The organism is Thalassotalea agariperforans (assembly GCF_053470345.1).
In genome coordinates this window covers 689636-734838 of the sequence record NZ_JBQMWH010000001.1, presented here as the reverse complement: position 1 = coordinate 734838, position 45203 = coordinate 689636, and the positions used below count along the sequence as shown (strand labels likewise).

The following is a 45203-nucleotide window of genomic DNA, read 5'->3' as shown; positions in this document are numbered from 1 at the left end:
ACTTTGCTAACCGCGACCGCTTTGTATTATCAAACGGCCATGGTTCGATGCTAATTTACTCTCTATTACATTTATCAGGTTATGATTTACCGATTGATGAGTTAAAACAGTTCCGTCAATTACACTCGCAAACACCAGGTCACCCTGAATATGGTTACACAAAAGGTGTTGAAACTACAACTGGCCCATTAGGCGCTGGTGTTTCTAATGCTGTTGGTATGGCGATTGCTGAAAAAACCTTAGCCGCTCAATTTAACAAAGACGGCCACGATATTGTTGACCATTTCACTTACTGTTTCTTAGGTGACGGTTGTTTAATGGAAGGGATTTCTCACGAAGCTTGTTCATTAGCCGGTACGTTAGGTTTAGGTAAATTAGTGGCGTTTTGGGATGACAACGGTATTTCTATCGATGGTCACGTTGAAGGTTGGTTTACTGAAAACGTACCAGCACGTTTTGCCTCATACGGCTGGCATGTGATTGCCGATGTTGATGGTCATAACCCAGAAGCCATTGCTGCAGCCATTGAAGAAGCAAAGTCTGTTACTGACAAACCAACCATGATTTGTTGTAAAACCATTATCGGTTTTGGCTCACCTAATAAATCAGGTAGCCATGATTGTCACGGCGCACCATTAGGTGATGATGAAATTGCGGCAGCACGTGAGTTTTTAAATTGGCCACATGCTCCTTTTGTTATTCCTGAAGATGTACAAACCGGTTGGGATGCTAAAGAAAAAGGCGCAGCTATTGAAGCACAGTGGCAAGCTAAGTTTGACGCGTATGCACAAGCTTACCCAGAATTAGCCGCTGAATTTAAACGTCGTGTTATCGATAAAGACTTACCTGCCGGTTTCTCACAAGCGGCTGAAAAGTTAGTTTATGAAACACAAGCAAAAGCGGAAAGCATTGCTTCTCGTAAAGCATCACAAAACACCATTGAAGCGTTTGGTCCGTTATTACCTGAAATGTTAGGTGGCTCAGCTGATTTGGCCGGTTCAAACTTAACCTTATGGTCAGGCTCTAAAGGTATTCAAGACGATGCTGCCGGTAACTACATTTTTTACGGTGTTCGTGAGTTTGGTATGAGCGGTATCATGAACGGTATTTCATTGCACGGTGGTTTTATTAACTACGGCGCCACTTTCATGATGTTTATGGAATATGCACGTAATGCGGTACGTATGTCTGCGTTAATGGGTATTCAAAACGTATTTGTTTATACCCATGATTCCATTGGTCAAGGGGAAGATGGTCCAACCCATCAACCGGTTGAGCAATTAGCTAACTTACGTATGACACCTAATATGTCAACGTGGCGCCCTGCTGATGCCACTGAATCTGTCGTGGCTTGGAAAGCAGCGATTGAACGCAGAAAAGGACCAACCTCGTTAGTCTTTTCTCGTCAAGGTTTAGCAGCTCAAGCACGAACTGACGCGCAAGTAGCTAACATTGCCAAAGGTGCTTACATTTTAGTTGATTGTGGTCAAACACCTGAGGTGATTTTAATTGCAACCGGCTCTGAAGTGGGTTTAGCGGTTGATTCTGCCAAAGCATTAGCGGCTGATGGCGTGAAAGTAAACGTAGTGTCTATGCCTTCAACGGATACTTTTGATGCCCAAGATGCAGCTTACAAAGAAAGTGTATTACCGGCATCAGTGACAAAACGTGTCGCTATTGAAGCAGCGCATGTTGATTACTGGGCGAAATATGTCGGTTTTGCTGGTGATGTGGTTGGTATGTCAACGTTTGGTGAATCAGCACCAGGTGGCGATTTATACAAACACTTCGGCTTTACCGTTGAGAACGTTGTAAGCAAGGTGAAAGCGTTATAAATACAGTGAATAATTAATATATATCCTGTAATAGATAAAGCGCCGATTACTTTTACTGAAATAAAAGGTAAAATGTCGGCGCTTTTTAGTTTATCGCTAGTTTTTAGTTAAAAAATTTATGTCCAAAAATTCTGCTGTCACAAATACACCTATTAATATTGCTATCAATGGTTTTGGCCGAGTTGGCCGAAGTATTGTGCGTGCATTATATGAAAGTGGCCGCCAAGAGCAATTTAAGCTAGTTGCAATTAATGAAATTGCGACGATAACAGGTATGGCACATTTATTAAAGTATGATACTACCCATGGCCGTTTTCCATTTGCAGTCAGCCATCAAGGTAATACCTTAAATATTGCTGGTGACAATATCCATATTAGTCATGAAAAATCGTTAGAGCGTTTACCTTGGCAAGAACAGCAAGTTGATATAGTACTTGATTGTACCGGTGTTTATAGCACCCGAGATGAAGCACAAATACAACTTGATAATGGCGTGAAAAAAGTTTTATTTTCTCACCCTGCAGATCCTGATGTTGACAGCACAATTATCTACGGTGTTAATGAAAAATCCCTCACCAAAGATGACAATATCGTATCTAATGGCTCATGCACAACTAATTGTATTGTTCCTGTTATTAAGGTGATTGATGATGCCTTTGGCGTTGAAAGTGGCACAATTACCACTATTCATTCATCAATGAATGATCAACAAGTGATCGACGCTTATCATGATGATTTACGACGAACGCGCGCCGCGAGTCAATCAATCATTCCAGTTGATACAAAGTTAGCCATTGGTATTGAACGTATCTTGCCCAAGTTTTCGGGGCGTTTTGAAGCGATTGCCGTTCGGGTACCTACCATCAATGTGACGGCAATGGATTTAAGCGTAACGGTCAATAATGATGTGACGATCATCGATATTAACAATGCGATAAAAGACGCACAAAAAAATGGGCTAGCTGGTATTTTAGGTTACACTGAAGAACCACTAGTTTCAGTAGATTTTAATCACGACCCTCATTCATGTATTGTTGACGGTAATCAAACAAGAGTAAGCCATAAGCGGCTTATTAAAATGTTAGTTTGGTGCGACAACGAATGGGGCTTTGCTAATCGCATGTTAGACACAGCAAATGCGATGGCACAAACAATAGAAAATTATTAATTTAAACACCCAATTAAGGAACACCTTATGTCTGTAATTAAAATGTCGGACCTAGCATTAGCAGGTAAAAGAGTATTAATTCGTGAAGATTTAAACGTACCATTAGAAAATGGTGAAATCACTTCAGATGCTCGTTTACGCGCCGCATTACCAACGTTAAAACTTGCTTTAGAAGCCGGTGCAAAAGTTATGGTAATGTCACACTTAGGTCGTCCTACCGAAGGCGAAGCAAGTGCTGAAACGTCATTACAACCGGTAGTTGATTATTTAAAAGGTGCATTAGACTTCCCTGTAAGTTTATCAACAGATTATTTAAACGGTGTTGATGTTGCTGAAGGCGAATTAGTAGTTTTTGAAAACATTCGTTATAACGTCGGTGAAAAAGCTAACGATGAAGCACTAGCTAAAAAATTAGCGTCTTTATGTGATATTTTTGTGATGGATGCTTTTGGTACTTCACATCGTGCCCACGCATCAACTCACGGCGTTGCTAAATTTGCGCCAACAGCCTGTGCTGGTCCATTATTATCAGCAGAGTTAGCGGCTTTAGGTAAAGCGTTAGATAACCCAGAACGTCCATTAGTTGCGATTGTTGGTGGTTCTAAAGTTTCAACTAAATTAACCGTACTTGACTCATTATCAAAAATTGCTGACGTATTAATTGTTGGTGGTGGTATTTCAAATACGTTTGTTGCTGCGGCCGGTAATGAAGTTGGTAACTCTTTATACGAAGAAGATTTAATTCCAGAAGCTAAACGCTTATGTGCAACCACTGAAGTTATTTATGCTGAAGATGTTACCACAACTAAAGATGGCTTTAGTGACTGGAACCATAACTCGGCAGTAACGGTTAAAATGCCAAGTGAAATTACCAGCGACGAAGAAATCATCGACTATGGTCCACAATCTGCTGCTCGTGCTGCTGAAATTATTAAAGGTGCTAAAACCATTTTATGGAATGGCCCTTGTGGTGTTTTCGAAATTGATGCGTTTGCTAAAGGTACCGAAGTTGTTGCTCGTGCGATTGCAGAAAGTGAAGGTTTCTCAATTGCTGGTGGTGGCGATACTTTAGCTGCTATCGACAAATTCGATTTAGCAGATCAAATTTCTTATATTTCAACCGGTGGTGGTGCTTTCTTAGAGTTTGTTGAAGGTAAAGAGTTACCAGCCGTTGCTATTTTAGAAGAACGCGCTAAAGAAGCTTAATTTAAACTTCACTAGGCCTAATATACATGACCCAATAAGTTAATAGGCTTGGTACTACTGTTTAAATGTTATGGTTTAAAGAAGTTAATCACGTTAACGATTAACTTCTTTTTTTTAACCTCAAAAAACCTTACTTATTTAGTTTTTCATATTACAAAAACAAATTTATAGCTGATAATTTTTCATTTTATTGTCATTTTAAATACTTGCTACTGTTATAAGCTCATCTTTTGTTTATAATATGCTCTCTTAAAAAGTAAGGAAATGATATGGAAATGTTAACAACTTGGTTTACTGACAATCAACAAATGCTAATTGATTTTGGCATAAAACTGATTGTTGCTTTAGCAATATTTATTATTGGTAAATTTATCTCTCGTTTGATCAGCACTGGCGTTGGCAAACTGTTGAGTCATAAGAGTGTTGACCCTACGGTTATCTCTTTTGCAAAAAGTATTGTCTATGGCTTAGCCATGACCTTCACTATTATTGCAGCTATTTCTCACCTTGGTTTTAACACCACCTCGCTTGTTGCAGTTATTGGTGCCGCAGGTTTAGCTATTGGTTTAGCTTTACAAGGCTCATTGTCTAACTTTGCTTCAGGTGTTTTATTAATATCATTTCGTCCTTTTAAAGCGGGTGATTTTGTAGAAGCTGGTGGCATTTCAGGTGTTGTTGAAGAAGTATTAATTTTTTCTACAAAATTAAAAACTGGCGACAACAAAACCGTTATTATTCCAAACAATGCCATAACTGGTGGCACTATCACTAACTATTCAACTAAGCCAACACGCCGAATTGACTTAGTTATCGGTGTTAGTTACGACGCCGATTTAGCAAAAACAAAAGAAGTTTTAGCTAAAGTTGTTGCTGACAACGAGCAAGTGTTAAAAGAACCTGCTGTTACAATTGGTGTTAGTGAACTTGCAGACAGTTCTGTTAACTTAGTCGTTCGCCCTTGGGTTAAATCAGGCGATTATTGGCCAACACACTTTAAATTATTAGAAGATATCAAAGTAGCACTAGATGACGCTGGTATCGAAATTCCATATCCACAGTTATCTGTACATGTAAATCAAGAGGAAAAAAATGAAGCATAAGCTTGCCATTGCCGCCCTGACCTTAGCACCACTTTGTGCATTTTCAGCCGCCGCAGAAGAACCTAAATCGCCTTATAAAGCTTCGGCAGAGTTAGGTGCCCTGTATAAAACAGGTGATAAAACAACCGCAGATATTCTTGCCGGTTTTGACGCTGATTATGAAAAAGACTTATGGCGTGCAGCACTTCGTTTTGATTTATTAGTGAAAAAAACTGAAAAAACAGATGAAAACGGTAAAGAAGATCTAGAAACAACCGATCAAAAATGGAATTTATCTTTACAGGTAAACCATACTCTTGACGCCAATACCAAAAACTATTTGTATGGCAACGGTTCATATGAAGATAATCGCTTTAGTGGCTTTGACAATCAATGGTCGGTTTCTACTGGTTGGGGTCGTCGTTGGTATGAAACAAAAGTAGCAACTTTTGATGCGGATTTTGGTCCGGGTTTTAAACGCGATACTATTGCTTCTTACCGAGTTGATTTAGGTAATGATGAATATGAAGTTATTCCTGAAGAAAATCGTGACTCACTTATTGTGCAAGCACAAATAAAATATACCCGTAAACTTAACAAGCATGTTGAATTTAAACAGTTTGCTGTAGCGAAATGGGCAACCAAAAGTGGTGAAAACAGCCAATTCAAAGCTGAAACTTCCGTGACCACCCGTTTAATTGAAACTTTACAGCTCAAGTTCTCATTTAAAGTTGATCACAATACCGACGTTGATGAAGGTAAAACTAATACCTTTACACAAACAGGTATCACCTTGGTTTATAGCTTTTAATAGTTAAGTTATCCATGACTCAATGAGTACAATATGAGTAAAATGTTAAAGCCGCTTAAATAGCGGCTTTTTTATTAAAAAAATGTTAATTTTTTGGCATAGAACAAAAAATTTAATCATTTTTATGGTACTATTATCTACCTCGATTATATCTTTGCTAATTGTCATTAAACTTATGAATATATCAAAAATCGATCTCAACCTATTAATATATTTGGATGTCTTGTTACGAGAAAAAAACGTAACCCGAGCAGCCAGCCAATTAAATATTACCCAACCGGCCATGAGTAATGGTTTAAAAAGGTTAAGAGCATTATTTAATGATCCTATTTTAGTAAGAACCTCCGATGGCATGGTGCCAACTGAACGTTCACGAGCATTAGCACCCGCGATCAGAAAGATATTATTACAGCTAGAAGAAACCTTACAAAACGAAGAACACTTTGACGAGCAAAGTAGTCAACGGGTTTTTCGTGTAATGGCCAGTGATTATGCTGCTTCAACTTTAATTCCCCCTTTATTAAAGCGGTTAAGTCAAAGAGCACCTAATATCGTCATAGATATCATGACACCAAGTGATGTGACTTTTCATGATGTAGAAGCCGGTAAAATTGATATGGCCATCAATCGCTTTGAAGAATTACCGCAATCGTTTCACCAAAAAACGGTTTGGAAAGATAGCTTTTCATGTATGGTCGGAGCCAACAACCCAATCATCGAAAATTTTAATATTAACACCTACCTTGCTGCCAAACATGTTTGGGTAGCAAAAACAGGTTTTGGTGTTGGTGTTGGTATGGACACTTCAGATTTAAGAAACTTAGGCTGGGTTGATGAAGCTTTAGCAAAATTAGGACGAAGACGAGATATCAAAGCCTTTACTCGAAATTACCATGTTGCCATGCAAATCGCTTTAGAAGGTGAATTAGTGGCGACGTTACCAACTCGTTCAGCGATGATCCATCGAAATGATGCCAACTTTAAAGTATTACCACCACCATTTGAAATCCCACCGATGGAATTAAAAATGATCTGGAGTCCTTTATTACATCATGATGCAAGCCATGTTTGGTTTAGACAATTAGTCATTGAAACGGTAGCTGAATTATAACAATGCACAATGCTTTATATAGCCTAGCTTCAATCGTGGTTTGTTTACTATTAGGCTATGCCTTGCATTTTATTGCCGGCGGCCTACCACCTAGTTTATACGGTATGATCATTCTTACTACCTTGTTAACTTTAAAGATTATAAAAGTTGATAAACTAACCACGACCGTGCAATGGATCATTGCCAATATGGGGGTATGTTTTGTACCTGCCGCCATTGGCATCATTGAATATGTCGCATTAATTAAAGAATTTGGCCTGATTATTACCGTCGTTGTTGTATCAACCAGTTTATTACTCATGGCACTTGTTGGTTTTTTATATCAACACTTTATTGATAATAAACATAGTCAGCCGTAAAAATGCTTCATTATTTTATCTATAGCAGTATTCTTACTGTCGTTATTATTATCTGTTATCAGCTTGCAGTTAAAATACAAAACAAAACCAACAGCATATTGTTAAACCCCATGCTATTAACCATGGCAATGGTGATCCCATTATTAAGCTTAGCTAACGTTTCTATTGATCAGTTTCATAAACACAGTGCTTGGCTCAATGCTTTATTAGAACCGGCCATTGTTGCCTTAGGTTTACCTTTATATCAGCAGATCCAAGTCATTAAAAAAAACATTAAAGCGATTATGCTAATTCTCGGCTCTGCGATCACTTTACTGATGATAATTAGCTATCTACTAACCACCTTACTGATCGATAATAGTAATATTGCTATCGCAATTTCGTTAAAGTCGATAACCGTACCCATTGGTTTAGCATTAAGTGAAAAACTAAATAGTATTGGTTCGTTAACCGCTTTTATGATCACTATCGCTGGCTTAACCGGTGGCTTAATTGGCCATCAATGGTTGAATTTATTACGCATCAAGTCACCTCAAGCACAAGGTTTAGCCATTGGCTGTGCTAGCCATGCTATTGGCACCAGCTCAATTAGCCGTATTAGTCACCAACATGCCGCATTTGGCTCGTTAGCCCTAGTTTTATCTGCCATCATAACAGCGGTGATCGCCCCGTTTTTACTGCCTTTTTTAAGTCAACTTGCATAATAAAAACTGGTAATTAATTAAACGATGCTTTATATTAGTGCATTAATTTATTGTTTTTAAACAATTGTGCCAATCTGGCAAGGTCTCAGGATGAAATTTTTACTCAATTTAGCTATTTTAAATATTGTCATCTTTGTTATTTCTTTATTCTATTGCTCATCAAAAGCGATCCCAGCGAGTAATGTCGATACCTCTGCATTAGAGCAGCAATATAAAACACAATATGAAATTCTATTTAATGCTCAACTAACCTATCGCACAATAGTACCTCATCATGAGCGTTTATCTGGTGATAATGTTTATCAAACCAGTTATGTGATTTTTAAACCAGAGCAGTCGATCATCGTTAAAAATAATTACTTACCTATGGCAAAAATTGCTCCTAAAGTAACTGAAAAGCAAGATATTACTTTTTTCCAAAAAGCGACATTATTTAACGATAAGTTGCAAAGCTGGTTAAACTAACCACAACTAAGCTAATCGCTGTAGATTAGCTTTCATCTCATAGCTCAACACCGCTGTTGTTCAGATAATAACTGCTCAATAACTTGTCCAATACGTAAAAAACTTTGTTGGCGCATCGACGTTGGTCGCCATAGCATCCCGATATCACGAAAAACATCATCACCTAACTTTTCAATTGTTAAGCCTTCGGCTTGCCCTACCCCTTTATTTACCGCCATTGCCGGTAAAAAAGTAAAGCCCTTATGAAATGCTGTCATTTGCACTAACGTTGATAAACTTGAGGCGGAAAATTGATGAATTCGGCTAGCATCAGCTAATTTACATGCTGATAACGCATGTTCAGTTAAGCAGTTTTCTTGGGTTAATAAAAATATGCTATGTTCTGGTAATTGCTGATAATCATGTGACTGCTTAAAGCGCTGTACTAAGTTATTATCGCCAGCAATATAGAACCCATCTTTGCCTAAAATTTTACTTTTAAAGTTATGATCTTTTACCGGTAAGGCTAAAATAGCTAAATCAATTTGCCCTTGCTGCAATTGGATCAATAAATTTTCTGTTGTTGCTTCAACAAAATATAATGCTAATTCAGGTAATGCTTGTTGTGATGCTTTAGCAAAATTTTGTAATAAATAAGGTGCTATCGTTGGAATACAGCCAATGGTAATACTGCCTTTGTCAATTTGCCCTTGTGCTTGGCCGTAATTTACCAGATCAGCTGCATCATTGATCAGTCCTTGCGCCATTTTGACAATAGCTTCCCCCTGAACCGTAAAAATAAATGCTTTATGATCACGCTCAATCAACTGACAGCCTAGTTGTTCTTCTAACTTAAGAATGGCGCTACTTAACGTTGATTGGCTAATAAAACAAGCATTAGCGGCTTTATTGAAATGCTGATATTGATGTAATACCGTTAAGTAATGTAAATGTTTTAAATTAGGTAAAATCATACACGAATAAATTTATTAGGATGGCACTTTATATTAATAAAGTTAATTAACAACACCAACCTAATAAATAAAAAAGTTTCTTAAAAGTATTTAATTTTTGTAACATTTAATATATCTTTCAGGCTCAATTCCATTTAGTTGTAGGAAAAATCATGATCAGAGCTTCAGCAAGACATATCTTAGTTGATACCGAAGAGCTATGTATTGAGTTAAAAGATAAAATTAACGCCGGTGAAGATTTTGCTGCTATTGCACAAAATCACTCTAATTGTCCATCAAAAGCACAAGGGGGCGCATTAGGCTCTTTTGGTAAAGGACAAATGGTTAAAGAGTTTGAAGATGTTGTATTTACTGCTGATTTGCATCAAGTACAAGGCCCGGTAAAAACCCAATTTGGTTATCACCTAATTGAAGTAACAAACCGTACTGAGTAATTTATAGTTCAAATTAACTGCTGTAGTGTTTAATCAAAAAGAGAGCCCTTTCCGGCTCTCTTTTTAGTTTTAAACAGTTCAAATTCAAGCGTTAAACTTAAGCTTCAAACCCGTTTGGATTTTTTGACTGCCAACGCCAAGTATCTTCAATCATCGTATGGATATCACGCTCTGCGCTCCAACCTAATAATTCTTTAGCAACACTTGCATCAGCAAACATTTCGGCAACATCACCGGCGCGTCGTGGTGATACTTTATATGGAATGTCTTGACCACTGATCTCTTTAAATGAATTAACAATTTCAAGTACCGAAACACCGTTACCTGTACCTAAGTTAATCGCCTGACAACCCTCAATCACTGATAATTTTTGTAATGCTTTGACATGGCCTAAAGCTAAATCAACTACGTGAATATAATCACGCACACCGGTACCGTCTGGTGTATCATAATCATCACCAAATACTGCTAACTCTTTTAAACGGCCAACGGCAACTTGAGCAACAAACGGCAATAAGTTATTTGGAATACCATTTGGATTCTCGCCAATAGTACCAGAAGCATGAGCACCAATTGGGTTAAAATAACGTAAACAAGCAATTGACCATTCAGGATCACTTTTGGCTAAATCAAATAAGACATGCTCAACCATTAACTTAGTTTGACCATAAGGATTAGTCGCGCGCGTTTCCATAGTTTCAACCATAGGAGACACATTGCGATCACCATAGACAGTAGCAGAAGAACTAAAAACAAAGTTTTTTACGTTATGATCAGCCATTACCTGTAATAAATTTACGGTACCTGCAACGTTATTATGATAATAACTTAATGGAATGGTATTTGATTCGCCAACGGCTTTTAAACCGGCAAAATGGACAACCGCACTAATATCATGTTCAATGAAAACAGCATTCATTGCCGCTTTATCACAGATATCGGCTTTGATAAATGTTGGGCGCTTACCTGTGATCGCTTCAATACGATCTAAAACTAAGGTTGATGAATTAGCTAAGTTATCAACAATAACAACTTCTTCACCAATTGATAATAATTCAACAACAGTATGACTACCGATATAACCTGTTCCACCTGTGATCAATAAACTCATAATTTTAATCTTTCCTAATTTTTCATTATTTGTACTGACTTAGCTGATAAAACCTAAGTGTAAACGTTTACAATTTGTAATATGTTATCATTCTAACCATCAACTTGGTAGCAAAAAACAGCAATAACGCCATAAAAGCTCCCTTAATTTATCACCATAAATCCGATAAAAAACATGATAAAAAGATAAGCTGTTAACGATAATAATCACTTAATGTTGCAATAAAAAGATCTAACTGCTCTGCAGGTAAATTATTAATCCCTGCCGCACCGGCACGGCCGCCACCTGTTGGAAACTGCACACAAATATCACTCGCGCCTTGTTTATTATTAAGTGGTGCGCGTAAACTAATGGTGTAAGTTCCATCGGCATTTTGGGTTACTACCGCGTGTGCTTTATTGGGTGAGCGATTAGCTAATTCATTTCCAAACACACCACTAACACGACGTGCCCAAGCTTCATCAGCTAATTCAACCACTTTACAAATATCATTATCCACTAATACCTTGGCTGATTCAGCTAACGCCATATCCGCTTGATAAGCTTTTTCCAAACGGGAAAATACTGAATCTTCCTGCTCAACTAAGGTTAACGGATCGGCATGCTGCACTAATAACTGAAACAATGCATCTGGCTTATAGTGTAAATCGTCAACGGTTCGACCATAGCCGTTGTAATTAACATAAATACCAAAGGCTTTTAATTTTTCTTGCTGCGCTTGAGTTAACCCGACAGACTCAGCCAAAGCAACGGCTGAAGCCGTCATATTATCACCAAAAGCGGCAGCAATTGCCCAATTGGCAAACTGGCCACCAAGCTGTTGATTAACTAATAAACTAGTGCAAGTATTAGCATCAGTGTCGATATTAGCCGTTAATAATGATGAACTTGGAATATCTCCCGCTCTATGATGATCGGTATAACTGACAGGGATATTAGCCGCTAATAACTCATTTAGAGCATCAATGTTTTTTTCCATCGAAATATCTAACACAGTGACACTAGTAGCCTGGCTCTTATCAACTTGTTTTAATAAGCTAATATCACGTTTTACACCCGTTATTAACGTTGACTCTTTTGGCTCAGCCAAACGTAATTGTACTAACGCTAAAATGCCATCAGCATCACCATTAAACACATCAAAATGCACGTTAAAATCCTTATTGAATACTTTTATTGGAAATTTATCTTTTCAAACCCGTTACGTTTTATAAGTTAATAAAACCATTCTCGCTTAAATAGCTAACAATTTGCTTAGCACAAGCTTCAATGTCTTGCTCTGCCGTTTTAACGTGTATAGCTGGTGCTTGCGGCACATCATAATCAGAATCAATGCCAGTAAAATGTTTTATTTCGCCAGCTCGGGCTTTTTTATATAAACCTTTTGGATCACGCTGTTCACAAACCGCTATCGGTGTATCAATATACACTTCAATAAATTCACCGTCTTCAAGCTTATCTGCCGCCATTTTGCGATCAGAGGCAAAAGGTGAAATAAAAGCGGTAGAAACAATTAAACCAGCATCAATGAATAGCTTCGACACTTCACTAATACGGCGAATGTTTTCAACGCGTGCTTCATCAGTAAAATCTAAGTCACCGTTTAAGCCATGGCGAACATTGTCACCATCTAATAAATAGGTATGACAACCTAAGTCAAACAACATGGCATCAACAGCATTCGCCACAGTAGATTTACCCGAGCCACTTAAGCCGGTGTACCATAACAAACAAGGTTTTTGATTTTTTTGTTCACTGCGCTGAGCTTTACTGACATGTTGTTCATGCCAAACGGTATTTTCTGTTTTCATGACATTCTCTTAAGCATTTGCTTGTTTTAAATAAGTTTAAAAATTATTTTAAAATGGGAATACAATTGGGATCATAATCAATACCACAGCGCTATACAGCAGTGATACTGGGATACCAAATTTAATAAATTCAGTTAATTTGTAATTACCAGCGTTATATACCATTACATTAGTTTGATAACCATAAGGGCTGATAAAGCTACCACTGGCGGCAAAAGCAACCGCCATAACAAACGGTAAAGGATCAACCCCTAAACCAATAGCGATATTATAAGCAATAGGAAAAACTAAGGCCGCTGCCGCATTATTGGTTACTAACTCAGTAGATATTAAGGTAATTAAATAAATAGCGATAAAAGCAATATAAATACTTTTACCATGTAATACTTGTTCAATATTTTCTGCCAGAATTAATGCCACACCGCTGTTTTCAAGCGATTTGGCTAAGGTTAAGGCACCAACCACAATTAACCATATTTCCAGCGGAAAACGGCGTTTTACTTCATTCACCGTTAAACATTTACTAACAACCAACGCTGCAATATAAAACATTAAACAGCTTAACAAAGACACTGAAAAAACAACTGAAATGGTAATGGTAGCTAAAAAGCCAACTACCGTTAACCAATCACGCCAGCCATGCAACATATTGTCTGGCTGATGACCTGAAATAATATAAAAGTTTTTTGATAAGTTAGTACGAGAGCTAAAATCGTTACCAACAGCAAGTACTAAAAAGTCACCCGCTTCAATAACAATTTCCCCCAACTTACCTGAAAGTTGCCCACCCTCTCGGCGAATGGCGACAACTGCAGCATCAAAACGCGCACGAAAGCCTGCCGATTTTAAATTTTTGCCAATAATTGCTGAATCTGGCTTAATCAACACTTCGGTTAAGTTATCTTTCACTAAACCGTCTTCATCTGCAAATAAGTTCAAACCATCAAATTGTTGTAGGGTTAATACTTTCGAGATATCGCCGGTAAAAATCAGCTTGTCACCCGCCACCAATACCTCTTCTGGCGTAACAGGGGAAATCAAACGACCGCCACGAACCACTTCAACTAAGAATAATGAATCTAAATTTCGTAAGCCATTGGCTTCAACACTTTTACCAATTAATTTTGAGGTGGCTGAAATTTCTGCTTCTAAAAAATAATCACTAAGCTGCATATTCCCCATCGCCATATCGGGCAAGGTTCGCATACGCAAGAAAATAACAATAAAACAAGCTACCATCGCCGCTAAGCCAATCAAGGTAAAATCAAAAAACTGTAAGCCTGCCGCGCCAGTTTCAATTAACATACTGTTAACGATTAAGTTAGTTGAAGTGCCAACTAAAGTTAAGGTACCACCTAAAATAGCCGCAAAAGACAAAGGCAATAATAATTTACCGGGGTTTATTAAGGTGTTCTTTTTAATGGTGCTAATAAGAGTTGCCACCACAGCCGTATTGCTCATTAGCGCAGAAGCAATCGCTGTACTGAATAAGGTTTTAACCGCTGAGCCTAATTTAGAGCCATTAATTAATACTGAGGCCAGCTTACGTAAAACACTGGTGCGTTCAAAAGCAAACGAGCATAAAACAAGAAAGATTAAAGTGATTAAACCTGGGTTTACGGCATTCGCCAAAATTTGTTCGGAGCTAACAAACGAAAAGGCTAAACACACTAATGAGGTACCAGCGAAAACTCGCTCGGGATTACGTTGAAACTTAAACAAAGCTGCGAATGTAGCAAAAAATATCGCTATCATTAGCCATTGCATTATTGTCATAAAGTTTCGTCCTATGAACTATTACCGAAGAATATTACTGAAAAAATAATAAAACATTGCAAAAAAATAAGAGTAACTTACCAAAACAATTTTAACATTTAGTTTTGGCAAAGTTACTCTTTATATCATTTACTGCAATGTGCTAACAATTAATCAAGTAATTTTGAAATATCGCGCGCACCCCAATGAGGGAAGTGTTTGCGAACGAGTGTATTAAACTCTAATTCAAACGGTGAAAATTGTTGAGACTTTTGTTCTTCAATTGCGTTATTGATCATACCCGCACCAACAGTAATGTTAGAAATACGGTCGATAATAATAAACGCACCTGTTGATTTGTTTTTCTGATAATCATCAAAGTGTAACGCTTCAGTTAAGGCAAAGTCACATGAACCAATTTCATTCAATGCCAATTGCTCAGCAGCGCCAGTTTCCATGGTATTAACATCTACTTTATGCTTCACCGCTGAAACATAACCTGTCGTCATTTTACTACCATGTTTAATGTAGTATTCACGGCCAACTTCTAATGCATCTTCATGCATCCATACCACAGAGGCATTTAATGCTTTTGATGATGAAGGTAAGTTATCAGGCTTAACAATCATTTCACCGCGACTAATATCAATTTCGCTGGTCAATGTTAAGGTTACCGCATTTGGTGCTGTCGCTTCTTGTAATTCACCATCAAAAGTAACAATTGACTTAATTGTACTCTTTTTACCTGATGGTAATGCCATGATCTCATCACCAACAGCAATTTTACCTGAACCAATAGTGCCAGCAAAACCACGGAAATCTAAATTTGGACGATTCACATATTGCACTTGATAACGGAAATCAGCATTATTTTGATCATCACCAATTTGAATGCTTTCTAATAATTCCATTAACGTTTCACCAGTATACCAGTCAGTATGTTCACTGCGGTTTACCACGTTGTCACCAACTAAGGCTGAAATAGGCGCAAAACGAATATCAGGAATGTTTAAGTCTTTAGCAAATTCAATGTAATCTTTTTTGATTTTCTCAAATACTTCTTCACTGTAATCAACAATATCCATTTTGTTTACAGCCACAACAACGTGTTTAAGACCTAACAATGAACAGATAAATGAATGACGACGTGTTTGTACTTGTACACCATAACGGGCATCAATTAAGATGATCGCCATATCACAAGTTGAAGCACCCGTCGCCATGTTACGCGTGTATTGCTCATGACCAGGAGTATCCGCAATAATAAACTTACGTTTATCTGTTGAGAAGTAGCGATACGCTACATCAATTGTAATACCCTGCTCACGCTCAGACTGTAAACCATCAACTAATAAAGCTAAATCGATAGCTTCGCCGGTAGTACCTGACTTTTTACTGTCGTTTTCAATTGCAGCTAACTGATCTTCGAAGATCATTTTTGAATCATGTAATAAACGACCAATTAAGGTACTTTTACCATCATCAACACTACCACACGTTAAAAAACGTACTAATTCTTTATTCTCATGTTGCTTTAAATAAGCTTGAATATCTTTTTCAATTAAATCTGATTGGTGACTCATAATAATTTTCCCTTGGAAAACTATTAGCTATAAAGCTATAAGCTATAAGCTTACGCTAATTTAACTAATGATTTTCATTCAAATCTTGTTTTATTTTGTTAGCTAAGCCAGACAACATAGAAGCAATACGTTTTGTTTCTAGTATCCAAGCTTGGCCAACCTCAGCATTAATAAAACCAATATCAATGCCAATATAAATTTGTGTTCTAACTTCAGAGCATGAAGATTTTGCAATATTTAGAAAGCGAATTTTTTCTTTTTCACTATCCCTGCTCATCCCTTCAGCGATATTACTTGGTACTGACAAACCTGCGCGTGTTATTTGGTCTTTAAAGCCAAAATCTCTTAAATCAGCCAATTCTATATACAAACTAACACTTAAAGATTTAGCGTACTGCCAAACAACTAACTGTTCAAAATCCATTTGATAACCTTATAAATCATTTATAAGTTAACAAGGTTATTTTAGAACCAAAGCGCTGAACTTTACTCTTCGCATTTAGCTTACCGCCTCTAGCTTCAAGCTAAAATTAAAAATAACCTTCCATTTTCTTTTTCTCCATTGAACCTGCAGAGTCGTGATCTATCACTCGTCCTTGTCGTTCAGAGGTTTTTGTTAATAACATTTCTTGAATAATTTCAGGTAATGTTGCGGCTTCTGATTCAACAGCACCAGTTAATGGGTAACAGCCTAATGTACGGAAACGTACTTTTTTCATTTGAATTTCACTTGGATCTTCAATTGGCATACGATCATCATCAACCATGATCAAAGTACCGTCACGCTCAACCACTGGACGTTCAGCAGATAAATAAAGCGGTACAATTGGAATGCTTTCTAAATAAATATATTGCCAGATGTCTAACTCAGTCCAGTTTGATAATGGGAAAACACGAATACTTTCACCTTTATCTACTTTACCGTTATAAATATTCCATAACTCTGGACGTTGGCTTTTTGGATCCCAACGATGATTAGCATCACGGAATGAATAAACACGCTCTTTCGCACGAGATTTTTCTTCATCACGACGAGCACCACCAAAAGCAGCATCAAAACCATATTTATCAAGCGCTTGTTTTAAGCCTTGTGTTTTCATGATATCGGTATGCTTAGCACTACCATGAGTAAACGGCCCAATGCCCATTGCCAACCCTTCAGGATTTTTGTGCACTAATAATTCAAAGCCATAGTCTTTTGCCATTTGATCACGAAATGCGATCATCTCTTTGAATTTCCAGTCAGTGTCAACATGCAATAATGGAAATGGAATTTTACCTGGTGCAAACGCTTTACGCGCCAAGTGTAATAATACGGCAGAATCTTTACCCACTGAATATAACATCACTGGGTTATCAAACTCAGCAGCTACTTCGCGGATAATGTGGATAGATTCAGCTTCAAGCTGTTTTAAGTGAGTTAAATTCATAGCAAGTAAATAATAAATCCTTGGTTATTTGTTGTGACGAATTTTGACACAAACAGTTAGTGGATGCTAGTCAAAAAGATATATACTTATACCGTTTTGATATATATTCGAGTTTTATACTTTTATTTTGTAATTTAGAGTATAAACTTAATTAATTCAGCGCACTTTGGTGTGGCCTAAATTCACCTTTTAAGGCTGAAAAAAAAACGCTCTAAAAAGAGCGTTTTTATAAATACTTAGTATCAATAAGCGCGATTAAAGCGCTAATGATTTTAAGTATTCTTTAAATTCTTCGCCTAAGTCTTTATGGCGTAAAGCATATTCAACATTGGCTTTCATATAACCAATTTTTGAACCGCAGTCATGAGACTTACCTGTCATGTGAAAAGCTTCTACCATTTCAAGCTTCATTAAGCTGGCAATAGCATCCGTTAATTGAATTTCATCACCAGCACCTGGTGGTGTATATTCCAATAAATCCCAAATTTTTTCAGATAAAACATAACGACCTACAACCGCAAGGTTAGAAGGCGCTTCATCTACCGCTGGTTTTTCAACAACCGCTGTCATTGGCTGAGATTCACCCGCTTGTAGTTCTACACCACCGCAGTCAACCACACCATAGCTACTTACTTGCTCCATAGGAACTGGCTCAACCATTACTTGGCTATAACCACCAACTTCTTGGTAACGCTTAAGCATTGCCGCTAAGTTTTCAGTTTTTAAATTCGCAGAAACATCATCTAAAATAACGTCCGGTAATACCACAACAAAAGGTTCGTCACCAATAATCGGTCTCGCTTTTAATACCGCATGACCAAGGCCTTTTGCTTCACCCTGGCGTACATGCAAAATAGTAACTTCTTTCGGACAAATCGCTTGAATTTCTTCTAATAACTGACGCTTAACACGTTTTTCTAACGTCGTTTCTAATTCAAACGACTTATCAAAATGGTTTTCAATGGCATTTTTAGAAGAATGAGTAACTAACACAATTTCAGTAATGCCTGCATCAATACATTCATTAACAATATATTGAATTAACGGTTTATCAACAATTGGTAGCATTTCTTTTGGAATGGCTTTAGTGGCTGGCAACATACGTGTACCTAAACCCGCAACAGGGATAACCGCTTTTTTAATTTTATTAGTCATTTTCTTCCTTAATATTTTCTTATCTTTTTTCATTCTAAAGTAAATACTTTAAATTGTCATCGCCTTATCTCAGGTTATAAGTGAAATCAATTCACCTACAACTAAGGCTTAATCATTAGCTAATTTATCATAGATTTAAGAACGTATGATGACGAACTATAAATACGCTTATACGTTATAAAAACCTTTATACCAGTCAACAAAGTTTTGTACACCCTGTTTAACCGACATTTTAGGCTTGTAACCGGTAGCGGTAAATAAATCTTCAACTTCCGCATAGGTTTGATAAACATCACCTGGTTGCATTGGCATTAGGTTTTTCTTCGCTTCTACCCCTAACGAGGTTTCAAGTGATTCAATAAATTCAGTTAACTTAACCGGATTACCGTTGCCAATATTAAATACTCGATAAGGGGCGCTACTTGTGGCGGCATTACCTGATTCTACTTGCCAATCAGCATTTGGCTGAGGAATGACATCTTGAATGCGAATAATACCTTCAACTATGTCATCAATATAAGTAAAATCACGGCGCATATCACCATTGTTGTAGACGTCAATTTCATCGCCTTCAACAATTTTTTTAGTGAATTTAAATAATGCCATATCAGGACGCCCCCAAGGGCCATAAACAGTAAAAAAACGTAATCCCGTTGTTGGCACACCATATAAATGAGAATAGGTATGCGACATTAACTCGTTTGATTTTTTAGTTGCTGCATATAAAGAAATGGGGTGGTCAACACTGTCTGAGGTTGAAAATGGCACTTTGGCATTTAAACCATAAACAGAGCTTGAAGAAGCATAAACTAAATGCTCAACCTTATTATGACGACAACCTTCTAATACCGCTAAGTGGCCTACTAAATTACTGTCTGCATACGCCATGGGATTATCAATTGAATAACGAACACCAGCTTGTGCCGCTAGGTGAATAACGCGGTTAAACTGCTCTTTTTTAAATAATTCAGCCATGCCTTCGCGATCGGCTAAATCTAATTCCACAAAAGTAAATGCTTTAATATCGGCTAATTCGGCTAAGCGAGCATGTTTTAAATTAACATCGTAATAATCATTAAGATTATCAATGCCTATCACTTGATGACCTTGTTCACATAACCGTTGAACAACAAAAAAGCCAATAAAACCAGCTGCACCCGTAACTAAATATTTCATTTAAAACTCTTACTATTTTTGCTATTTAAATTTTAAATAGCGGTTACAAAAAAACTCAGGTTCTTAACCAAGAAACTGAGTTTATTTAACAATTTTCTTAACGCCTATTATACTTTTTTAACACTGTCGCCACGACCAATAGCATAATAGCTAAAACCGCGTTTTTTCAGTAACGCTGGCTCGAACAAGTTACGACCATCAACAATCACTTTTGAGCTAAGTTTTTCGGCAATTAAATCAAAATCAGGCGCTCTAAATTGGCTCCACTCAGTACAAATAACTAATACATCTGCACCTTGAAGCGCCGCTTCTTTTGTCCCCATTAACGCTAAGTCGTCACGGCTACCATAAATACGCTGACATTCTTCCATCGCTTCTGGATCATAAGCTTGTACTTTAGCGCCTACTTCAAATAACGACTCCATTAATACGCGTGATGACGCTTCGCGCATATCATCCGTTTGTGGTTTAAATGATAAGCCCCAAACTGCAACAGTTTTGCCTTTTAAGTCACCGTTGAAATGGTTATTAACATGGAAAAATAATTTTTGCTTTTGTGCGTAGTTAACACTTTCTACTGCTTCTAATAACGCTGGTTTGTAATCAATCCCTTGCGCTGTTCGCACTAATGCTTGCACATCTTTCGGGAAACAAGAACCACCATAACCACAACCTGGGTAAATAAATTGATATCCAATACGTGAGTCTGAACCAATACCATGGCGAACTGCTTCAATATCAGCACCTAAAAGCTCAGCTAGGTTAGCAATTTCATTCATAAATGAAATTTTTGTTGCCAGCATACAGTTAGCTGCATATTTGGTTAATTCGGCAGAGCGAACATCCATAAAGATCATGCGATCATGGTTACGGTTAAATGGCGCGTATAATTCACGCATAGCTTCACGTGAAGCTTCATTATTGGTACCAACAACAATACGATCAGGTTTCATACAATCGTTTACGGCAGCACCTTCTTTTAAGAACTCAGGGTTTGAAACAACATCATAAGCAATATCAACACCACGCTCAGCTAACACTTCGGCAACCTTAGCTGTCACTTTATCTGCCGTACCTACAGGTACCGTTGACTTATCAATAATGATTTTTGATTCCGTCATATGCTCAGCAATTGTTGAAGCTACCGCCAACACGTATTTTAAATCAGCCGAACCGTCTTCATCAGGAGGAGTACCAACCGCAATAAACTGAACGCTACCATGGGCAACACCTTCAGCGGCATCGGTTGTAAACTTTAATAAACCATCTTTATACGTTTGCTCAACTAACGGTGTTAAGCCTGGTTCATAAATAGGAATAATACCCTTTTTTAAGTTCTCAACTCTTGTTTCATCAATATCAACACAAATAACGTCGTGTCCAACAGAAGCTAAAATAGCCGCCTGAACAAGGCCAACATAGCCAATCCCAAAAACTGTAACTTTCATGTACTTCCCTAAAAAATGTTATTCAAAACTCTATAAAACAATATTAAACATTCACAAGCCGCTATACAAGCGGAAAGATATATCTTAGATACAAGTGGCAAGTTACAAGATACAAGCGAAAAGTTACAAGTTAATAGCTACAAGTGGAAAGTTACAAGATACAAGACTTAGCTCGGTATTAAACCTTAACCGCAGACTTAATCCTTGTAGCTTGTTTCTTGTATCTAACTCCTTGCAGCTTATATCTTTTTTCTCGTACCTTGTTCTAGATACAAACACCAACTATCAACGTTAAGCTAATCCTGCAGAATGAATTCTTGTATCTTGTACCTTGTAGCTTATTTCTTGTATCTAACTCCTTGTAACTTGCAGCTTGTATCTTGTAGCTTGCATCTTGTATCTTGTATCTTGTATCTTGTATCTTGTATCTTGTAGCTTGTACCTTGTATCTTGTAGCTTCAACCTTGATCTGCTATCAAAGACTTAGCTAACTTAACAAAGGCTTGAAAATCAACAAGGTGCTTTTCAATCACGTATTTTACAATATCAAGATTCAACTCTTGGTAATCATGTACAGCAATATTTCTTAAACCAACCATTTTTCCTAAATTCATCGCTAGATCTTCAGGTATTAACCCTGCTTTAAACAAAAAATTAAAACTGTCTCGACTGCGTTGAGGAATACCTAATTTTCTTTGCTTAGTAAGATAGTTAGCTAAATCAATTGCAGCTTCGCAAGCTCGTTGTAAATTTAAAAGAATGGAATCTTGCCGAGTAAAATCGGTAGCTAAATTATTACCAACCTCTTGATAAACATCTTCAATGCGTTTTATGCACCGCTCAATGGTCACTGCTTTATTGATAATAACGTCATTCATTAGCTATATACTCTTTAACTATTTCATCTCTTTCAGCATTTAAATGTTGATACATAGACATAACTTGCATTTCAAACGCTGCTTGCTGTTCAAAAGCATCATAAATACACACGCCATTAAAAATAATTTGATGTTGCATTACCGTACTGGCTTCTAATAAATCGACTAAATCAACATCTTTTTTTAGAACTTCTGCTAATTCAGTTGCGATATTCCAACGTGCCAGCGGCTCAAGTTTATTACCACATAAAACAGCAATATCAACATCACTGTCTTCATGCACAGCACCTGAAACTTGCGAACCAAAAATATAAATCAGCGAAAGACCAGAAAACTCACTCGTTAACAAAGTAATTATTTGTTTTGCTAAGTTATCAAACAATTCACTAGCCATAAAATCACTGTTCCATTTAGCTGATTCAAAATCTCATCGTTAGTCGCTTCAAGCTTCTAGCTTGTATCTCGCTCCTTGTATCTAAAACGCAGCAACTTTCTCTAAAACTTGTTTCACTAAACCTTGCGCAACCGCTTCAGAAGTTGACTCTGCATAACAACGTAGCTCAGGTGCATTACCTGATGGACGTAAATGAATAACGTCGTTATTTGATAACGTGATTCGTAAACCGTCAGTGGTATTAACATTAGTTACGCTGACATCACTAAAACCTAACATAGCAATTAACTGACTAGGATCTGCTTGGTGATCAGCAATTAACTGCTGACTTTTTGCAGTAGCAAAGTTTTGTATACGATCACTGGCTGAATGACGAATTGAACAAGCATCAACTAAAGCCGAAATACTACCAGCGCTTTTACTGGCTGATAACAACATAATGGCAGGTAACACGGCATCACGTGTTGGTAAGGCTTTTAAAATTTGCTGATTCAATTGTGTATCTGAACCTAATAAAAATCCGCCATTGGCTTCAAAGCCCGCAACTGAGTTATATTGTTTAGCTAAAGCTTCAAATTCTGCAATCACGTAAGGTGAACCAATACGGGTTCGAGTAATATGTTTAAATGCTTGGCTTAATTCAATTGACGTATTGCTATTAACAGGAATCGCCAAAGCTTCAACATTTAACGCCTTAGCACATAATAAACCTAAAATATCACCACGTAGCCAGTGGCCTTTTTCGTCAGAAATTAATGGTCGATCACCGTCACCATCAGTAGAAAATATCGCGTCAAAGCCATATTTTTTAGACCATGTTAATGCTTTTTGTTTATCCGCATCAGATACGGCTTCAGTATCAATAGGCACAAACTGATCACTACGTTCTAGTGACACAACTTCGGCACCAAGTTGTTCAAATAACGCTTGATAAATATCTCGGCCAGCACTTGAATGCTCATAAATACCAATTTTTTTACCGGTTAATAAATCAGCATCAAATAATGATGTATATCTTGCTACGTATTCATTTTCGGCACTTTTATCAACAACTAATTCTGGTAAGTTTGCTGCTGATAACGGCTCAAATTCACATGCTTGGGTTAAAATACCGGTTTCATCGGCTTTGGTAATTTCACCATCAGGACGATAAAATTTTAAACCATTGCGATCAAATGGAATATGGCTGCCAGTAACCATAATACAAGGAATATTGCGTTGCATGGCCGCATAAGCCAATGCCGGAGTTGGAATAACACCATGATAATGTACCGTAATCTCCAGCTCAGTTAATGCTGCAGCACAGGCCTGCGCCATAGCATAACTACTTGGGCGATTATCTACCGCTAAAGCAAACGCGTTAAATTGCCAACCCTGCTTTTTTAATGAAGCAACAAACGCATAAGTGAATGCTGCACAAGCATCAGGCGTAAACTGTTCAACTAAACCGCGCGCACCACTGGTACCAAAAGCAATACCACTTTGTTTAATAACTTCACTCGTTACCAACATAAAAACAACCTTTAAATAAAATCTTTAATAAACGGAGGGTAATAGCTACAAGCGGAAAGCTTCAAGTTATAAGCGGAAAGTTTGAAGCTTGTATCTTGCAACTTACAGCTTATAGCTTATAGCTTGTATCTTACAGCTTAAAGCTTATAGATGCCCCCTACTCAACCCGTCCGTAACGATCTTCAAAACGCACAATATCGTCTTCGCCTAAATAAGAGCCTGATTGAACTTCAATCAACTCTAAATCAACCTTACCCGGGTTTTCTAAAGCGTGAATAACACCAATTGGAATATAAGTTGATTGGTTTTCAGTTAGCATAATTTGCTTGTCGCCATTGGTTACCATGGCCGTTCCTGATACCACAATCCAATGCTCGGCGCGATGATGATGCATTTGCACTGATAACTTAGCACCTGGTTTTACCGTAATACGTTTAACTTGGAAGCGTTCACCGTTATCAACTGAGTCATACTTACCCCACGGGCGATATACTTCACGGTGTAATTTGAATTCACTGCGATCATTCGCTTTAAGTTCATTAACAACATTTTTAACTAATTGCACTTCTGATTTTTTAGAAACCAAAATAGCATCTTTGGTTTCAACAACCACTACGTCATCTAAACCAATCACCGCCACTAGCTTTTCTTCAGCATTAACATAAGAATTAGTGCTGTTAACTGAAATTACATCACCTTTAAAAGCATTGCCGTTTTCGTCTTTGTCTTCAATTTCCCAAAGGGCCGACCAACTACCTACATCACTCCAACCACAATCCATTGGTACAACAACCGCTTGGGTAGTATTTTCCATTACCGCATAATCGATAGAGTCATCAGGACAAGCTTCAAATGCCGCTTTATCAACACGAATAAAATCAGCATCAGCTTGGGTACTAGCAATTGAGTTTTCACAAGCGGTATAAATGGCAGGGTTATGAGCTTTTAACTCTGCTAAATAAGTACTGGCTTTAAACAAGAACATACCACTGTTCCAGTAATAATCACCACTAGCTAAGTATTGCTCTGCTGTGGCTAAATCTGGTTTTTCAACAAACTCGCTGACCACAAACGCGTCAGACTCTGCACCAGAAATACTATCACCACCTTTAATATAACCATAACCGGTTTCAGGTGCGGTAGGAACAATACCAAAAGTAACTAATTTACCTTCTTGTGCAAGCGGCGCAGCATTATTAACCGACTGACAAAATGCAGCCTCGTTTTTAATAACATGATCAGCTGCTAAAACAAGCAGCAAAGGATCATCACCATTTTTAACAGCATTTAACGCCGCAAGTGCAATAGCTGGTGCCGTATTACGACCAACCGGCTCTAAAATAATACCGCTATTAGCAATTTTATTAGCACGAAATTGCTCAGCTACTGAAAAACGATGTTCTTCATTACAAATTACTACCGGTGCTTCATGCTCAATACCCGTCAAACGCATCGCAGTATTTTGCAACATAGAATGTTCGCCGCTAAGGGTTAAAAATTGCTTGGGAAATAATTGGCGAGAAAGCGGCCATAACCGTGTGCCTGAGCCACCAGCCATAATTACAGGTAAAATCATAGTGCATCCATATTGAAATTTTTAAATCATGTTAATAGTTGAATAATAAAGTATTCACGTTGAAGATTACAGGGTTTTTGTAGTATTAAAAATAAACCAGCAGAATTGATAACAGACACAAGTAGAAAGTTACAAAAACTATCTCAGCACCTAACCTTAACTCGTAGACTGAATTCTTGTAGCTTGTATCTAGCCTCTTGTATCTTTGCCCTTGTAACTAGCTCCCCTTCCCAATCCTTACAACCTCAACCAATGGCTGCAATTTATCTACCAATGCCGATTTTGCATGTTCATCACCATGCACAACAATAACCTCTTTAGGTTTTATGCGCATACGTTTAACAAAATTCACTAAATTGTTTTGATCAGCATGAGCCGAATAACCAGAAATAGTATGCACACCTGCGTTTATATCTACACGTTCATCATCAATATAAACATAACCGGGCTTATTAGGGTTACTGCCATATTTTTGAATGTTATGGCCTAAAGTACCGCGAGCTTGATAACCAACAAACAACACATCAGCTTTAACATCCGTTAAAAAGCGCGATAAATAATTAACTACCCTGCCACCACTGCACATACCACTAGCGGCAATAACAATGGCAGGCTTATTACGCGTAGCTAAATAATTGATAGTAGCTAAGTGGGTTTGATGACTATCTATGGTATGCAGCGCATCAAAACTTAGCGGATGCCGACCAGACGACAAACGATTGCGGGCTTCTTTATCCCAAAGCGCAGTAAATTTTCGATAATACTGCGTAAACTCCGCGGCCATTGGCGAATCAACAATTACCTCAATATTCGCCAATTTATTTTCATCATTTAAAGAAGCTGCATTGCCTTGAGTATGATCTGACGCCCTCGATAAAACAGCTAACTTTTCACGCGTAATAATATGCTCAAGCTCATATAACAACTCTTGCGTTCGGCCAATGCTAAAGGCCGGAATAATTACCACACCATTGTCACTAATAGCGCGTTTTAATACGCCTTTTAACTGTTCGCTACGTTGTTTACGGCCAGCATGGTTTTTATCGCCATAAGTACTTTCGATCACTAATACATCGGCTTTATAAGGTGATTTAGGTGCAGGTAACAGCGGCGCGTAGGTTGCTCCTAAATCTCCCGAAAAAACTACGCGCTGAGTAAGTTTTTTATTTGCGGTGTATATTGCAGATTTAAAAGCAACATCAATTTCAACATAAGCCGAGCCTAAAATATGCCCTGCTGGCTGAAACTTAACTTTTACTGCTAACTGGCCAACTTTTTGATTCAATAATTGCTTACGGGAAAATTCCAGTTGATACCACTGCTTGTAAGGCACAGCAACTAATTGTTTTTTCAATAAGGTTAAACAGGCTTTAATAATACTCGCGTTGCGGGTAACACCAACTTTAAGGGCGTCTTCAATAACTAAAGGTAATAACGCCGCAGTAGCCTCAGTGGCAATAATAGGCCCGGTAAAACCGGCAGCTAATAAATAAGGAATACGGCCAACATGGTCAATATGACAATGGGTAACAATTAACGCCTGCACACCAGATACATCAAAACCAATCGCCAATTGCTCGGCACTGGCACCATTAACCGTTTCAGCTCCTTGAAACAAACCACAATCAATTAACACGCTGGCATTTACTTGCTCAAGGCTTGGTAAAAAATGTAATTGATGACAAGAGCCAGTAACACCATCAACCGCGCCATGGTGGCTTATTTTGGTTAAGGCCAAGGTGTTTTCATTAGTAGAGGTATTAACGTTATTGTTGAGATTTTCCATAAATTACATCCTTGTAACTAATGCTATTCTTTTAAAACCATATAAACATAATAGTTTTCAGTTGAAATAAATTTAATAAAACGCACGATAATCACAATTTAGGAAATAGTGTATTGACTATTAAATCAACTCCCTTAAATTCATTTTTAATATATTTATCAAAAGTCATAGGAGTGATTTTTTCAAGCATTTCATTTAACTGACATAATTGATAACAAACCAATGCAAAATTTTTACTTTTCACAAAATTTGCCAACTCCAATTGATGCTGATCTTTTCGATAAATATTAGGAACCACAATTAATTTTTGTTTTTGCTCTAACAAACGATAAACAGATCCAGCCCCAGCATGGGTAATAACAACATCAGCCCATTCATACCATTCATTGATGTTTTCAATAAAATGAAATGCTCTTTTAAAGTTCTCTATATTACCTGCAGGGGACTGAATTACTAATTCATATTTATTGTCTATATTTTGTGCTATAAGTGCATCCAATAATTCAGGGAACAAAGTTGTACCAAGAGTAACAAAAACTTTCATAACTTCCCCTTGTAAATACAATTTTTATATATTTTTTTAAGAGACTCATTTTGAATAAAAAACACATTGCTAAACTGATTTAATAATTTCCCAGTCAAAGAAGCTCTTTCAAACCTAGACCAGCTTTCAAACGCAATAACTTTTTTTCCTAATAATTTAAGTAGTATTGTCGGTAAAATAGTCACTCCAGGACCTGTAGTTATAATTCCAACAACATTATATTTAGCTTGTATACGAAAAATGTCTATAGTTTGTTTAACAAGCAAGTAAGGTAAAGTAAGAAATGTTTTTATTAAAGAATGTTTATCTCTTGCTTCACTATATAGATAACAACTCACCTGTTTAATCTTTGTATCTAATGACTTTGAGGAATCAGTAATGAGGATACACTGTATATTTGTAGGTAATTTACCCTCCAACTTGCCAATTAATCTTTGCATTTGCTCTTGATGCCCACCTTTACCAAAGGCAAGTAAAATCACTCTATCTTTCAAAAATTTTCCTTATCAATTATCAAGCGGTCAAGTACCATAATTACCACTTTCATTTATCAAAACTCAATACATATAAAGTGCGATTAAATATGATTTCAATACCCGATTATACGTAGCTCACATTATAAAAACCAATATATTCACATTTAGCTATAAATTAATGCTACAAAAATTTATAATCTTATTTTACATAGAGGTATCGAGAAAAAGTAACGCCATAGAAAAATTGTAAGTAATTTACTCTAATTTCATTAAGTTACTTTTATCATTATTAAATAATTGTTTTTGTTAATTTACGCAAAGACAAATAATATTAAATACCTCGGTTATTAAAATAACATAAAGTAAAACTCGCAATTTAATTAGACTCAAAAAATACAAGGTAATGTTTTGGCAAATAACAATCACGAAGATTATAGCTTTTATGAATTACTCAAATACTTGTGGTATAAAAAAACATTCTTAATACCCGCAGTTACTATAGTAATGGCTTTGACTGCAATTTGGAGCTTTACATTACCTAATATTTATCGTTCACAAGTTCTTTTATCTCCTACAGAAGATAGTCAAGGTTCAGGCTTATCCTCAATGGGAGCTCAATTAGGTGGTTTAGCTTCTATTGCAGGTATTAATTTAGGAAATGCAAGTTCCGACAAAGTAACTATCGCATTAGAAATAGTAAAATCAAGAAAATTCCTCGAGCATTTCATCACAAAACATAATATAGCTATCCCACTATTTGCCGGCTTAAAGTGGGATGCAGAACAAAAAGCATTACTTTTAGATAAAACAATATATGACAATGAAAATAAAGCTTGGCTAAGAGAAACAGAGTCAAATGAATCTTTAGAGCCATCATCAGGATTGTTATACTCAGAATTTTTAGATATTTTCGAAATCCAACATGATAAAACAAGTAACTTAGTGACGCTAAGTATCGACTTTTTATCTCCTAAATTATCAAAAGAATGGTTAGACAATATCGTAGCTGATTTAAATAGCACCATGAGAATTAGAGATATCCAATCATTACAAAAAAGTATCGAATATTTACAAAACAAGGCAGATCAAACAGTAGATCATGAAATGAAGACTATGTTTTTTCAACTTATACAAGAACAGTCTAAAAAGCTAATGATCGCAGAAATCACACCGGAATATATATTTGAAACGCTTGATCCTGCTTTCTATCCGCTCGATAAAAGCTCTCCTTCTAGACTACTAATAATATTGATGTCAGGACTATTAGTTGGAGCTGCAATGATATTTTTCATGATGTTACGTTTTTTTATAGTGCCAAGAGAAAATTAGATATGGAAAAATTTCATAAAAACATTTTCGTTAAAACAAGAAATCTAGTTCGAAATTTAATAGTAAACCTCAATCTAACATTTTTAAGAAAAATTTTCGGTATCAATATTGGTAAAGGCACTATAATCAGCCTCAAAGCCCAATTAGATAAAACCAATCCTAAAGGTCTTTATATAGGTGAATATTGCTACTTAGCTGCTGACTCACTCATTTTAAGCCATGATTATATAAACAGAATACATGTAAAAACAACGATAGGAAATAATGTTTTTATTGGTGCTAAAGTGATTGTTTTACCAGGAGTGACTATAGCAAACAATGTTATTGTTGCTGCGGGGGCTGTAGTTAATAAAGACATTACTACAAGCAATGTTATTGTTGCTGGTAATCCTGCTCGGATAGTATCAGAAAACGTAAATATTGGACAACATGGTCGTAAGCTATAATTCTATGACACATAGTGACCGTTCAAAACAAAAAGATGCTGTACAGACCTTTATACTATTCTTGTTTTCATTTTATTTATTAGTTGACTCTTTAAATGGCTTTGTAACTCAAAAATTAGGCTTACCAAGCGTATTATCGGTAGCTTACAAACAACTCTTGCTACTCTCTTTATACTTATACTCATTCTATTATTCCAAAAATACTTTTATTATACTTAATGGGATTTTTTTAAGTGTTTTTTCTTGGGCAGTTTTTCGATTCTTTTTAGTAGACAATATTGGGTTTATTCATTCATTTCAAGAAGCTCTAAAAGTTGCTTATTTTTTTATCGTATTTACTGTAATGTCAAATTTCAGACGCTTAACTGAAAAAAACTTTCAAATAATAATGTTAGCATTTACGCTAGTACTACTGATTAATGTTGTTTTTTCTTTAGTTGGTATAGGGTTTACAACATATGGCAGTTTTGGTGCAAAAGGTTTTTTTTATGGTGGTAACGCTCTATCTGGTGTAATCGTTATAATATCAAGTGCCTTTTTATGTCGTTCTTTTCAAAAATCCATAACAAATTTTATTTTTACATCCGTTGCTTTATTAATTCTTGCCACAGTAATAGGCACGAAAAGTGGCATGTTAGGTGTATTTTTAGTCGTACTATTGGTGATGGCTTTCAACTTAAATTTAAAAATTTTTACTCTCGCAATAGCAGTTATAGCGCTAACAACAGCTCTTATAATCAATTTATATGATGTACTTGTTGAAAGTCCTATTTTAGTAAGAATGACTCATTTTTACGACCAAGGAGGGTTAAGTCGTCTCTTATTTTCGGGACGTGAAGATAAATTCATGCACATAATGCCAAGTTTTCTAGAACAGAACGTAGCACAACAACTCTTAGGATATAACAAGTTTAAACTTAATATGCTTGAATCAACATTAACTGAATTTGATGTTGCTGATATGTTTATACTGTTTGGCGCAATATTTACATTAATAACATTTATTGCTTATGCAGGTATATTTTTAAAAATAACATTTACCAGTCATGGCGTAATATCTCAAGCAGCAACTATTTCATTTATTGTATTAACATGTATTGCGTTTATAGCCGGCCATATATTTTTTAACGGCGTAGTAACACCTCTATGGGGACTAATTTGTGCGGCTGCAATAGCTACTTCTAGGAGTAAGAATACCGAGTTGCGTAACCTTTAGATTAAAAATAAAACTTATCTTTACTGCTATTAAAGCTCTGAATACACCTGAACATATTTATTAGCTGCTTGCTCGCTATTCATTACATGCGCCAAACTCAAACAACGCTCTTGTAACTGTTGATAATCATGCTCTGTTAGCGTCAAAGCTTGAGTTATGACTACATTTAATGCTTCACTAAAAAACTCATCATTTTCAACAAGGTAACCTGAATCACTAGTCACAAGAGTAGAAGAACCATCTGTTTTACTTGCAATAACAGGTGTTCCACACGACAAAGCTTCTGCTATAACTAAACCATAAGATTCATAGTAAGAGCAACTAACTAAATATTTACTTTGTTGGTATAATTCGGCTAATTCAACTGCAGCTAATCTATCATGGCGGGTTAGTATATGTTGTACTGGCCAATGTTCATTCAACCAATTATTTAATATTCCATTACCAACAACAACAACATTCAAAGGCCTTTTAATACGACTAATCGCTTTAATAAATCGTTTAATACCTTTGTTCTCATCTAACCTACCAACAAAAGCCAAATCATAAATTTTATTTTTTTCTTTATAGTTAAAAGCGCTATCAACACCAATAGGAATAACCCAACTTGGCTTTTGGAAATCATATTTTAAATGTTTTTTTAAACCTTCACTAGCAAACACAATACCATCAATACGTTGTAAAGCTTTCCAATATAAAGAGATTGGTGATTGGTACTTATAAATATCACTACCATGAAAATTGATCAATATCTTCACATTTTTATAAATAAAAATTTTATATAAGAGCGCAAGTAGTACCGTTGGAAAGAAAAAGTGAACATGAATTATATCAATTTTATTTTTTTTAAAAATATACTTAATAAAAAAGCTAACACTCCAAACAGGGTATTTAAAAAGCTTATGTAATATAGACGTTCCATTCCATCTCATACTATGCAATTCAAAATCAGTATTCGGAAATTGTTGCTGACAGGTTTGATATTGTCTTTTTAAAAAAGCAAGATCGAAAGGAGCCTTTTTATGAGCTCCCATATTAGTTAACCAAAGTATGCGCATTAACGAAATATTATCCCTTTTGGTAATAGCAACGAAGTTACTTACCCGACATATATTTCTTTTTTAACTTTTGCAAAAAAGGAAAATAAGAAATTAACCAAAGTTTTATAACTTTTTTGTAGCTATGTGGTGAAAATAAGCGAACACCTAAACTAAAACTCAGAGGTGTTTTTTTAGCTTCAATCAGCTTTAATTGAAAAGCTACTTTATTAGCTTTACTCATATATGAACTATAACGCTGATAATATAATTCAAAGCCATTAATACGGTTTGTCGAAAATGTAATTCTAGGTTCATTATGGCCAGCATGAATAATATAAGTCGGAGAAGCAATTTTTAACGCCACACCAAACTTTTGAGTTAACCTAGTCCACATTTCCCAATCTTGGCAAGCTGGAAAATCAACATCAAACAAGCCAGCATCAATAATTTTTTGTTTTTTAACTAATACTTGATTAGTCGCAAAATTCTGATTTAGTTGGTCATTAAAAGTAATTAATTGCTCTTTTCCACCCAATAATGTTCGTCGTTTACCATGATCCCACCATTGTGCAGAAGTAACAAAAGAATACTCATCATCATAAGCTGATAATAGTTTCTCAATGCGATCGTGAGTAAATTCATCATCATCATCAAGTCCAGTAACAAATGTTCCTTTAGCTGCCAATATAGCTTTATTTCGTGCTGCACAAGCACCTTCTGAAATAACATTTGAAAAATAGCGAACTTTCTCATTTGTAACTGACAATTCAGCCAAGTAATCCACTGTACCATCGGTTGAACCATCATCAACAATAATTAATTCAATATTATTATGGGTTTGTGCTAATACCGAGTTAATCGCTCGCTTTAACAAAGGCAGGCGATTTTTAGTTGGCATATAAACAGTAACTAATGTCATCGCATTTACCAATTAACTATTTACTATTTACTGACAAAGCAAGCTTTTGCCACATAACTTCAGAAGAAGCTTTAAATTCGGTAATTTTAGGAGCTAATGTTTGTTTAATATCCTGCTGATTTTCAATTACGCTAGCAACAAGTTCATTAATGGCCGCAGTTGCTATATCAGCAGAAAGTAAAAATTCACCGACATTATATTCATTAAATAACTTTTCATACTTATGGCTCCAACTTGTAGCAATACAAGGAACCCCTTGCGATAACGCACTAACGCAGCCATGATAACGTGAGCAAACCACTGTTTTGGCATGACCAATAATAGCTTTAACATCTAATGGTGATTCTGGCGCAACAACTTCTAAAGGAGAACTTAGTAAGCTATTTATTTGCTGACAAATATTTTCATCAGATTTTCCTTCATGATTTAATAAAAAAACCTCTTCGCCTTGCTCAACAAAAGCAAGAATAGTTTGATGAATAATATTAATATAATTCGTACGCCATAATTCATTTTTGTTTTTACTACTCAACATTTTACTATTCGGGATTATCGCTATTTTCCCTGATAAGTGATTATATTTTTTATCTAATGTTGTCGATACTAGGTTAGTAAAGTCAGGTGCCTGAATAATGTTTGCATTTTCCGTACAACTTTTTGCGTATAAAAAAGACTCTTCTTCTCTTGCAAAAACAATCGCGGCCGCTTCAAATGCATTTTTAGCTGCTAGCTGGTTTTCTTTTGAACTAAAGGGACCTAACGCTTGAGGCATAAACACATAATGTTTATTTTTACGCTGTAAGCGCTTTGCTTCAATCGCTGTTTGCTTCAATATTAAAGTGCTCCACTGATCACCATAAGTAAAGCCCGAGGCATCTAATACGATATCTACATCAGGCTCCATTACTATGCCCCATTTTACTTTTATACGATTCCTTAAAGATGTGGGTATAAAATAAAATAAACCGTTTAAATCGATAACATTTTTTTTAAGGGATAACCTTTGATATGCACCTACCTCTGCTCTTTTATGGTAAGGTGACATGGCATTAGGCGCTAAACAAAACTCTGCATCTGGCCAAATACTTCCAGCCTTTTGTAAAATAGCGTGTAACATCAGTTCAGCGCCTTTATTAACAAATTGCACACCTTTAATTTCAATTAGCATTATTAAACTTCCTTCATTAATATTTCAGCACTCTTCTTTTGCGAATAGGGTATTTTTCCATCAACTTGCGCATACCCTACGGAAATCAGCATAATTGGTCGTAAATGGCCAGCTAGATTAAGTTTTTTGGTCATTTTCTTTTCAAAAAAGTCAATATCTGGCCAATTGATTGGGCAAGAAGATAACCCTAATGTTTCAAGCGATAACATTAATTGCATCGACACTAAACCACCATCAATATAAATAACATGCCGATCTTTCTCTGTAGGGTAAGCAGATAGATCACCGACAACAACAATCAAGGCTGGAATATTATCCGAAAAACCCGCAGTCCCCATAGCAATACCAGCTACTTCAGAAGCTTTATCCATATCGGTTATACAATAAAACTGAAATGGCTGACGATTACAAGCACTTGGTGCTTGAGACGCCATTTCAATTGCTTGTGCTAACAAATTTGAGCTTACCGGTCTTTGTTCATACCAACGTACAGAGCGACGTTGTTTAAATAAAAGCATCAGTTGTTCTTGCGAAACGTCAGACTTTATTCTGTTTTTATGTTGATATGGTAATGAGGCTTCATCACCATTAAAACTTTCTAACATCAAAGCTTCAAATTTAGATTTTGCTTTATCAATTGTCTGATTTTCGCCTACCACTGAAAAGTAGTTAACTAATACATCTTGCGCCCATTTTAATTCCTGACGACAAATAGTTTTACTTACAATACATTTGCCAAAACAATCAACGGTCTCTGCAATATAGCCTTCAGCAAAAATATTTCTGCGCGGCTGCATGATCAAACCTTTTTCTAAACGATGCGTATTTCTTCGCAATAAGATACTCGATTGATTAATACTATTTAATGACGCTCGATATTGTAAGCGCCCTAACAACACAGATTGGTGTTCTCGACGAAATTTAGAACTAAAAAAACAATAATAAATAGAGCTTAATAAAGGGTGTTTTGCAAAAAAGGGATAAATACTGTCATCTATTGCGACTACCGCCTCTTTTAATTTAATAATATAAGTTTTAGGTAGAATTTTACTTAACAGTGATTTCATAAACCGTGACTAACTTCTTTAGATTACCAAGCGATAAAGGCGAGAATTTTAGCTGATATAGGCGATAACAGCCAGTAAATTCTCTTTTGTAGTAAATTTAATATCAAACTATTTGTCTTGTTGCTTTATTATTTTCTTTTGCATTCTAATTACCTTCAACGCTAAATAAGAAAATAATGTACCACTAGCATACGGATACTTTAATTTACGTAAAAACCAACGATAAAAAGGTACTAATGAATACAACCCATTTTCATCGGTAAAATAATCTAGAATATTTCTCACTCTTAAGATTATAGGATGAAATTGGTCTTTAACATTACCGTAAATCGCCCTATCTCCTGAAACCTCTTGATATTTACTTTCTACAAATGTTTGCCAAAACTTTGAATCTAAGCGATATTCCAAAGCTACATTTTCCCAAAAGGTAATTTGCTTGTCATCCCATAACGGCATCCACCAATCTAAATTAAAAAAATCATAATACCGATTTGAATTTACAATAAATTTTGATTGTCGTTCTGAACATTCCCAAGCTTCAAATACTGATATAGCAAGGCATGGCTTTGGAAAGTCTAGAATAATAGCCTCTACTTGACTTTTTATTCGCTGATATAACTCTTTGTCACAACCTATATTTGAACGAGTTCTATAGTGCCTTGCTATGATCGCTTTAACTATTTTGTCTTCATTATCGCCAGCATCCAATCCAAGTAAATTTTTAGGTATGTGCCCGCCTGAGATAAAATCTCCTGTATGCCCAGGAACTACAACAGCATCTCTAGCGATAATACCTTTTTCAAATAATACCTTTATTGCAGGAAATACTTGAACATTAGGCACTGAAACATAATTACTAATAAATAGAATAAATTTCTCAAACACTTCGGTACTGGCAAGCTTTTTCCATAACGAACGGTCATACGGAACAAAATGCCACTCAAAACCTAGTGCTTTAGCAACCTTTTTACTAATAACAACTTCTTGACTATTTATTTTTCCAAAAGTAAAGGTAAGTACATTTGAATAGTTTAATGACTTAATATAGGTAGCAATTGCACGAGAATCATAGCCTCCACTTAACGGAATAACCAACTGTCGCTTACCGGCATATTGAATTAACTGTTCAATACTTTGCCGCATAACAATATCTAAATGATTTGTTATTTCTGACGGTGCAATTACATCATTATTATTTTTAGGTTTAAATTTAAAATAACTATTTAAATTTATAATACTGTTTTTATAACACAACAACGAACCGGCTGGCACTTGCTTGATTTTTTCGACTAAAGTGTTATTACCTGATATATAGCCAGCTTGCATCAATTCTTGTTCTGAAGCAGGAGATATCTGATGTTCTGGCAATTGTTCAACAAGCCATTGAACCCGATCAGATAATAACAGTTCATTGTTTTTGTGCGCATAAAATATTGGTCGACTTCTTAACCTATCTGTTGCAACAATAATCTGGGCATCATTAAAGACAATAAAACTATAAAAACCTGATAAGTTATTTAATAATTCATTTAATGTATTATTTTTTATTGCTGTAGCAACCAATGTATATAACTGCTCTACAGAAAGTAAGGTATTTCTGTAGAAACAAGCACCTATTAATGTAAATTTATTATCCAAAAAATATAATTGCCCACTACCACCATGAAAATTAACTTTATATTCCATATCAACTTTTGAACCTGCATTAATAGGCATTAAACAACAACCTCCATTTTTTTAACTTTTTGAGCACAAATACGGTGAGCTAATCCAATAATAACTAAGTTATGTAATACACTTATAGCTACAAACCAATATATCGCTGCTTGTTCATCTGCTAAATAATAGCCACCAAGAAAAAGAGCGGTAATACGAGTAGGTAAGGTGATCAAATTTATTAATAATGATTTTTTTTGCTGCTGATATGCAATAATTATTTTTAAACTAGGTACATTAATAAAGATCACAAAAGTCCAAATAGCTAGCCATTGTGCATAAACCCCCGCTTGAAACCACTGTTCACCAAATATAAACGCAAAAATATCAGGAGCCCATACTAAACTCACCACTAAAGGTATAAAGCCTAAAAGCGCTAACAGCGCTGTTGTGCGAAAAAAGTGTTTTTTTACTTTGGCATATTGTTGATTATTTATATCCTGCGCTATTCTACTGTAGAATACATCACCTATTGCTAAAGATACTAAGCTAATTGGTATAGCTAAAATAGTACGGCTAAATGTGTAAAAACCCGCAGAAACAGGTCCAAAAAACGCTGCCAATAACAATACAGGCACCCCCTGTGAGCAAGCATTAAAAAATGCCTGGGGTGATTGATACATTGGAAAGTCACGGTATTTTTTTAACAAAACAAACCAATTTCCCTGTTGTGAACCGTTATTTGTAACAACATCATTTTGCTTTGCTTGTGCTGGTTTAATTCGCCTAAATATTGGAGTAAACAACATTAATGCATTAAATAACGGATTTAATATTGCAATAAAAATCAACGTTGCAGCATAAGGAAATAAATAACCAATTAACAGCTTTAAAAAATTAATAATAATTGCATGTAATACGATCACTTTTGCTCTTAATGTAAATAATGAAAGCTTGGTTATCCAGTTTACCGCTACTTGCAAAAAACCGCTAAAAAGTACCAGCAATGGCACCCAATACAAATAGTTATTTGAGCTATCCGCATTTAAATAGCTAGTTAAAAAATCAATATTTACCGCGATTAACAGCCCTAATATTAAAACAAAAACAACGGTTGTTATCAGCGAAAGCTTTGTTATTTGAAGCGCTTCATTAGTATTTTTAGACAACACAATTGCCATAGGTAAGGTTAATGCGGCAATAGGAATTAACAAGTTAGCTAGTGATTGAAATATACCTAAATGACCAAAGGCTTCAGGCGAAAAAATTCGTGTTAATACTGGCGTAAATAAAAGTGCAATCAGCTGTGCGCCACCTGTGCCGGTTAACATGGCGATTATTGATTTGGCATCTTTGCCCACAACAAGCCTATAAAAGTAAAGAAAATTAAGGCGGCTATTAAACCATAAAGTCGCACAAAATTCGATACATATTAACAATCATACTCATTACATCAACACTATTTTTTAACAAAAAAAAACGACCCTAAGGTCGTTTTTAAAAAATCACTTAATTAGTAAGACTAATTATGGATTAATTTCACCTTCATAAGCATCGCTTAATAATGCCATACGACCGCCAGAGTTCAAGTTACTGTAACCAGTTGCTTTAATGTCAGCATCAGGTGCTGTAGTAGTAATTGTCAGGCTAATTGATGCACCACCTGCTGGTAAGCTAAGTGCTGTAGCAACATCATTTTCACTAATTTTAACTAATGAACCCGCTTTTGCTTTTTGTGTAATTGTACCTGAGTAGCTAGTACCATTACGACCGAAAGCAGATAATAAAATATCACCTTCTTGATCACCTGAGTTTGCTAACTCAAAGTTTGTAGTGATGTGGCTATAACCAATTGGCGCATATGGGAAGGTAATTTCTGAACCGTTTAAGTCCCAGATAAAGGCATCAGATGCTGAGCCTGAAGTACCTACTAAGTAGAAATCGTTAGTATCAGCTTCAGTTGGGTTAATCATCAACTTATAACCTAAGGTACGGGTTGCTAAGTTAGTTGCACCATCAACAGTAACAGCAATGCTTGCATCACTAATACCAACACCGTCTAAGTCCCAATCAGTTGTATCAAAAGCGCCTGAATCATCACCACCTACAACAACTGTTTCAGTGTATGCAATTGAAGCTACACCATTCAAGTTACCGGTAACTTCAGCAGTAAATGCTGCGGTTGTTTCATCAATACCTAAAGCAATAGTACCATCAACAGTTACGTCAACTACATAAGCAGTAGTAACAGCATCATTAAGAGCGTCAGAGAAATATTTACGTTGTTGCTCAACATCAATAGTATCAGTTACTGCTGTAGCGGTTACTGAAAATTGGTTAGCTGTAGTCACTAATGTTTTCGCGGTAGCAACAGGAGCAGTTAAAGAAACACCTGTGTCGTCTTTTGCTTCAGGTAATGCAACCGTTAAATCACCCGCACCAATCGTTGCTTTAGTAAATTTAGTCGTAATATTGGCAGCACCGTCAGGATCTGTATCATTAAAAACTAATACTTCAGAAGCAGTAAGTGCATTATCAGTAACTTTAAATAAAACCCACTCATAGTCGCCGTTTGAATCAGTGCCAAAGTCAACTAAGTCAGCAACAGGACTTGCAGCTGCTGGAACCACGGCACTTAAAGCTTCTATAGCTTGTATAGCAGTTGTAGTGTTTGCATAAGTATCAACTGCCAATGCGTTCACAGCCGCTTTGAATTTTGTAAGATCAAATTCGCTATCGTTATCAGCTTCATCTTCAGCAGCAGAAATCGCCGCAGCTTTAAGGGCTGCAGTATCAACAGCGTTATCAGCTGCATTAGCTACAAGCGCAATTGCCGCATCAACAGCACCTTCTATTGCAACAGCAGTAGTAGCATCGGCAAACGTCGTGATTTTTTGAAGTTCTAAACCAGTATCAGCACCAATAGCACCACCAGAAAAAGTAAACTTCAATGTATTATTAATACCTAAAGCAATACCTGGTTTGTAAGTAATACCGATACCCGCAGCTTGTAAATCACCAGTTAAAGCAGAACCCGTGTAAGCGTTTAAATACTCATTACCTACTTTGTATGCATCACCAGAAATGGTAATAGTACCAGCGGTTGCTGACCCTGTTGCAGCAACTAAAGCAGCTGCTAGTAATGTTTTCTTGAACATTTTTTTAAATCCTTATTTTTCATGAAAATGAATTTTACACATTTAGTTATTTATTAGCTAATTAATAACTAAACAAAAGTCATTATTTAACGTTAAATCAGTTCAACCTAATAATAGCCATACTAATATGACAATTATCAAGTTGAATCTAAAAGACAATTTAATCAAGATTAGTATAGGTGTCAACCACTATTTAACGATTTAATTATTTAATTAAATTAGTGTATTAGAGACGCCATGCTTTGATTGTTTTTTAACCTAAAAGAAATGTAATTCGTTAAATTCATTATTGCATCTCTTAAGTATTTGTTAGGTTAATTTTTAATAATTATTAAAAATTAACAAAAGCAATATAATCGATTATCAAAAATATCGTTTTATAACCCTAACTTATTCAATTTAACACGACCTTTAATTGATAGCGACGTTTAAACTGAAAAATATTATAGCCTTTAATCAGTAGTTTGATTTATTTACTATTTAATAAAGGTGCTTTATTTGTTTCCAGCTCACCAAAAGTTAAATAATCTAAACCTTGTTTAAATGACTCCGTTAACTCTTCCCATTGGTCTGTTCGGTCAATAACCTTAGGTGTGATTAACATTATTAATTCTGTTCTATTACTGCTATCACCGGTTGCTTTAAAAAGGTGACCAATAATAGGAAGGTCTGCTAACCACGGTGATTTTTTGTCACTTTGATTAATATTCTCACTGATCAAGCCACCTAAAATTATAGTTTGTCCACTTTGAGCCACTACTTCAGTGTCAATAGAGCGTTCAAATATATCAGGGTTTCCACCAGCCCCCGATGTGTCCTCAACGGTATTAGAGATACTTTGATTAATTTCCATTATGACTATACCTTGGGCATTAATTGACGGCGTTACCGAAATATCAACGCCGGTTTTACGATATTCAGAGCTGGTAGTTTGTCTGTCACCACTGACAGGATCTTGCGTTGTTTGGCCAATAACAGAAATTTGTGAACCTACGGTAATATTAGCTGGCACACCATCTCGTACTAATAATGTAGGGTTAGACAATACTTTAATTAAACTATTTGTTTGTAAAAAGTTTGCTGTTATATCTGCTTCGGTACCATTTATGGCGATATTAAAACCACCAATACCCGTCGCATTAAAAGCACCTTTAGTGCCCATGCTTAACTTGCCGCTATTAAGTGCCCATTCAACACCATATTTAAATTCATCTTTTAAGTTAACTTCCGCAATAGTTATGTCTAACATGACTTGTCGTGGTAGAACATCTAGTTTTTTAATTAACGGCAATAGTGCTTGATATTCACTACCTGATGTATAAAAAATAATCGCATTAGCTCTTTCATCAACCACTAAGGTAATATCATCATTACTCATACCTATACTACGGTTTGCCGAAGGGGCAACGCCGGTTGAGCTCTTTGATGTTGACGATTTAGTGCCACGATTTGTTGCTTGGGCACCACTCAATAACGCAGATACACTTTCCCCTAAATCAGTCGCTCGAGCAAACTGCGGATGATACATAAAGTATTGTTTACTTACACTTTGTAAAGGTTTATCAATAACCTTAGTCCAAAAACGCACTCTATTTAATAGCATGTCATCGGCAGCAAAAACTGCTATTGCGCCCACTTGCGCAATAGGCACCATAACTAAATTTTTACTGCCGGCTTTATTAGTTGCAATAGGAATACCTTCGTTTTCTAACAACGTGGTAATTTGCTTAGTATATTCTTCACTTTCGATATAGGTTAATGGAATTAACGCAATATGTTTGCCCCGATTACTCGGTGCATCTAACAAATGAATAAACTCTAATGAACGGATAATATCATCACGATTACCTTCTAAAAACAACGCACTCATATCAGCATCAGTACTAATTTGCACGCCGACCAATTGTCTTAATGCTTTTTCGATGGAAATTTTAACACCAAACTTTAATGGCACTATTTGTAAAATATCTTGTGATGTATTCGGTACCGATGATAATTCACGACCAATTGCCGTGATAACATTACGCCCCTTACTCTTTTTTTCCGGTTTGTGAATATAGTATAAATCATTACTAAACTGAACTGCTAAGCCACGCTGTGCCAATAAATCCTCAGTTAATTCCATTAACCTTTGTTGACTAATTTCTTCTTTAATATTCAGGGTTATTGCTTGATTTTTACTTTTTAAATCTTTGTCAATAATATAATTTACCGATAATAACTCACCAAACGTATAATGAATAAAGTCAATAACATCCATTTGATTAACAGAAAGCGTTAATGATGGCTTATTCGAAAACATAGCTGACAGTTGTTTAGATTCACTAATATCAACTCTTTTACGTGGCAGTGGTTCTAACATTTGAACATCATTAGATATTGAGGAAACTTGGTTTTCTGAAACGTAAGCTTGAGCTTTTTCCGTATTCTGATCTATAATCTGCTGTTGATTATCAGCTAAATAAGAATGTTTTAGCTTGAACCGTTCCTGTATGTTATTTTGTGTTACCTCTTCTGAAGTTGAGCTACAACCCAATAATATTAGCGTTAATAATGGTGCATAGATATATTTTTTGATTAATTTCATAATTATTTTTGCTCACTATCGTTGATAGCCATATTATTGGTTTTGTATAAAAAGAGGTCGATACGACGACCATCATCACTCTGCAATATAACTTTATTCGCTAAAATTTCATTTACTTGATAAATATCGAGTTTGTCAGATATGGTTATTTGAATAAGTTTGTTTTCACGTGTTTTGACATTTTGTTGTTGAACAACTGCAAATGCTTGTGCTTCTTTAAAAATACCAACTAGCAAATAACGCATGTCACCAACATAAATTTTGTCTAAATCTCCTTGCTGAGCCAATTTTTCAGCTTCAGACATACCTTTAACCTTATTTGCATTTATGATTTCTGCTTGTTCATAATTGTTTATTATTGTAATAATTTTTTTAGCTTGTTGTGGGCTAACCTTTAAATAATCCGGTGGTTTAATATTATCACTTTCCCATGATGTCTGTTCATTAGCCTCACCAATTGATAGTCGCGTTGTGATATCAAATAGTATCAAAATGACGATACACACCAACAGAGGATATAGTACTTTGCTGTTAAGAGTATTGGTATAATTAGCAACAATGTTATTTTTAAACATTAAAGCGCCTCTACATTTGAAGGTAAAATATACGCGCTAATAACTAAACTGCCATTAACTGTACCTAAAGATGTTTCATTCATTTTATCTATCTGTAACGTCCATTCAGCAATATTTAAAAACTTCGGCAATTGAGCTAACTTCATCTGTAATAAAGCAAAATCTTTAACTTTACCATTAAATACAATTTTAATTCGCTGCTCGGCAATTTCCCCAGGAATTTCAAGAATCCAGTTAAAATTACGTACTTTTACATGATGCTGCTCAAATAACTTTTCTATTTCCTGTTGAAATTCCAACTTAAACGTATTTATTGGCACATAATTATAATAGAGCGCTTCTAACGTTTTATTTTTTTGCTCGGTCGGTATTAATGTGTCAGTTATTATTGGGAGTCGAGCAATAACACCATTTGCTTTTACTAACCTTTTAGAGCTAGCTTCTATTTGCATTAACTGTTCTTGTTGCCAACTAAATATTGGTACGATAATAAATTGCATAACCAATAGCACTGCTAATATCGTCAACATAAATTTTCGTTTATTTTGAGGATGCATAATTACCTCCTTGAGCGGAGACTATATTGGTTGTAATCGTAGGGTGATATGCTGATTCCAAAACCGTTTTCGCTAAGGAGAAGGTAATTGTAAATTCATCTTTACCACGATGATTCCTCACTGGCGTAGAAAAGCCTGGTGCTATAACATAAGGATTTTTACTTAAATTAGCTAAAACATCTGTCGCTTTAATAGAGTCATTGGTAATAGCGCTCATTATTATTTTATTATTTTTAAATTGAAGTAATTTAATATTTACACCAACAGAGATGGTTTCTAACACTATCGGCCAAACATTCCAATATTCAACTTGATTCAACAATGGTTTACTTAATGCTTGCAGCCATTCTTTTTGCTCAATATATTGTTTTTGTAATTTTAATGCTTGCTCAACTTGTACTTTTTGAGACGTTAATTGTCCTTCAATATGATACTGTTTTAATATCAACCACGCACTAGTTATAGCTAAATAGACTGAAAATACTATGCTAGTAATAATCCCCGCTTGCTTCCATGGATAATCTTGCCAGTTGACTTTCTTTCTGGTGATAAAGAAATTTTGAAGCTCAACTAAAGCAAGTGATTTTAAACCTCGATATAATAATGCTGAAAATTCATTATTAGCTGATGAAAAAAAGTTTTCTTTAGTTAGGCTTACAGGTGATCCTGTAGAAAAGGCAAACTGTTCGACCGTTGATGTTTGCACCGATTGTATGCCGGAGGCA

At 35.9% G+C, this 45203-nt stretch carries 42 protein-coding genes (1 of these 42 cut by a window edge); 13 read left to right on the top strand and 29 right to left on the bottom strand.

Features of this window, described 5'->3' with window-relative positions; translation table 11 throughout:
* The 9 genes from tkt to ACSLUO_RS03185 form a co-directional block, all read left to right on the top strand.
* Positions 1 to 1835 (top strand): transketolase (tkt, locus tag ACSLUO_RS03225; protein WP_448246133.1); only part of this gene is annotated, 1835 nt, incomplete at its 5' end.
* A 118-nt stretch (positions 1836 to 1953) separates the two neighbouring features.
* Entirely contained in the window at positions 1954 to 3003 is a 1050-nt protein-coding gene (gene epd, locus ACSLUO_RS03220; RefSeq protein ID WP_448246131.1) for an erythrose-4-phosphate dehydrogenase, read from the top strand.
* 27 nt (positions 3004 to 3030) lie between these two features.
* Positions 3031 to 4209 (top strand): phosphoglycerate kinase, encoded by a 1179-nt coding sequence (locus tag ACSLUO_RS03215; protein WP_448246129.1) that lies wholly within the window; start codon positions 3031 to 3033, stop codon positions 4207 to 4209.
* A 269-nt stretch (positions 4210 to 4478) separates the two neighbouring features.
* The gene (locus ACSLUO_RS03210; protein WP_448246127.1) at positions 4479 to 5309 is read left to right on the top strand and encodes a mechanosensitive ion channel family protein; all 831 of its coding nucleotides are present in this window, start codon (positions 4479 to 4481) and stop codon (positions 5307 to 5309) included.
* Positions 5299 to 6099, top strand: a complete 801-nt coding sequence (locus ACSLUO_RS03205; RefSeq protein WP_448246126.1) for a DUF481 domain-containing protein — start codon at positions 5299 to 5301, stop codon at positions 6097 to 6099. Before ACSLUO_RS03210 ends, ACSLUO_RS03205 begins: the two co-directional genes overlap by 11 nt.
* 175 nt (positions 6100 to 6274) lie before the next feature.
* Positions 6275 to 7210, top strand: a complete 936-nt coding sequence (locus tag ACSLUO_RS03200) for a LysR family transcriptional regulator (RefSeq protein ID WP_448246125.1) — start codon at positions 6275 to 6277, stop codon at positions 7208 to 7210.
* Positions 7211 to 7212: 2 nt separating this feature from the next.
* Positions 7213 to 7569: a CidA/LrgA family protein gene (locus ACSLUO_RS03195; RefSeq protein ID WP_448246124.1), complete on the top strand. Its 357-nt coding sequence runs from the start codon at positions 7213 to 7215 to the stop codon at positions 7567 to 7569.
* Positions 7570 to 7571: 2 nt separating this feature from the next.
* Positions 7572 to 8273, top strand: a complete 702-nt coding sequence (locus ACSLUO_RS03190; RefSeq protein WP_448246122.1) for an LrgB family protein — start codon at positions 7572 to 7574, stop codon at positions 8271 to 8273.
* 90 nt (positions 8274 to 8363) lie between these two features.
* On the top strand, positions 8364 to 8738 hold the full coding sequence (locus tag ACSLUO_RS03185; protein ID WP_448246120.1) for a hypothetical protein: 375 nt from the start codon (positions 8364 to 8366) through the stop codon (positions 8736 to 8738).
* Positions 8739 to 8782: 44 nt separating this feature from the next.
* Here the strand turns inward: ACSLUO_RS03185 and ACSLUO_RS03180 are convergent, their stop codons facing one another.
* On the bottom strand, positions 8783 to 9691 hold the full coding sequence (locus ACSLUO_RS03180) for a hydrogen peroxide-inducible genes activator (RefSeq protein WP_448246119.1): 909 nt from the start codon (positions 9689 to 9691) through the stop codon (positions 8783 to 8785).
* A 152-nt stretch (positions 9692 to 9843) separates the two neighbouring features.
* Here ACSLUO_RS03180 and ACSLUO_RS03175 point away from each other — a divergent pair, with 152 nt between their 5' ends.
* Positions 9844 to 10125 (top strand): peptidylprolyl isomerase, encoded by a 282-nt coding sequence (locus ACSLUO_RS03175; protein ID WP_448246118.1) that lies wholly within the window; start codon positions 9844 to 9846, stop codon positions 10123 to 10125.
* Between the two features lie 97 nt (positions 10126 to 10222).
* On the opposite strand, the gene galE is transcribed toward ACSLUO_RS03175, so the two are convergent.
* The 17 genes from galE to pssD all read right to left on the bottom strand — a co-directional run bounded on the left by galE (position 10223) and on the right by pssD (position 28778).
* A complete protein-coding gene (gene galE, locus ACSLUO_RS03170) occupies positions 10223 to 11236 on the bottom strand; it encodes a UDP-glucose 4-epimerase GalE (RefSeq protein ID WP_448246116.1) in 1014 nt (337 codons plus the stop codon).
* 193 nt (positions 11237 to 11429) lie between these two features.
* Positions 11430 to 12386, bottom strand: coding sequence for a DHH family phosphoesterase (locus ACSLUO_RS03165; protein WP_448246114.1), 957 nt, complete (start codon positions 12384 to 12386; stop codon positions 11430 to 11432).
* Between the two features lie 58 nt (positions 12387 to 12444).
* Positions 12445 to 13047, bottom strand: a complete 603-nt coding sequence (gene cysC, locus ACSLUO_RS03160) for an adenylyl-sulfate kinase (RefSeq protein WP_448246113.1) — start codon at positions 13045 to 13047, stop codon at positions 12445 to 12447.
* Between the two features lie 48 nt (positions 13048 to 13095).
* Positions 13096 to 14823, bottom strand: coding sequence for an SLC13 family permease (locus ACSLUO_RS03155; protein ID WP_448246111.1), 1728 nt, complete (start codon positions 14821 to 14823; stop codon positions 13096 to 13098).
* 149 nt (positions 14824 to 14972) lie between these two features.
* Complete coding sequence (gene cysN / locus ACSLUO_RS03150) at positions 14973 to 16385, bottom strand: sulfate adenylyltransferase subunit CysN (RefSeq protein ID WP_448246110.1); 1413 nt, start codon at positions 16383 to 16385, stop codon at positions 14973 to 14975.
* A 64-nt stretch (positions 16386 to 16449) separates the two neighbouring features.
* Positions 16450 to 16809 (bottom strand): four helix bundle protein, encoded by a 360-nt coding sequence (locus ACSLUO_RS03145; RefSeq protein ID WP_448246108.1) that lies wholly within the window; start codon positions 16807 to 16809, stop codon positions 16450 to 16452.
* A 106-nt stretch (positions 16810 to 16915) separates the two neighbouring features.
* Positions 16916 to 17815: a sulfate adenylyltransferase subunit CysD gene (gene cysD / locus ACSLUO_RS03140; RefSeq protein ID WP_448246106.1), complete on the bottom strand. Its 900-nt coding sequence runs from the start codon at positions 17813 to 17815 to the stop codon at positions 16916 to 16918.
* A gap of 255 nt (positions 17816 to 18070) precedes the next feature.
* Complete coding sequence (gene galU / locus ACSLUO_RS03135) at positions 18071 to 18970, bottom strand: UTP--glucose-1-phosphate uridylyltransferase GalU (protein WP_448246105.1); 900 nt, start codon at positions 18968 to 18970, stop codon at positions 18071 to 18073.
* Between the two features lie 168 nt (positions 18971 to 19138).
* Positions 19139 to 20146 carry an NAD-dependent epimerase gene (locus ACSLUO_RS03130; protein ID WP_448246104.1) on the bottom strand — a complete coding sequence of 336 codons (1008 nt, stop codon included), beginning with the start codon at positions 20144 to 20146 and terminating at the stop codon, positions 19139 to 19141.
* Between the two features lie 107 nt (positions 20147 to 20253).
* Positions 20254 to 21594 carry a UDP-glucose dehydrogenase family protein gene (locus ACSLUO_RS03125; protein ID WP_448246102.1) on the bottom strand — a complete coding sequence of 447 codons (1341 nt, stop codon included), beginning with the start codon at positions 21592 to 21594 and terminating at the stop codon, positions 20254 to 20256.
* 458 nt (positions 21595 to 22052) lie between these two features.
* Complete coding sequence (hepT, locus tag ACSLUO_RS03120; RefSeq protein ID WP_448246100.1) at positions 22053 to 22472, bottom strand: type VII toxin-antitoxin system HepT family RNase toxin; 420 nt, start codon at positions 22470 to 22472, stop codon at positions 22053 to 22055.
* Positions 22465 to 22866: a type VII toxin-antitoxin system MntA family adenylyltransferase antitoxin gene (gene mntA, locus ACSLUO_RS03115; protein ID WP_448246098.1), complete on the bottom strand. Its 402-nt coding sequence runs from the start codon at positions 22864 to 22866 to the stop codon at positions 22465 to 22467. Before mntA ends, hepT begins: the two co-directional genes overlap by 8 nt.
* Positions 22867 to 22947: 81 nt before the next feature.
* Entirely contained in the window at positions 22948 to 24378 is a 1431-nt protein-coding gene (locus tag ACSLUO_RS03110; protein WP_448246097.1) for a phosphomannomutase, read from the bottom strand.
* A 157-nt stretch (positions 24379 to 24535) separates the two neighbouring features.
* The gene (locus ACSLUO_RS03105; protein WP_448246096.1) at positions 24536 to 25954 is read right to left on the bottom strand and encodes a mannose-1-phosphate guanylyltransferase/mannose-6-phosphate isomerase; all 1419 of its coding nucleotides are present in this window, start codon (positions 25952 to 25954) and stop codon (positions 24536 to 24538) included.
* Between the two features lie 217 nt (positions 25955 to 26171).
* Positions 26172 to 27740, bottom strand: coding sequence for an MBL fold metallo-hydrolase RNA specificity domain-containing protein (locus ACSLUO_RS03100; RefSeq protein WP_448246094.1), 1569 nt, complete (start codon positions 27738 to 27740; stop codon positions 26172 to 26174).
* 91 nt (positions 27741 to 27831) lie between these two features.
* The gene (gene pssE / locus ACSLUO_RS03095; RefSeq protein ID WP_448246092.1) at positions 27832 to 28284 is read right to left on the bottom strand and encodes a PssE/Cps14G family polysaccharide biosynthesis glycosyltransferase; all 453 of its coding nucleotides are present in this window, start codon (positions 28282 to 28284) and stop codon (positions 27832 to 27834) included.
* On the bottom strand, positions 28281 to 28778 hold the full coding sequence (gene pssD / locus ACSLUO_RS03090; RefSeq protein WP_448246090.1) for a PssD/Cps14F family polysaccharide biosynthesis glycosyltransferase: 498 nt from the start codon (positions 28776 to 28778) through the stop codon (positions 28281 to 28283). The genes pssE and pssD overlap by 4 nt, the downstream gene beginning before the upstream one ends.
* A 390-nt stretch (positions 28779 to 29168) precedes the next feature.
* On the opposite strand from pssD, the gene ACSLUO_RS03085 reads away from it, so the two are divergent.
* Genes ACSLUO_RS03085 through ACSLUO_RS03075 form a run of 3 tightly spaced genes read left to right on the top strand, consistent with a single transcriptional unit; the run spans position 29169 to position 31751 of the window.
* The gene (locus ACSLUO_RS03085; protein WP_448246088.1) at positions 29169 to 30089 is read left to right on the top strand and encodes a Wzz/FepE/Etk N-terminal domain-containing protein; all 921 of its coding nucleotides are present in this window, start codon (positions 29169 to 29171) and stop codon (positions 30087 to 30089) included.
* A gap of 2 nt (positions 30090 to 30091) precedes the next feature.
* On the top strand, positions 30092 to 30535 hold the full coding sequence (locus tag ACSLUO_RS03080) for an acyltransferase (RefSeq protein ID WP_448246086.1): 444 nt from the start codon (positions 30092 to 30094) through the stop codon (positions 30533 to 30535).
* A 4-nt stretch (positions 30536 to 30539) separates the two neighbouring features.
* Entirely contained in the window at positions 30540 to 31751 is a 1212-nt protein-coding gene (locus ACSLUO_RS03075) for an O-antigen ligase family protein (protein WP_448246084.1), read from the top strand.
* A 29-nt stretch (positions 31752 to 31780) separates the two neighbouring features.
* Here ACSLUO_RS03075 and ACSLUO_RS03070 read toward each other — a convergent pair whose 3' ends face one another.
* The 11 genes from ACSLUO_RS03070 to ACSLUO_RS03020 all read right to left on the bottom strand — a co-directional run.
* Complete coding sequence (locus ACSLUO_RS03070; RefSeq protein WP_448246082.1) at positions 31781 to 32785, bottom strand: glycosyltransferase family 4 protein; 1005 nt, start codon at positions 32783 to 32785, stop codon at positions 31781 to 31783.
* A gap of 61 nt (positions 32786 to 32846) precedes the next feature.
* Entirely contained in the window at positions 32847 to 33710 is an 864-nt protein-coding gene (locus tag ACSLUO_RS03065) for a glycosyltransferase (RefSeq protein WP_448246080.1), read from the bottom strand.
* Positions 33711 to 33726: 16 nt separating this feature from the next.
* Positions 33727 to 34878, bottom strand: a complete 1152-nt coding sequence (locus ACSLUO_RS03060; protein ID WP_448246078.1) for a polysaccharide pyruvyl transferase family protein — start codon at positions 34876 to 34878, stop codon at positions 33727 to 33729.
* A 2-nt stretch (positions 34879 to 34880) separates the two neighbouring features.
* A complete protein-coding gene (locus tag ACSLUO_RS03055; protein ID WP_448246077.1) occupies positions 34881 to 35945 on the bottom strand; it encodes a nitroreductase family protein in 1065 nt (354 codons plus the stop codon).
* A 108-nt stretch (positions 35946 to 36053) separates the two neighbouring features.
* A complete protein-coding gene (locus ACSLUO_RS03050; protein ID WP_448246075.1) occupies positions 36054 to 37661 on the bottom strand; it encodes an asparagine synthase-related protein in 1608 nt (535 codons plus the stop codon).
* Positions 37661 to 38962, bottom strand: a complete 1302-nt coding sequence (locus tag ACSLUO_RS03045) for a lipopolysaccharide biosynthesis protein (protein WP_448246073.1) — start codon at positions 38960 to 38962, stop codon at positions 37661 to 37663. Before ACSLUO_RS03045 ends, ACSLUO_RS03050 begins: the two co-directional genes overlap by 1 nt.
* A gap of 165 nt (positions 38963 to 39127) precedes the next feature.
* Positions 39128 to 40759 (bottom strand): Slr4 family S-layer protein, encoded by a 1632-nt coding sequence (locus ACSLUO_RS03040; RefSeq protein ID WP_448246072.1) that lies wholly within the window; start codon positions 40757 to 40759, stop codon positions 39128 to 39130.
* 469 nt (positions 40760 to 41228) lie between these two features.
* On the bottom strand, positions 41229 to 43346 hold the full coding sequence (locus ACSLUO_RS03035; protein ID WP_448246070.1) for a secretin GspD/PilQ domain-containing protein: 2118 nt from the start codon (positions 43344 to 43346) through the stop codon (positions 41229 to 41231).
* Between the two features lie 2 nt (positions 43347 to 43348).
* The gene (locus ACSLUO_RS03030; RefSeq protein WP_448246068.1) at positions 43349 to 43921 is read right to left on the bottom strand and encodes a hypothetical protein; all 573 of its coding nucleotides are present in this window, start codon (positions 43919 to 43921) and stop codon (positions 43349 to 43351) included.
* Entirely contained in the window at positions 43921 to 44478 is a 558-nt protein-coding gene (locus ACSLUO_RS03025; protein WP_448246066.1) for a hypothetical protein, read from the bottom strand. Before ACSLUO_RS03025 ends, ACSLUO_RS03030 begins: the two co-directional genes overlap by 1 nt.
* Positions 44462 to 45203, bottom strand: the 3' portion of a protein-coding gene (locus ACSLUO_RS03020) for a hypothetical protein (protein WP_448246064.1). The gene runs 539 nt beyond the window's last position; 742 of the gene's 1281 nt are visible here — the last part of the coding sequence; its start codon lies beyond the right edge, outside the window; it ends in the stop codon at positions 44462 to 44464. Before ACSLUO_RS03020 ends, ACSLUO_RS03025 begins: the two co-directional genes overlap by 17 nt.

Excerpts from the sequence above, each read along its gene's own strand:
- ACSLUO_RS03130 (WP_448246104.1), bottom strand. The coding sequence starts at position 20,146 with ATGAAATATTTAGTTACGGGTGCAGCTGGTTTTATTGGCTTTTTTGTT.
- cysD (WP_448246106.1), bottom strand. The coding sequence starts at position 17,815 with ATGAATTTAACTCACTTAAAACAGCTTGAAGCTGAATCTATCCACATT.
- ACSLUO_RS03125 (WP_448246102.1), bottom strand. The coding sequence starts at position 21,594 with ATGAAAGTTACAGTTTTTGGGATTGGCTATGTTGGCCTTGTTCAGGCG.
- ACSLUO_RS03145 (WP_448246108.1), bottom strand. The coding sequence starts at position 16,809 with ATGGATTTTGAACAGTTAGTTGTTTGGCAGTACGCTAAATCTTTAAGT.
- ACSLUO_RS03175 (WP_448246118.1), top strand. The coding sequence starts at position 9,844 with ATGATCAGAGCTTCAGCAAGACATATCTTAGTTGATACCGAAGAGCTA.
- hepT (WP_448246100.1), bottom strand. The coding sequence starts at position 22,472 with ATGAATGACGTTATTATCAATAAAGCAGTGACCATTGAGCGGTGCATA.
- ACSLUO_RS03075 (WP_448246084.1), top strand. The coding sequence starts at position 30,540 with ATGACACATAGTGACCGTTCAAAACAAAAAGATGCTGTACAGACCTTT.
- ACSLUO_RS03105 (WP_448246096.1), bottom strand. The coding sequence starts at position 25,954 with ATGATTTTACCTGTAATTATGGCTGGTGGCTCAGGCACACGGTTATGG.
- ACSLUO_RS03030 (WP_448246068.1), bottom strand. The coding sequence starts at position 43,921 with ATGTTTAAAAATAACATTGTTGCTAATTATACCAATACTCTTAACAGC.
- ACSLUO_RS03050 (WP_448246075.1), bottom strand. The coding sequence starts at position 37,661 with ATGCCTATTAATGCAGGTTCAAAAGTTGATATGGAATATAAAGTTAAT.
- cysN (WP_448246110.1), bottom strand. The coding sequence starts at position 16,385 with ATGAGTCACCAATCAGATTTAATTGAAAAAGATATTCAAGCTTATTTA.
- ACSLUO_RS03210 (WP_448246127.1), top strand. The coding sequence starts at position 4,479 with ATGGAAATGTTAACAACTTGGTTTACTGACAATCAACAAATGCTAATT.
- ACSLUO_RS03190 (WP_448246122.1), top strand. The coding sequence starts at position 7,572 with ATGCTTCATTATTTTATCTATAGCAGTATTCTTACTGTCGTTATTATT.
- cysC (WP_448246113.1), bottom strand. The coding sequence starts at position 13,047 with ATGAAAACAGAAAATACCGTTTGGCATGAACAACATGTCAGTAAAGCT.
- mntA (WP_448246098.1), bottom strand. The coding sequence starts at position 22,866 with ATGGCTAGTGAATTGTTTGATAACTTAGCAAAACAAATAATTACTTTG.
- ACSLUO_RS03035 (WP_448246070.1), bottom strand. The coding sequence starts at position 43,346 with ATGAAATTAATCAAAAAATATATCTATGCACCATTATTAACGCTAATA.
- ACSLUO_RS03185 (WP_448246120.1), top strand. The coding sequence starts at position 8,364 with ATGAAATTTTTACTCAATTTAGCTATTTTAAATATTGTCATCTTTGTT.
- ACSLUO_RS03025 (WP_448246066.1), bottom strand. The coding sequence starts at position 44,478 with ATGCATCCTCAAAATAAACGAAAATTTATGTTGACGATATTAGCAGTG.
- ACSLUO_RS03070 (WP_448246082.1), bottom strand. The coding sequence starts at position 32,785 with ATGGGAGCTCATAAAAAGGCTCCTTTCGATCTTGCTTTTTTAAAAAGA.
- ACSLUO_RS03180 (WP_448246119.1), bottom strand. The coding sequence starts at position 9,691 with ATGATTTTACCTAATTTAAAACATTTACATTACTTAACGGTATTACAT.
- galU (WP_448246105.1), bottom strand. The coding sequence starts at position 18,970 with ATGACTAATAAAATTAAAAAAGCGGTTATCCCTGTTGCGGGTTTAGGT.
- ACSLUO_RS03155 (WP_448246111.1), bottom strand. The coding sequence starts at position 14,823 with ATGACAATAATGCAATGGCTAATGATAGCGATATTTTTTGCTACATTC.
- ACSLUO_RS03060 (WP_448246078.1), bottom strand. The coding sequence starts at position 34,878 with ATGCTAATTGAAATTAAAGGTGTGCAATTTGTTAATAAAGGCGCTGAA.
- ACSLUO_RS03100 (WP_448246094.1), bottom strand. The coding sequence starts at position 27,740 with ATGGAAAATCTCAACAATAACGTTAATACCTCTACTAATGAAAACACC.
- ACSLUO_RS03215 (WP_448246129.1), top strand. The coding sequence starts at position 3,031 with ATGTCTGTAATTAAAATGTCGGACCTAGCATTAGCAGGTAAAAGAGTA.
- ACSLUO_RS03040 (WP_448246072.1), bottom strand. The coding sequence starts at position 40,759 with ATGTTCAAGAAAACATTACTAGCAGCTGCTTTAGTTGCTGCAACAGGG.
- ACSLUO_RS03200 (WP_448246125.1), top strand. The coding sequence starts at position 6,275 with ATGAATATATCAAAAATCGATCTCAACCTATTAATATATTTGGATGTC.
- ACSLUO_RS03195 (WP_448246124.1), top strand. The coding sequence starts at position 7,213 with ATGCACAATGCTTTATATAGCCTAGCTTCAATCGTGGTTTGTTTACTA.
- ACSLUO_RS03065 (WP_448246080.1), bottom strand. The coding sequence starts at position 33,710 with ATGACATTAGTTACTGTTTATATGCCAACTAAAAATCGCCTGCCTTTG.
- ACSLUO_RS03080 (WP_448246086.1), top strand. The coding sequence starts at position 30,092 with ATGGAAAAATTTCATAAAAACATTTTCGTTAAAACAAGAAATCTAGTT.
- ACSLUO_RS03205 (WP_448246126.1), top strand. The coding sequence starts at position 5,299 with ATGAAGCATAAGCTTGCCATTGCCGCCCTGACCTTAGCACCACTTTGT.
- ACSLUO_RS03055 (WP_448246077.1), bottom strand. The coding sequence starts at position 35,945 with ATGAAATCACTGTTAAGTAAAATTCTACCTAAAACTTATATTATTAAA.
- ACSLUO_RS03110 (WP_448246097.1), bottom strand. The coding sequence starts at position 24,378 with ATGTTGGTAACGAGTGAAGTTATTAAACAAAGTGGTATTGCTTTTGGT.
- pssE (WP_448246092.1), bottom strand. The coding sequence starts at position 28,284 with ATGAAAGTTTTTGTTACTCTTGGTACAACTTTGTTCCCTGAATTATTG.
- epd (WP_448246131.1), top strand. The coding sequence starts at position 1,954 with ATGTCCAAAAATTCTGCTGTCACAAATACACCTATTAATATTGCTATC.
- galE (WP_448246116.1), bottom strand. The coding sequence starts at position 11,236 with ATGAGTTTATTGATCACAGGTGGAACAGGTTATATCGGTAGTCATACT.